This window comes from Thalassospira sp. (genome assembly GCF_002709775.1).
Lineage (GTDB): Bacteria > Pseudomonadota > Alphaproteobacteria > Rhodospirillales > Thalassospiraceae > Thalassospira.
In genome coordinates this window covers 1-40,943 of record NZ_PAQR01000012.1, presented here as the reverse complement: position 1 = coordinate 40,943, position 40,943 = coordinate 1, and the positions used below count along the sequence as shown (strand labels likewise).

37 protein-coding genes and 1 riboswitch are annotated in these 40,943 nt (G+C 56.2%); of the genes, 24 read left to right on the top strand and 13 right to left on the bottom strand.

The window, feature by feature from the left end; all coding sequences use genetic code 11:
• From CMO10_RS06940 to ftsY, 10 genes are all read left to right on the top strand, one after another.
• The coding region (locus tag CMO10_RS06940) for a beta strand repeat-containing protein (RefSeq protein ID WP_297020078.1) at positions 1–5,056 on the top strand (5,056 nt) is incomplete at its 5' end.
• Positions 5,057–5,215: 159 nt separating this feature from the next.
• A complete protein-coding gene (gene rpmH / locus CMO10_RS06935; protein ID WP_007091264.1) occupies positions 5,216–5,350 on the top strand; it encodes a 50S ribosomal protein L34 in 135 nt (44 codons plus the stop codon).
• A gap of 4 nt (positions 5,351–5,354) precedes the next feature.
• Complete coding sequence (gene rnpA, locus CMO10_RS06930; protein ID WP_363928331.1) at positions 5,355–5,816, top strand: ribonuclease P protein component; 462 nt, start codon at positions 5,355–5,357, stop codon at positions 5,814–5,816.
• A complete protein-coding gene (gene yidD, locus CMO10_RS06925) occupies positions 5,813–6,121 on the top strand; it encodes a membrane protein insertion efficiency factor YidD (protein WP_297020077.1) in 309 nt (102 codons plus the stop codon). Before rnpA ends, yidD begins: the two co-directional genes overlap by 4 nt.
• 45 nt (positions 6,122–6,166) lie before the next feature.
• Positions 6,167–7,873 (top strand): membrane protein insertase YidC, encoded by a 1,707-nt coding sequence (gene yidC / locus CMO10_RS06920; RefSeq protein ID WP_297020074.1) that lies wholly within the window; start codon positions 6,167–6,169, stop codon positions 7,871–7,873.
• 71 nt (positions 7,874–7,944) lie between these two features.
• On the top strand, positions 7,945–8,607 hold the full coding sequence (yihA, locus tag CMO10_RS06915; RefSeq protein WP_297020071.1) for a ribosome biogenesis GTP-binding protein YihA/YsxC: 663 nt from the start codon (positions 7,945–7,947) through the stop codon (positions 8,605–8,607).
• A gap of 39 nt (positions 8,608–8,646) precedes the next feature.
• Positions 8,647–9,576 carry an acetylglutamate kinase gene (gene argB / locus CMO10_RS06910; RefSeq protein WP_082049467.1) on the top strand — a complete coding sequence of 310 codons (930 nt, stop codon included), beginning with the start codon at positions 8,647–8,649 and terminating at the stop codon, positions 9,574–9,576.
• A gap of 152 nt (positions 9,577–9,728) precedes the next feature.
• Positions 9,729–10,751 carry a GGDEF domain-containing protein gene (locus CMO10_RS06905; protein ID WP_297020066.1) on the top strand — a complete coding sequence of 341 codons (1,023 nt, stop codon included), beginning with the start codon at positions 9,729–9,731 and terminating at the stop codon, positions 10,749–10,751.
• 236 nt (positions 10,752–10,987) lie between these two features.
• A complete protein-coding gene (mtaB, locus tag CMO10_RS06900; RefSeq protein WP_297020064.1) occupies positions 10,988–12,235 on the top strand; it encodes a tRNA (N(6)-L-threonylcarbamoyladenosine(37)-C(2))-methylthiotransferase MtaB in 1,248 nt (415 codons plus the stop codon).
• Positions 12,232–13,167 (top strand): signal recognition particle-docking protein FtsY, encoded by a 936-nt coding sequence (gene ftsY, locus CMO10_RS06895; RefSeq protein WP_297020061.1) that lies wholly within the window; start codon positions 12,232–12,234, stop codon positions 13,165–13,167. The genes mtaB and ftsY overlap by 4 nt, the downstream gene beginning before the upstream one ends.
• 64 nt (positions 13,168–13,231) lie before the next feature.
• On the opposite strand, the gene CMO10_RS06890 is transcribed toward ftsY, so the two are convergent.
• Positions 13,232–14,611 carry a diacylglycerol/lipid kinase family protein gene (locus CMO10_RS06890; RefSeq protein ID WP_297020060.1) on the bottom strand — a complete coding sequence of 460 codons (1,380 nt, stop codon included), beginning with the start codon at positions 14,609–14,611 and terminating at the stop codon, positions 13,232–13,234.
• Between the two features lie 79 nt (positions 14,612–14,690).
• A complete protein-coding gene (locus CMO10_RS06885; protein WP_044827002.1) occupies positions 14,691–15,194 on the bottom strand; it encodes a Dps family protein in 504 nt (167 codons plus the stop codon).
• Between the two features lie 230 nt (positions 15,195–15,424).
• On the opposite strand from CMO10_RS06885, the gene CMO10_RS06880 reads away from it, so the two are divergent.
• The gene (locus CMO10_RS06880) at positions 15,425–15,883 is read left to right on the top strand and encodes a hypothetical protein (RefSeq protein WP_297020052.1); all 459 of its coding nucleotides are present in this window, start codon (positions 15,425–15,427) and stop codon (positions 15,881–15,883) included.
• 109 nt (positions 15,884–15,992) lie between these two features.
• Complete coding sequence (locus CMO10_RS06875) at positions 15,993–16,574, top strand: YqaA family protein (RefSeq protein ID WP_297020049.1); 582 nt, start codon at positions 15,993–15,995, stop codon at positions 16,572–16,574.
• A gap of 76 nt (positions 16,575–16,650) precedes the next feature.
• Here the strand turns inward: CMO10_RS06875 and CMO10_RS06870 are convergent, their stop codons facing one another.
• Positions 16,651–16,860, bottom strand: a complete 210-nt coding sequence (locus CMO10_RS06870) for a hypothetical protein (protein ID WP_297020046.1) — start codon at positions 16,858–16,860, stop codon at positions 16,651–16,653.
• A 345-nt stretch (positions 16,861–17,205) separates the two neighbouring features.
• Between CMO10_RS06870 and CMO10_RS06865 the strand changes: the two genes are divergently transcribed.
• From CMO10_RS06865 to chrA, 4 genes are all read left to right on the top strand, one after another.
• Positions 17,206–17,733 carry an RNA polymerase sigma factor gene (locus CMO10_RS06865; RefSeq protein WP_044827000.1) on the top strand — a complete coding sequence of 176 codons (528 nt, stop codon included), beginning with the start codon at positions 17,206–17,208 and terminating at the stop codon, positions 17,731–17,733.
• A 1-nt stretch (position 17,734) separates the two neighbouring features.
• On the top strand, positions 17,735–18,016 hold the full coding sequence (locus CMO10_RS06860; protein WP_297020041.1) for a hypothetical protein: 282 nt from the start codon (positions 17,735–17,737) through the stop codon (positions 18,014–18,016).
• Positions 18,017–18,490: 474 nt separating this feature from the next.
• The gene (locus tag CMO10_RS06855) at positions 18,491–19,966 is read left to right on the top strand and encodes an AMP nucleosidase (RefSeq protein ID WP_297020039.1); all 1,476 of its coding nucleotides are present in this window, start codon (positions 18,491–18,493) and stop codon (positions 19,964–19,966) included.
• Between the two features lie 175 nt (positions 19,967–20,141).
• A complete protein-coding gene (gene chrA, locus CMO10_RS06850; RefSeq protein WP_297020037.1) occupies positions 20,142–21,416 on the top strand; it encodes a chromate efflux transporter in 1,275 nt (424 codons plus the stop codon).
• 3 nt (positions 21,417–21,419) lie between these two features.
• Here the strand turns inward: chrA and CMO10_RS06845 are convergent, their stop codons facing one another.
• The 6 genes from CMO10_RS06845 to CMO10_RS06820 form a co-directional block, all read right to left on the bottom strand.
• The gene (locus CMO10_RS06845) at positions 21,420–22,886 is read right to left on the bottom strand and encodes a serine hydrolase domain-containing protein (protein ID WP_297020036.1); all 1,467 of its coding nucleotides are present in this window, start codon (positions 22,884–22,886) and stop codon (positions 21,420–21,422) included.
• A 117-nt stretch (positions 22,887–23,003) separates the two neighbouring features.
• Entirely contained in the window at positions 23,004–24,152 is a 1,149-nt protein-coding gene (locus CMO10_RS06840) for an MFS transporter (RefSeq protein ID WP_297020032.1), read from the bottom strand.
• A 94-nt stretch (positions 24,153–24,246) separates the two neighbouring features.
• On the bottom strand, positions 24,247–24,831 hold the full coding sequence (locus CMO10_RS06835) for a helix-turn-helix domain-containing protein (protein WP_297020030.1): 585 nt from the start codon (positions 24,829–24,831) through the stop codon (positions 24,247–24,249).
• Between the two features lie 68 nt (positions 24,832–24,899).
• Complete coding sequence (rsmD, locus tag CMO10_RS06830; protein ID WP_297020028.1) at positions 24,900–25,469, bottom strand: 16S rRNA (guanine(966)-N(2))-methyltransferase RsmD; 570 nt, start codon at positions 25,467–25,469, stop codon at positions 24,900–24,902.
• Positions 25,470–25,474: 5 nt separating this feature from the next.
• A complete protein-coding gene (locus CMO10_RS19780; protein ID WP_363928330.1) occupies positions 25,475–26,740 on the bottom strand; it encodes a pseudouridine synthase in 1,266 nt (421 codons plus the stop codon).
• A complete protein-coding gene (locus tag CMO10_RS06820; protein WP_297020025.1) occupies positions 26,737–27,459 on the bottom strand; it encodes a gamma-glutamyl-gamma-aminobutyrate hydrolase family protein in 723 nt (240 codons plus the stop codon). Before CMO10_RS06820 ends, CMO10_RS19780 begins: the two co-directional genes overlap by 4 nt.
• Before the next feature lie 269 nt (positions 27,460–27,728).
• On the opposite strand from CMO10_RS06820, the gene CMO10_RS06815 reads away from it, so the two are divergent.
• Positions 27,729–28,181 (top strand): nucleoside deaminase, encoded by a 453-nt coding sequence (locus tag CMO10_RS06815; protein WP_044826992.1) that lies wholly within the window; start codon positions 27,729–27,731, stop codon positions 28,179–28,181.
• 34 nt (positions 28,182–28,215) lie between these two features.
• On the opposite strand, the gene CMO10_RS06810 is transcribed toward CMO10_RS06815, so the two are convergent.
• Together CMO10_RS06810 and CMO10_RS06805 are read right to left on the bottom strand one after the other, a co-directional pair.
• Positions 28,216–28,482, bottom strand: coding sequence for an Atu4866 domain-containing protein (locus tag CMO10_RS06810; RefSeq protein ID WP_297020024.1), 267 nt, complete (start codon positions 28,480–28,482; stop codon positions 28,216–28,218).
• Positions 28,483–28,565: 83 nt separating this feature from the next.
• Positions 28,566–29,312, bottom strand: coding sequence for an SDR family oxidoreductase (locus tag CMO10_RS06805; RefSeq protein ID WP_297020021.1), 747 nt, complete (start codon positions 29,310–29,312; stop codon positions 28,566–28,568).
• A 169-nt stretch (positions 29,313–29,481) separates the two neighbouring features.
• On the opposite strand from CMO10_RS06805, the gene CMO10_RS06800 reads away from it, so the two are divergent.
• Entirely contained in the window at positions 29,482–30,408 is a 927-nt protein-coding gene (locus CMO10_RS06800; protein ID WP_297020019.1) for an AraC family transcriptional regulator, read from the top strand.
• A 39-nt stretch (positions 30,409–30,447) separates the two neighbouring features.
• On the opposite strand, the gene CMO10_RS06795 is transcribed toward CMO10_RS06800, so the two are convergent.
• Positions 30,448–32,049: an OpgD/OpgG family glucan biosynthesis protein gene (locus tag CMO10_RS06795; RefSeq protein ID WP_297020016.1), complete on the bottom strand. Its 1,602-nt coding sequence runs from the start codon at positions 32,047–32,049 to the stop codon at positions 30,448–30,450.
• 144 nt (positions 32,050–32,193) lie between these two features.
• Positions 32,194–32,394: riboswitch (cobalamin riboswitch) on the top strand.
• 227 nt (positions 32,395–32,621) lie between these two features.
• Between CMO10_RS06795 and CMO10_RS06790 the strand changes: the two genes are divergently transcribed.
• Genes CMO10_RS06790 through CMO10_RS06780 form a run of 3 tightly spaced genes read left to right on the top strand, consistent with a single transcriptional unit; the run spans position 32,622 to position 35,487 of the window.
• Positions 32,622–33,653, top strand: a complete 1,032-nt coding sequence (locus CMO10_RS06790; protein ID WP_363928329.1) for an ABC transporter substrate-binding protein — start codon at positions 32,622–32,624, stop codon at positions 33,651–33,653.
• Positions 33,650–34,684, top strand: coding sequence for a FecCD family ABC transporter permease (locus CMO10_RS06785; protein WP_297020013.1), 1,035 nt, complete (start codon positions 33,650–33,652; stop codon positions 34,682–34,684). Before CMO10_RS06790 ends, CMO10_RS06785 begins: the two co-directional genes overlap by 4 nt.
• Positions 34,681–35,487, top strand: coding sequence for an ABC transporter ATP-binding protein (locus CMO10_RS06780; RefSeq protein ID WP_297020010.1), 807 nt, complete (start codon positions 34,681–34,683; stop codon positions 35,485–35,487). The genes CMO10_RS06785 and CMO10_RS06780 overlap by 4 nt, the downstream gene beginning before the upstream one ends.
• A gap of 34 nt (positions 35,488–35,521) precedes the next feature.
• Here the strand turns inward: CMO10_RS06780 and purD are convergent, their stop codons facing one another.
• On the bottom strand, positions 35,522–36,805 hold the full coding sequence (gene purD, locus CMO10_RS06775) for a phosphoribosylamine--glycine ligase (protein WP_297020007.1): 1,284 nt from the start codon (positions 36,803–36,805) through the stop codon (positions 35,522–35,524).
• A 115-nt stretch (positions 36,806–36,920) separates the two neighbouring features.
• On the opposite strand from purD, the gene xseA reads away from it, so the two are divergent.
• From xseA to CMO10_RS06760, 3 genes are all read left to right on the top strand, one after another.
• Positions 36,921–38,606: an exodeoxyribonuclease VII large subunit gene (xseA, locus tag CMO10_RS06770; RefSeq protein ID WP_472910353.1), complete on the top strand. Its 1,686-nt coding sequence runs from the start codon at positions 36,921–36,923 to the stop codon at positions 38,604–38,606.
• Positions 38,606–39,460, top strand: a complete 855-nt coding sequence (locus CMO10_RS06765) for a M23 family metallopeptidase (protein ID WP_297020003.1) — start codon at positions 38,606–38,608, stop codon at positions 39,458–39,460. The genes xseA and CMO10_RS06765 overlap by 1 nt, the downstream gene beginning before the upstream one ends.
• A 15-nt stretch (positions 39,461–39,475) precedes the next feature.
• The coding region (locus tag CMO10_RS06760; RefSeq protein WP_297020001.1) for a gamma-glutamyltransferase family protein at positions 39,476–40,943 on the top strand (1,468 nt) is incomplete at its 3' end.

The window sequence follows — 40,943 nt, the reverse complement described above, 5'->3', positions numbered from 1 at the left end:
TGACGGTTCGGACGTTGCGACCACGACTGGTTCGATCACGGTCGATGTGACTGGTGTCGCTGATGCACCGACGCTCGATGTCAGCAATGCCTCCGGCAACGAAGACAGTGCGATCGCGCTCGACATCGATGCCGGTCTGACGGATTCCAGTGAGACGCTGACGGTAACCATCTCCGGTGTCCCGGACGGCGCAACCCTGTCGGCTGGTACGGATAATGGCGACGGCACCTGGACGTTGGGATCAGATCAGCTCGAAGGTCTGGCGATTACGCTGGCTGAGGACTTCAGCGGGTCGTTTGATCTTGGTGTGACGGCAACGTCTGCGGATGGTTCGGACGTCGCGACCACGACCGGCTCGATCACGGTTGACGTTGCAGGTGTGGCGGATGCACCGACGCTGGATGTGTCGAATGCGTCCGGTAATGAAGACACTGCCATTGCGCTCGACATTGACGCAGGCCTCACGGATAGCTCCGAGACACTGACGGTGACCATCTCTGGCGTTCCGGACGGTGCGACTTTGTCCGCTGGTACGGATAATGGCGATGGCACCTGGACGTTGGGTTCGGATCAGCTTGAAGATCTGACGATTACGCCAGCTGAGGACTTCAGTGGTTCGTTTGATCTTGGTGTGACGGCAACCTCTGCCGACGGTTCGGATATTTCGACGACTACGGATTCAATCACGGTTGACGTTGCTGGCGTTGCTGATGCGCCGACCCTTGATGTGTCGGACGCAAGCGGCAGCGAAGATTCCGCCATCGCGCTTGATATCGATGCGGCTCTTACTGATAGCTCCGAGACCCTGACGGTGACCATTTCTGGCGTTCCAGGCGGTGCGACCTTGTCGGCTGGTACCGATAATGGTGATGGCACCTGGACGCTGAGTTCGGATCAGCTTGAAGGTCTGACGGTTACACCGGCTGAAGACTTCAGTGGCTCGTTTGACCTTGGTGTAACTGCGACGTCTGCTGATGGCTCTGATTTAGCAACGACCACAGACAGCATCACTGTTGATGTTGCTGGTATCGCCGATGCGCCGACGCTGGACGTCAGCGATGCCTCTGGCAACGAAGATTCCGCCATCGCACTCGACATTGATGCAGGCCTGACGGATAGCTCCGAGACCCTGACTGTAACGATCAGTGGAGTGCCTGATGGGGCTACCCTGTCTGCTGGGACTGATAATGGCGACGGCACATGGACGCTGGGTTCCGATCAGCTTGAAGGTCTGACGATTACGCCTGCTGAGGACTTCAGCGGCTCGTTTGATCTTGGTGTGACAGCGACGTCGGTGGATGGTTCGGACGTTGCGACCACGACCGGTTCGATCACTGTTGATGTAGCCGGTGTTGCAGATGCGCCGACCCTCGACGTCTCTGATGCGAGCGGTAACGAAGACAACGCGATTGCATTGGATATTGATGCAGGCTTGACGGATAGCTCCGAGACCCTGACGGTCACCATTAGCGGTGTTCCTGACGGTGCCACTCTGTCGGCTGGCACCGACAACGGTGATGGCACTTGGACACTGAGCTCTGATCAGCTTGAAGGTTTAACGATCACGCCGGCTGAAGACTTCAGCGGTTCGTTTGATCTCGGCGTGACCGCAACGTCGGCTGACGGTTCTGACGTTGTGACCACGACTGGTTCGATCACGGTCGATGTAGCCGGTGTTGCAGATGCGCCGACCCTCGACATCTCTGATGCGAGCGGTAACGAAGACAGCGCGATCGCATTGGATATTGATGCCGCGCTCACCGATAGCTCCGAAAGCCTGACGGTGACCATCTCCGGCGTTCCGGACGGGGCAACCCTGTCTGCTGGTACCGATAATGGTGATGGCACCTGGACGCTGAATTCAGACCAGCTTGAGGGTCTTACGATCACACCGACTGAAGACTTCAGCGGGTCGTTTGATCTTGGCGTGACCGCGACGTCTGACGATGGCTCTGATGTTGCAACGACGACCGGTTCTATCACCGTTGATGTCACAGGTGTCGCGGATGCTCCGACTTTGGATATCTCTGATGCATCCGGTAACGAAGACTCTGCGATTGCATTGGATATTGATGCGGGTCTCACCGACAGTTCTGAAACACTGACGGTAACCATCTCCGGGGTTCCAGACGGTGCGACTTTGTCTGCAGGTACGGACAATGGCGACGGCACATGGACACTGGGTTCCGATCAGCTCGAAGGTCTCACGATTACACCGGCAGAGGACTTCGGTGGCTCGTTTGATCTTGGTGTGACGGCAACGTCTGCGGATGGTTCGGACGTCGAAACGACCACTGGCTCGATCACGGTCGATGTTGCCGGTGTTGCTGATGCACCGACGCTGGACGTTAGCGATGCTTCTGGCAATGAAGACAGCGCGATTGCGCTTGATATCGACGCAGGCCTCACCGATAGCTCTGAGACCCTGACGGTGACCATCTCCGGTGTTCCTGACGGGGCTACCCTGTCTGCGGGCACGGATAATGGTGACGGTACCTGGACGCTGGGCTCCGATCAGCTTGATGCTCTGACGATCACGCCGGCTGAGGACTTCAGCGGTTCGTTTGATTTGAGCGTTACTGCGGTCTCGGCCGACGGTGAAGATGTTGCCAGTGTGAGTGACACGATCACCGTGGATGTGGCCGGGGTTGCCGATACGCCGACGTTGGATGTCAGCGATGCTTCTGGGTCGGAAGACAGTGATATCGCGCTTGATATCGCAGCAGGGCTTTCGGATGCGTCGGAAGTTCTGTCTGTGACGATTTCCGGCGTTCCGGATGGCGCCAGCCTGTCGGCCGGTACCGATAATGGCGATGGGACCTGGAGCCTGGCGCCGGCAGACCTTGAGGGGCTTACCGTTACACCTGCTGACGACTATTCCGGATCGTTCGACCTTTCCGTCAGTGTGACTTCGACCGATGGCGCGGATACGGCGACCTCAACCGATATCATCACCGTGGATGTTGCTGGCGTTGCCGATGCGCCGACACTTGATGTGTCGGATATCTCTGGCGACGAAGATACGGATATCGCGATTGATATTGATGCTGGCCTGACTGACAGTTCGGAAACCATGACGATTACGGTTTCCGGCGTGCCCGATGGTGCAAGCCTGTCTGCCGGGACCAACAATGGTGATGGCACCTGGACGCTGAGCCCGGGCGATCTTGAAGGCCTTACAATTACGCCTGCCGATGATTACTCCGGTTCGTTTGATCTTGGTATCACGGTGACCTCGACCGATGGCAGCGATACCAGCAGTGTCAGCGATACGATCACGGTTGATGTTGCCGGTGTGGCTGATACGCCAACCCTTGATGTCGAGGATGCCAGCGGGGATGAAGGCACCGCCGTTGCCCTTGATATCGATGCGGCTGTCACCGATTCCAGTGAAACGCTGACCGTCACCATTAGTGGCGTACCTGATGGCGCAAGCCTGTCGGCCGGGACGAATAATGGTGATGGCACCTGGACGCTGACGCCAGCCCAACTGTCGGGTCTGACGATTACGGCGGCTAGCGATTATTCCGGCACGTTCGAGCTGACCGTTTCGGTCCAGTCACGTGATGGCGAGGATACCGCGACCACGACGGCCATTCTTGAAGTCACCTTTGACGAAGTTCAGGACGACGATGAAGTCATCTGGGACCCGAATGATGATGGTGAGATCGAAACCGGATCGGGCAACGACACCGTCGGTGGCAATAACGGTGATGACACGATTAGCACCAATGCCGGCAACGATACGGTCTGGGCCGGAGAGGGTGACGACGTCATCTATGCCGGCGAGGGCGATGACAGTGTTACCGGTGATGGTGGTGACGACACGATCTATGGCGGTGGCGGGGATGACACCCTGCACGGTGGTGAAGGCCGTAACACCATCGATGGCGGCACCGGGAATGACTACATCACCGGCGGCAGCGACCGTGACACCATTACGTCAAGTGCCGGTGACAACATCGTTTATGCCGGTGAAGGCCGCAACTACATCGAAACCGGTGCTGGCGATGACAGCCTGTATGCCGGAAGTGGTGATGACACCATTCTGGGCGGCGACGGTGACAACTATGTCAGTGCCGGCGAAGGGCGCAATGACATCACCACCGGATCCGGGGATGACAGCATCCTCGCCGGAAGTGGCAACGACACCGTCAGTGCCGGGGATGGCGACAACTATATCAATGTCGGTGAAGGCAAAAACACCATCACGTCCGGGATCGGTGATGACACCATCATGACCGGATCGGGCGATGACGTGATTGATGCCGGGGACGGTGATAACACGGTCTATGGCGGTGAAGGTCGCAATACCATCGATACCGGCAGTGGCGACGACACCATCACGACCGGAAGCGACAAGGATACGATCTCCGCTGGTGATGGTAACGACAACATCGATGCCGGGGATGGCCGCAACACCGTCTGGGGCGGTGGTGGCGATGACTCGATCCATGGTGCCTGGGGTGATGACACCTTCTATGGCGGCGATGGCAACGACATCCTCAATGCCGATGGTGGTGATAACGAGTTTGACGGCGGTGCCGGTGACGACACCCTGACAGCCGGTTGGGGCGAAGACACGTTCTTTGGTGGCGCTGGCAATGATACGCTTGATGGCGGCGGTGGTGACGACACGCTCGATGGTGGCGACGGCAATGATAGCCTTCTGGGCGGTGCTGGCGACGACATGCTGATCGGCGGGGCTGGCAACGACATGCTGCTGGGTGGTGAGGGGAATGACACCCTGATCGGTGGCATCGGCGATGACAGCCTGTATGGCGGCGGTGGGTCGGATCTGTTCATCTTCAACATGGGCGATGGCAATGATCATGTTGATGGCGGTGCCAACGGCTGGACCACGGATACCATCGAATTGCATGGTGTCGGTGGCGGCGATATCGACTCGAGCGACTGGACACTTGTCCTTGATGAAGGCGAGATTACCAAAAGCAAGGGCAGCTCCTTTGAACTCAGCACCGATTCGTCAGGAACAATCGTATTTTCCGACGGTTCCGAGTTGACATTCTCCAATGTCGAACGTATCGAGTGGTGACGAATTCACTATTCGGATGCCGTCGGGACGAAATCCCGGCGGCATTGCCGGTTTTCTGGGGGTAAATGCCCTGTCACGAGTTGACAGCTCTGGTGTGAAGCCCTATACAGCGGACCTCGAATTTTATCGGATTACCTTATTTAGAACGGAGTAAGTGCAGTGAAGCGCACCTACCAGCCAAGCAAACTCGTACGGAAACGCCGCCACGGCTTCCGTTCCCGCAGCGCGACCGTCGGTGGCCGCCGTGTGCTGACCGCACGCCGCGCCAAGGGCCGCAAGCGTCTGTCGGCCTAATGTTGTGACCGTTTCGGTGGAACGCCTTAAAAAGCGGGCGGAGTTTCTCCGCGTTGCGGGCACCCGCCGGAAATGGGTTACACAGGGATTGATCCTGCAGGGCGCACCGCGGCCGGGGATCAAACCGGACACAGAATACGCCGGTGAAGACCGACTCGCACGAGTCGGGTTTACCGTCACCAAAAAGGTGGGAAAGGCCGTCGTCCGCAATCGCGTTCGGCGGCGTTTGCGTGCTGTGGCAGAGCAATTGATGAGCGAACACGCATTGCCCGGTTGGGATTATGTCGTGATCGGTCGCGCGCAGACCATTGATCGGCCGTTTGACAAGCTGATTGATGATATGCGTTTTGCCCTGCGTCGGGTTCCTGATGCCAAGCCGTCTGCGCCTGATGCGCGCCGTCCGAACAAAGGACGGGGCAACCGCAAGCCAGCCGGTTCGACGAAGGCAGGAGACCAAGGGAGATGACAGAAATGCGTGCTCCCGGTTTTTTTGCCCGTCTTCTTCAAGTCGCAGTTCGCGGCTATCAGCTGTTTTTGTCGCCATATATTGGGTGGTCGTGCCGTTATCAGCCGACCTGTTCGGCTTTTATGCTCGAAGCATTGGCCCGTCATGGTGCATTAAAAGGCGGCTGGATGGGATTTAAACGGATAATGCGTTGCCATCCATGGGGTGGTCATGGTTATGATCCCGTGCCCGGATGTGGCTGTGAACAGAACAAAGCGTCGTCGGATGGTGAAAACCGGTCCCCGGCGCTTTCGTCATGTAAATAGAATATGCGGTCGGCACCTGCTGGCTGAAAAAAGCGGAAAGAGGCGATGAACGAACAACGTAACCTGTGGGTAGCAATTGCATCGGCAGTTGTGATTCTTATCGGGTGGCAATTCTTCTTTGCGCCCGAGCCTGATCCTCAGGTTCGTGAAGCGCAGGTTCGCGAACAGCTGAATGCGGACGGAACCAACACCCCGCAGGTATCCGGTCCGGCCGTACCAGGTGGCCAACCCGCCGTTCCGGCCGTCAAGCGCGAAGACGCGCTGGCCAAGTCGCCTCGTATCAAGATTGATACCCCGCGTGTCGAAGGTTCGATTCGTCTTGTTGGCGGTGTGATCGACGATATCCAGCTTCAGGATTATCGCGAGACCGAAGAAGACGACAGCCCGCTGATCCACGTTCTGAACCCGACCGGCAGCAATGATGCCTATTTCGCGGAGTTCGGCTGGGTCGGTGCGAAAAGCGGTATGGCGCTGCCAAACAGCGACACCGAATGGACCGCAAGCAGCGAATTGCTGACACCTGACAGCCCGGTCACGCTGACCTGGGATAACGGTGAAGGCCTGACTTTCAAACGTGAAATCGCGATTGACGAGAACTATCTGTTCACCGTCAACCAGTCGGTCGTCAACAATACGGGCGGCGATGTCGTTCTGTATCCGTATGGCCTGATTTCGCGCAAGAACAAGCCGCAGACCGCCGGTTTCTATATCCTGCACGAAGGCCCGCTTGGCGTGATCGACGGTACGCTTACCGAGATCGATTATGACGACTTGGCCGATGACGGTGCGGTTGAGCAGAAAACGACCGGTGGCTGGCTTGGTATCACCGACAAATATTGGCTGGTTGCGCTGGCACCGTCCTCGGACGAGGAACTGACCACGCGCTTTAGCCACCATGTTGCGGAAAATTCCGACAAGTATCAGACAGATTACCTTGGTGCCCCGCGCACCATCGCATCCGGCTCCGAAGGTGTGGCGGAACCCCGCCTGTTTGCCGGTGCAAAGGAAGTCGATCTGCTTGATACCTATGCCGAGGATTACGGGATCACCAACTTCGATCTCGCGATCGACTTTGGCTGGTTCTACTTCCTGACCAAGCCGTTCTTCCTGTTCCTGCAGTGGCTCTATCATCTAGTTGGCAACTTTGGCGTTTCGATTCTGGTGATCACGGTCATCATCAAGGCGATCATGTTCCCGCTGGCCAACAAGTCGTACAAATCGATGAGTGCGATGAAAAAGCTGCAGCCGCAGATCACCGAGATGCGCGAGAAGTTCAAGGACGATCGTCAGCGTCAGCAGCAGGAAATGATGGCGCTCTATAAGCGTGAAAAGATCAATCCGGCGTCCGGTTGCTTGCCGATCGTTGTTCAGATCCCGGTCTTCTTCGCGCTCTATAAGGTTCTGTTTGTCAGCATTGAAATGCGCCATGCGCCGTTCTTTGGCTGGATTCAGGATCTGTCGGCACCTGATCCGACCTCGCTGTTCAACCTGTTTGGTCTGATCCCGTGGGATCCGCCGCAGATGCTGATGATCGGTATCTGGCCGTTGATCATGGGGATTACCATGTTCCTGCAGCAGAAACTGAACCCGGCTCCGGCTGATCCGACCCAGGCGAAGATCATGATGTTCCTGCCGTTCATCTTTACCTTCATGCTGGCAAGCTTCCCGGCAGGTCTGGTGATTTACTGGGCATGGAACAACCTGCTGTCCATCGCACAGCAGCGCTACATCATGTACAAGATGGGGATGTAATCCCCATCTACCCTTCACGGGTTGACCTTCCCTTCGGGGAGCATCCCCGATCAATCGGGGAAGGAAAGACGATGACACAAGAAAACCTGCCGTCGGCAACTGCTATTCCGACGCATGAAGACTCAGTGATCGAAGCCGGGCGGAAGCTTTTTAGCCGCCCGGTTAACTTCGTTCTTGGCGTGGCTCAGCTTGAACAGCTCCCGCCTGAGGAAAAGACCGAGATTTGCTTTGCCGGTCGCTCGAATGTGGGCAAGTCCAGCCTGATCAACGCGATCACCGGGCGCAAGGACATTGCGCGTACATCGAACACGCCAGGCCGTACCCAGCAGCTGAACTATTTCGATCTTGATGGTGCCTGCTATGTTGTGGATTTGCCGGGCTATGGATTTGCCCAGGCCCCCAAGGACATCGTTGATACATGGCATGCGCTGATCAAACAGTATCTGCGCGGGCGTGTTACGCTGCGCCGTGTGTTTGTTCTGATCGATTCCAGACATGGCTTCAAAAAGGCCGATGAGGATATGATGAAGCTGCTTGATGAGGCCGCAGTGCCTTATCAGGTTGTGCTGACCAAGGCAGACAAGCTAAAAAAGGGTCAGCTTGAAAAGCGGATCAAGGAAGTGGTCGACGGATTGGTCAAACATCCCGCTGCCATGCCGCAGATCTTTGCGACTTCGAGTGAGAAAAATACCGGACTTGCCGAGCTGCGGGCAGAGATTTCCACTCTGCTCTGATGCTGCCAGCTTTACCGTGCGACAAAATGGGGAAGTGAAATGAACGAAGAAATCCGTTCTGAAGAAGACAATTCGGAAGCCAGCGCATACCGCATGCTGGCACGTGCCAAAGTGCTTTCCGAGGCTCTTCCCTTTATGCGCCGGTTCAACGGTCAGAAAATCGTGGTCAAATATGGCGGTCATGCCATGGGGGACCCGGAACTGGCGCGTTTGTTTGCGCTCGACATGGTGCTGCTCAAACAGGTCGGTATGAACCCGATTGTGGTACATGGCGGCGGGCCGCAGATTGGCCAGATGCTCAAGCAGCTTAACATCCAGTCCGAATTTGTTGACGGTCTGCGCGTGACTGACCAGCAAACCATCGACGTTGTCGAGATGGTTCTGGCGGGCAAGATCAACAAGGAAATCGTATCAAACATCAATGCCGCCGGCGGTGTTGGCGTTGGCCTGTGTGGCAAGGATGCGAACCTGATTACCGCGCGTAAACTGACTCGCACCAAACGCGATCCCGAAAGCAATATCGAGAAGGTTCTTGATCTTGGCTTCGTTGGCGAGCCGGTGAAGGTCAATCCGCACGTTCTTGATTGCTTTGCTGATACCGACATCATTCCGGTGATCTCGCCCATTGGTGTGGGCGAAGACGGTCAGACCTATAATATCAATGCCGATACGGCTGCCGGTGCGATTGCAAAAGCCGTTGGTGCAAGCCGCCTTTACATGCTGACCGACGTAAAAGGCATCCTTGATCAGGACAAGAACCTTGTACGCGACGCCGACACCGCCCACATCAATGCTATGATTGCCGATGGCACCATTCAGGGCGGGATGATCCCGAAAACGGAAACCTGCATGGATGCCGTTGAAAACGGGGTCGAAGCCGCTGTGATCGTTGATGGGCGTGCACCGCATGCAGTTCTGCTTGAACTGTTCACCGAACGCGGTGCCGGTACGATGATCCGGGGTAACTAAAGGTCGATGGTCGTCCGACACTTTCGGTTAGTTTAATTCGACGTATATCTGGCTCCGCTGGGCAATTTGGGGTATGTTGAGGCCAATCATTATGCGGTTAACGCATAACGCCTTGACATTTCTAATGAAAACACGAGCCCGGAGCACCCGTTGTGACCACAGCGGACCATCAGATTTCCCGCCATTGGGATCATGCCGAAGCGACGCTTAAGGCCCTGCGCGAGCGCGGATTGCGCCCGACGCCAGAGCTTTATCATGTCTGGTTTGTCTATTATGCCGAAGAAAACCCGGAAATCCTTCGGGTCATTGATGCGGTGCAGGCCAGTGGTGAAGATCTGGCCGAAGACACCCTGCTGCAGCTTTATTACCGTTACATCTTTGACCGGCAAGCGGCCGATTTCCTGCAGCGCGGCATGGAAGACTTCTCCGAGCTTGTTGAAAGCAGTGATGAATGCCTGACCACAGCGCATACCGGTCTTAAGGATTATGGTGTGCTGCTCGGCCGGTCGCTTGAAACGCTCAAGGATCACAAGACGGTTAGCCCGGTCATCAGTGAAGTCCTTGAAAAGACCGACGCGATGCAGAAAACGGTTGAAGGTTTGCATCAGCGTCTTGATCGCTATCTTGGCAAGGTCGAACGTCTGCAGCGTGAACTCGAAGAAACCCGCGAGCGGTCCTACACCGACGGCCTGACGCGTGTTTCCAATCGCATGTATTTCGAAGAGCAGCTCAATCAACTGGTTGCCGAACATGATCAGGCCAAAAAGCCCGAACCGTTCTGTGTGATGATCGTCGATCTTGATCAGTTCAAGGCAGTCAATGACCGGTTTGGTCATCGTATTGGTGATGAAATCCTTGTTCTGATTGCCTCGATGCTCAAAGCCAACATCAAGGGCCGCGATGTGGTGGCGCGCTATGGCGGGGATGAATTCGCCATTCTGCTGCCCCAAACGCCGCTCTCTGATGCGATGGTCCTGGCCAATGATATGAGCAAACGCATCGCTGATCGTGAAATCAAGGCCAAGCAATCGGGCATTTCGTTTGGTCAGATGACCATATCGATCGGTGTTGCCGAATATGTCGCCAAGGAAGGCGGAGCCAAGCTGATTGATCGCGCCGACAGTGCCCTTTATCGCGCCAAGAAAGAAGGCCGGAATCGCAACTACGCGGCTTAGTGCCTTGCGCGTGGGTATTTCCAACCCGTGATCGGATGTCAGGAGATGATTTGCGCGCCTGTTGCATGTGTGTCATGAGGGGCGCAGACTTGCATTGAAGCGTTCAAAAGCGTATGTAACCAGCGCCCGGCAAGGATAGATGTCCTTGCCGGGCGTTCCGCACTTGCAGCATCCTTTTTGATTTGCGCGGGCGGAAATATTCCCGAATTCGAACTTTGGATCGCAGAAGACCGAGCATGAAAGAGCCGCGCGTCGTCACATTTGGTTGTCGCCTTAACACCTATGAATCCGAGGTGATGCGCGACCATGCCAAAACTGCCGGGCTTGATGATGCCATCATCATCAATACCTGTGCGGTCACGACCGAGGCGGAGCGTCAGGCGCGCCAAAGCATTCGCCGTCTTCGCCGGGAAAACCCGGATGCCAAGATTTTCGTTACCGGCTGCGCGGTTCAGGTCAATCCGGACAAGTTTGCCAATATGGGCGAAATCGACCGCATCTTTGGCAACGATGCCAAAATGAAGGCCGAAACCTTCATGCTGCCCGAACATGAACGCGTTGTGGTCAACGACATCATGTCGGTCGAAGAAACCGCAAGCCATCTTGTCTCGGGCTTTGAAGGCCGTGCACGCGCCTTTGTACAGGTTCAAAATGGCTGCGATCATCGCTGCACCTTCTGCATCATTCCCTATGGCCGCGGCAATTCACGCAGTGTGCCGATGGGCGAGATTGTAAGCCAGGTCCGTGAACTGGTCGCCAATGGCTATAGCGAAGTGGTTTTGACCGGGGTCGACATCACATCCTATGGTCATGATCTTCCGGGGCAGCCGACATTGGGGCAGATGTCGCGCCGTCTTCTGGCGCAGGTGCCCGAGCTGCCGCGTTTGCGCATTTCATCGATTGATCCGGTCGAGGTGGATGAAGACCTGTTTCGTCTGATCGAGACAGAGCCGCGCCTGATGCCACACATGCATATCAGCCTGCAGGCTGGCGATGACATGGTCCTTAAGCGTATGAAGCGCCGCCATTTGCGTCAGGATGTGGTTGATTTCTGCAAGAAGGTTCGCGATCTGCGCGCCGATGTAACGTTTGGCGCCGATATCATTGCCGGTTTCCCGACCGAGACCGATGAAATGGCCGAAAACACCCTGCGTCTGGTCGATGAATGTGGCCTGATTTATCTGCATGTCTTCCCGTATTCGTCGCGCCCGGGTACGCCGGCTGCCAAAATGCCGCAAGTGCCCAAGGACCTGCGCAAGGAACGCGCAAGTGCGCTTCGCGAAGCGGGTGAAGTACAGCTCAACAAGTTCCTGCAGTCCCGCATCGGGATGGTCGAGAATGTGTTGGTTGAAAAGGAAAATACCGGTCATACGGAGCATTTTGCTCCCGTTCTGCTGGATCGCGTGATAGAACCGGGCACAATAGCCAAGGCCAAGGTAACCGGCCTTGAAGATGGAAAACTGATTGCGGAGCTTGCGGGATGAGTGAAGAGGGGAAAAAAAGCTGGTTTAGCCGCCTGAAAGACGGGCTGAAACGGTCCTCCTCAAAACTGACCACCGGGATTTCCGATATCTTCACCAAGCGCCGTCTTGATGATGACGCGCTTGAGGAATTCGAAGATCTTCTGATCACATCCGACCTTGGTGTCACGACCGCTGCGAAGCTGAGTGCGGAACTGGCCAAGACCCGGTTTGACAAGGAAGTCGATTCCGCCGAGATCCAGGAATTCATTTCCGAAGAAGTCGCCAAAATCCTTGATCCGGTGGCCAAGCCGCTGGTGATTGACGCCAACAAGAAGCCGCATGTCGTGCTGGTTGTCGGCGTGAACGGATCAGGTAAAACCACCACGATCGGCAAGCTTGCCAAAACCTATAAGGATCAGGGCCTCAAGGTTATGATGGCTGCAGGCGATACGTTCCGTGCCGCAGCGGTCGAGCAGCTTAAGGTCTGGGGTGAGCGCACCGATTGCCCGGTGGTCGCGCGCGACACAGGGGCCGATGCCGCCGGTCTGGCCTTTGATGCGATTGAGCAGGCCCAGCGTGAAAATTACGACCTGCTTCTGATTGATACGGCCGGGCGTCTGCAGAACAAGGCGCATCTGATGGACGAGCTTAAAAAGATCGTCCGTGTGATCAAAAAGCGCGATGAAACGGCCCCGCATGACACGCTTCTGGTGCTTGATGCCACCACCGGTCAGAACGCCCATTCACAGGTCGAAACCTTTGGCGAGGCAACCGATGTTTCAGGTCTGATCGTGACCAAGCTTGATGGCACGGCAAAGGGCGGGGTTGTCGTCGCACTGGCCGAAAAATTCGGCAAGCCCGTGCACGCAATTGGCGTGGGCGAGGCGGCCGAGGACCTTCGTCCGTTCGAAGCCAAATCCTTTGCCAGAAGTTTGGCTGGTCTGGAAGACTGATCGAGGCCTGTCACGAGAATACGCAAAGCAAAAGACCGCCAAATGGCGGTCTTTTTTTTATCGCTCAGAGTTCCTTGATGATATAGCCAAGATTGCCGTTGAAATGATCAATCTCGGTTGCAAGCGCCTTTACAGGGTCAGCGACGTCGCTTGGCAGCTTGTCTTGTGAAATCGCCGCAATCTCGCGCGTTAAAAGATCAGCTCGCGCCTTAAGGCCATTGGCAAGGCGGGTGTCGGCATTCCCCAGCAACCAACCCATGACTTTATCGCGCAGTTCTTCAAGGTTTTGCAGATCCGGGTCGGGTGAGGCGGCATTGATCCCATAGGGACGCAAGCCAAGCTCAAGCTGTCGCGCAATGCTGCGCAGATTGCCGGCACTGTCATGACACAGTGCCTTAAGCTCGGCGTTCTGGGCAACGGGATAGATCGCCTCGAGACGCAAGGCAAAATCAACCGTGTCACGCATGACATCATTGATTTCATTTCGCTGCGGCAGGGTTTTGTTCCCTGTGCTGTCAGTGCCTTCGATCTGGTCGACAAAGCTGTTAGGCGCAAATACCGGCAGGATCCCGGCATGAATGGAAAACAGGGCAGGCAGTTCGCCAATGATTTCCCCGTCGGCCAGAATCGGCGCGCCTTTCTCGCCTTCAACCTTGATGGTGTCGCATTGCATGGTGGTGGCATAACTGCTGTCATCGACCGAACCAAACAAAAGCTCGGCCGCGATATCAAGGCCGCTCAATGTATCGACGCTGTCGCGGATGGCAAACATATGCAAAAGACCGTCTTCGGGGCTTTTGGTTTCACTCGGTCGCAGTCCGCCACCGAAATAGCGGCCATTGGTGATGGTCACCTGGCGCAGTTTCATCGCCTGTGGTTCTTCATCGCCGCAGGTAATGGTCAGATCAAGCGGATCCATTTCATGCCAGCTTTGCCAGTTGGCAACTGCATAGCTGATCGCACCCAAGGTGCGCTTAAGGTCCGGATTGATGCGTTTGCGTGCATCTGCCGGTACCCCGATGCTGGCCGCATTGACAAAGCTTTTTTCATTCACACTGCCGATATCAAGCATGCGGATCTGTCCATGAATGGCCGCGCGCGCGGCATCAATCAGATCATCGGGCAGGGTCAGCGTGCGGGCAAAATCATTTGCCGTGCCAAGCGGGATCGGGATCAGCACGACCTTCTGGGCAATGACGGTATCAAGAACGGCATTAATAGTGCCGTCACCGCCGCCAACGGCGACGATGTCACCGGCGGTGCAGGCGCTTTTGATCCGATCCTTGATGGCTTCGGGATCGTTGCAAAGGGTCAGCTCTGTTGTATAGCCGGCATCCTCAAACACGGTGCGCAGTGGCTGTGCGCCGTTGCCGCGCCAGTCTTCGGGCAGCTTTCCCTTGGTCAGTAGAAGATGAACCTTGCCAGTCAGATCAGAGCTTTTCATGACGATGCACCATGGTTGATAGGGCACAAAAAAGAACCGGCGCCCGAAGGCGCCGGCGTATCATATCACATTGACATGATTAGGATATCGTCGCGCGCAACATCCATGCTGCTTCTTCATGGACACCGATGCGCTCGGTGAGCATGTCTGCGGTTTTGACGTCCTCGACGTCTTCGGCGGCCGCGACACCCTTACGGAGCAAGCGGGCCATTTTTTCATGGTCGTCGACCAGTTCCTTGACCATGCCTTCGGTCGGAAGCAGTTCCGTCTGATCATCGATCACGGAGTTGTTCATCATCTCGCTCAGGCCGGTCGGTGCCGAGAAGCCGATTGCACGAATGCGTTCTGCCATATCGTCAATCGCGGTATTGAGATCTTCGTAATGCTCCTCGGTCATTTTATGGAGCGAATAGAAGGTCGGGCCAACCACGTTCCAGTGAACGCCACGAATTTTGGCATACAGTACATGCGACGATCCAACGATCTGCGTCAGCATTTTCGCCAGTTCGCGACGATCCTTGCGGTCCACGCCAGTCTCGACGGGAAATTCCTTCGCAACGGTCTGCATACTGCTATGTGCCATAACTAAAACTCCTTTTGTTTACTGCGCGCCCGAGAAATCGGTGAATGCATCATGGTTGATGCGTCGTACCCCGCTTCGTGTGTGGGCGCTTACCATCGAAAACGTCGATTTCGACAAAAGGTTCCATGAAATAAAATTAACACAATCGGAACATTCTTTCGCACCATCCGTTGTTTAGTGTAAGCAGCGCGCAAGTAATTGTGCTGCACTTGTTTAATAAGGAGGTTGTGATGCTGAACAAGACTATGCTGATGATCGGTACTGTACTTATGTCTGTTTCTGTTATGACGCCGGCATATGCCGGGTCTGCTTCATCAGATGACACGATGAAAACCGATGATGCATTGAAGTCCGATGCCAACGAGCTGGGCAACGAGATTGCTGCACAGTATGAGGACGCCAAGGACTTTACGTTCGAGCAGAAAGAAGACTTTCTTGCCTGGGTCGACACCAAGACCGACCAGCTTGGCGAGCAGTATGACGATGTTTCCGCACGGGTCGCCGACGACAGTGAAGAAGCCGTCGACGAACTGGCAGAAGCATGGGATAGCGCAAGTGACGAACTGAGCGATGCGCTTGAAAATGCCAAGGATGCATCTGCGGAAACCTGGGAAGATGTGAAGGCCAATACCGTAAATGCGCTTGAAGATGCGCAGAAGGCCATCTCGGACAGTCAGACCGCCGAATAAGACGTCACAACCTGAACTCGGCGGTTTGACGTCCGAGGTTAGCAGCCCGCCCGGCTTCGGGCGGGCTGCTTTTTGTTTGGGGCAGTAAGACGCTAATAAGGAACAGTGAATGTCGAGCGACGAGAAACAATCAGGACAACGGATAAGGCGCGCGTTCGATTATGCGCAGACCCGTCTTGCGAAACTTGCCGAAGGCCGCAAGGGACTGGGCGGTATATCCGTGGCATCGTTCCTTGAAACCACCATTATCCCGATCCCGATCGAAGTCATTGTCGCCCCGATCATGGCGGCATCGCGTACGCGCGGCTTTATTGTTGCAACGGTAACGTTGGCGGGCAGCGTGCTGGGGGCACTGGCGCTTTATCTGCTGGCCTGGATTCTGTTTGATGAATTTGCCCAGCCGCTTATTGATATGGTCGGTGGGCAGCAGCAATTTGATGATTTGCAAGGTCAGTTTGAAGAAGGTGGCTTCTGGGTGGTGTTTGCCATCAGCATTACACCGGTCCCGATGCAGATCGCAGCCCTCGCCGCCGGGGCGGCGTCCTATCCGTTCTGGCTGTTCGTGATTGCGATTACGGTGTCACGCGCGCTCAGATACTATGGATTATGGTTGCTGGTTCTGGGGTTTGGTGCGGGAATTGCCCGAATCTTCGAAGGGCGAAAGCCTGAACTCGGGCGTGAAAGCCCGTAATTTCGGTTTAAAATATCTGCGAAATACAAAAATCCCCGGCTTTGGCCGGGGATTTTTGTTGGGTAAATCAAATTTTTTATTCCGGCTCGATACGGAAATCGCTGGTGCTTTTGCCCTCGGTATCGGGATCATCGATGTCCTCAGCGATCAATCCGCGGCGAATAAGTTCGCGGATTGCGGCCGCGCGGGTCGGCATTCGATGGTCAAATCGCCAGTCATCAATGACTTTCAGCTCGTCGTCATCAAGCATGATCTGGAGCTTTTCTGTTCTCTTCGACGTCGGCACTTAGGGGTTTCCTGTCATTTTCAGGGGTTCTTAAAACCGCCTGAAGCCATTGAAAATCAAAGCGTTCAAGAATTTTGGAGTAACTTACGTTACCGCTGTTTGTTCCATAACACAACCATCTTGCTGAATATGTGTCAGTTCGATGTCTGATGTAAGTAATGTAAAGTAATCATAAGTCGTAAATAAGGTAAAGTGATCAAGTGAATTACGTTGTGTAAAGTAAGTGTGTTCATGGTGTTGTGTAGTATATGTGTGTTCCTTGTGTTGCCTAAGTAGAGCATACGATTTTACTTTTATTTTTATTTTGGTTTGTTACGGTCAGCTCATCCGAACAAGGAGGTTGTGATGTCTGAACAAGTGATGAACGAAATCGAAGATCATGTCCCTGCGCTGCGCCGTCATGCGTATCGTCTGACCGGCAGCACCGATATGGCACAGGACCTGGTCCAGGACACGCTGTTGAAAGCCATCAGCAAAAAGGACCAGTTCGAAGAGGGCACCAGCCTGAAAGCCTGGTTGCACCGTATTCTGTTCAACACGTTCATTTCCGGAAAACGTCGTGAAAAGACACGTGGCCCGCAGGTCGATTGGGATGATCTTGGCGACGTCTATGGTCACGGCAGCAATCAGATGGCCCGTCTGCAGCTTCGTGATGCGGACCGTGTGCTTGAAAGCCTGCCCGAGCAGGAACGCGAAGCCATCATGCTGACGGCTGTTGATGATGTGTCCTATCAGGACGCCGCCGATCAGATGTCAGTCGAGATCGGTACCGTTAAGTCCCGCGTGGGTCGGGCGCGTCGCAAACTGCGCGCATCGGTTGGTCGAATCGAAGCCCGCGAACACGCATCACGTTATGTCTCGGAGGCAGCATGATATGAGCCCAGTTCTTGCGATATATGGCAAAGAGCACATTCTTGCCTATGTACGCGGGACGCTTGAAGACGACGAAGAAAAACAGGATATCGAAAGTCTGGTCGAAAGTGACCCACGTGCTGCGAAGATTGTGCTTGAGTTGGAGCCGGCCGAGTTAGGTGACCCATGGGCACTTGATGATGCTGTGCAACGACGATTGAAAAAGTTGCAGCAGATCGCAGACGAGCACCGATATTCTGGTTTGATGCCAGGGGATGTCAAAATTGATCATGCATCAAATTGAATTGACATAAATGACCAATGGTCATATAAGGATTGCACATCAGGGTTGATCGTCTTTTCCCTCAACGTCTAAGGCCCTTCCCTGAAATTGCCGAAACCGTCCCCCGGTTTCGGCATTTTTTTTGCCTGCGTTTCCCAGCCGCGCCGATTTATACGGGTGTGTTTATGAACACCGGGTCGGTTATGGCGGGCTCCTCAAAACTGTCATTTGGAATTTTTGAAAATAAATCCGACATATAGGTCATAAGCTTCTGAAACTTCCGGGAAAGGTTTGATCTGATATCCTTTCGATTGTCTCAAATCTGGCGTTTTGACGTCAGGATTGAACGAGATGGCAAAGTTTTCGGTTGTCAGAAGACGGGCGGGCGGTGATAAATCTCTCGCTCCAAGGGCTTTTGTCATTGATCCGTCGCTGTTTTATGCTTCGTGATCTGGCAGACGACCCAAACAACAATAACAAAAAGGAGCATCCAATATGGTTTCTGAAGTCCACGGATCGGTACGCGATCTGTTTGAATTTACCGACGCCGACAGGGCACTTGCGCGCATCAAGGACATTTATGCGACCGGTGCCAATGCCGTCCAGGAGGCCTTTAACCGTTTCGGTCAAGGCCAACAATCTTCCCCGGTACGTGCCTATTATCCGTATCTCGGCATTGAAGTGCCGCCGGAAAAGTTGCATGTCGAAAGCACGCTTTCATTCGGCGCACCGCGCGATCCGGGTGTGTATGGCACGACCCTGACCCGTCCGGACCTGTTTGAAGAATATTACCGCGAGCAGATCGAACTTCTGCTGAAAAACCATGACGTTCCGGTCGTGGTAGGTGTATCGGACCGCCCGATCCCGTTGCCGTTCCTTGTCGAAACCGCAACCGACAGCATAGGCCCGAACGATATTCGTCCGATGCAGTTGATCTTTGATATGCCGGATCTGGCGCGCACCGATGATGATATCGCCAATGGTGTTCATTACGGATCGAACGCAACGCCGGGGCCAAAGCCGCTGTCGCTGTTTTCCGGCGAACGTGTCGATTACTCGCTCGCACGTTTGCGCCATTACACGGCAACCGCACCTGAGCATTTCCAGAAGTTTGTCCTGTTCACCAACTATCAGCGCTATGTCGATGAATTCATCGAATTCGCCAAGGAACAGCTCGAAGACCCGAAAAGCCCCTATGTCGCCTTTGTCGAACCGGGACCGAAGGTCAGCGTGCGCAAAAACGCACCAAAGGACTGGGTAGAAAGTGGTGAAGCGGTCAAGCAACTACCGCAAATGCCGTCCTATCACCTGATCCGCGAAGACGGTCTTGGTGTTACCTTGGTCAATATCGGTGTCGGCCCGTCAAACGCCAAAACCGCGACGGATCATATCGCGGTTCTGCGGCCGCATTGCTGGTTGATGCTGGGGCACTGTGCCGGTCTGCGGCGCAGCCAGTTGTTGGGTGATTATGTTCTGGCCCACGGTTATGTCCGTGATGACCATGTCCTTGATTCCGACCTGCCGCTGTGGATTCCGGTGCCGCCGATTGCCGAGGTGCAAGTGGCATTGGCAGATTCGGTCACCAAGATTACCGGCCTTAAAGGCCGTGAAATGAAGGCCCGCATGCGCACCGGGACGGTTGCCACCACCGATAACCGGAACTGGGAACTACGTTATAGCGAACTGTTCGTTCGTCTTAACCAGTCGCGTGCCATCGCGGTTGATATGGAAAGTGCGACCATTGCCGCCAATGGTTTCCGCTTCCGTGTGCCGTACGGCACGCTTCTGTGTGTTTCGGATAAACCGGTGCATGGCGAGTTGAAATTGCCGGGCATGGCCAACAATTTCTATCGTCAGCGCATTGGACAGCATTTGCAGGTCGGGCTGGATACGATTGACACGCTCCGTCAGGACGTCAATCAGCTTCATTCCCGCAAGCTGCGCTCCCTTGATGAGCCCGCCTTCCGCTAGGCGATTTTCGGGCAATACGTCCGGACGTTAAAACTAAAACCCCGCCTGTGGTAAAATGCCGCAGGCGGGGTTTTGTTATGAAAATGTGACGAATGGCCACATGGCGGCTTTTGACTTTGCTGCCTTTCGCTGATTGCGTATGGTCAGGCGAAATCAGGGTAGGGCAGGAAAACACATGCCAAACGCGACGTCACAAAACGAAACTTCAGGCGGTCCTGGGGGCAGCCAAACCTCATCATTGCCGGTGGGCGGCGTTGGTCTGTGGCAGATATTCCTGATTTTCCTGCGGCTTGGGCTGACAAGCTTTGGCGGGCCGGTCGCCCACATTGGTTATTTCCGTGAAGAGTTTGTGGCGCGCCGTAAATGGCTGAGCGATGCGCGTTATGCCGATCTGGTCGCACTTTGCCAGTTCGTGCCGGGACCTGCCAGCTCGCAAGTTGGCATGGGTATTGGCATGGCGCTGGGTGGCTTGCGCGGATCTCTGGCGGCCTGGCTTGGTTTTACCATGCCCTCTGCCATTGTGTTGGCAGCGCTTGGGATGGCGTTTGTCGGATTTGATCTGGGCAGTGTCGAAGGCATCATTCGCGGCCTGAAACTGGTGGCGGTTGGTGTCGTGCTGCATGCACTTCTTGGCATGGCGCGCAGCCTGTGTCCGGATGTGATCCGTGCCATTCTTGCCGTTCTGGCGGCTGCGATCATGATCGCCAGTGATACGGTTCTGGCCCAGTTTGGTGTCATCCTTGGCGGCATGTTTGCCGGTTTCGTGTTGCTGCGTGGCAAGGTTGCCGGGGATGTCGATTCTGGTCATGCACCGCGTTCGGCCAAGGGGGCGGTGATTGCCCTTTGTGTGTTCTTTGCCCTGCTAGTCACGTTGCCGGTTCTGGCGGAACTTGATCCCACCGGTTTGTTTGCCGTGATTGATGGCTTTTATCGAAGTGGTGCCTTGGTATTTGGCGGCGGGCATGTGGTTTTGCCACTGCTTGAAAATGCCGTGGTTGCACCGGGCTGGGTGGATGCTGAGACCTTCCTTGCCGGCTATGGCGCGACGCAGGCCGTCCCCGGTCCGATTTTTACCTTCGCAGCCTATCTTGGTGCGGCCCTGCATACCGGTTCAGGTGGCAGTGGTCTGGCGATCAGTGCACTGACGTCGCTTGTGACTTTGATCGCGATCTTCTTGCCAGCCTGGCTGTTGGTCGTGGGGCTTTTGCCATTCTGGGATCGGGTGCGCCATGTACCGTCAATGCGCGCCGGATTGATGGGAGTGAATGCTGCCGTCGTCGGTTTGCTGGCGGCGGTTCTGTATGATCCGATCTGGACGGGTGCCAATCTGGATATCTTTGATATCGGCTGTGTTGTATTGGTCTTTGCAATTTTGCAGTGGCGGATCGCACCGGTCTGGGCTGTGGTCGGGGCCGGTGCCGTGATCGGCTATCTTGTCGGGATTTTCTAAGCGCTAGCCGTCATTTACTTCGGTTGCCGCGTCTTCCCCGCCTTCCGGATTTTCGGCATCAGGTTGCGGCAGATCGGCCTTGTCGGGGAACACTGCCGTCAGGTCGGCGATGAACTTGCGCAGGTCAAAGGCACTGCGATTGCGCGTCACACCAAACCGGACAACCACCAGATCGCGCGACGGAATGACCGTCATCGATTGACCATCATGACCAAGCGAGAAAAAGGCATCTTCGGGCAGTTGGGTGATGTCATCACGCGGGGTGCCGTCCTCGTTCCGGCTGCCGGGTAGATCAAGCCACCAATGCGCCCCATAAAGGCCATAGGGGTCTTCTGCCGCCGGGCTGGTGGAATAGCCAACCCAGCCTTCCGGCAACAGGCGCTCGCCATCCCACACGCCATCTTGCAGGAACAGTTGGCCAATCTTGGCCCAGTCGCGTGCGGATGCATGCATGAAGCTTGAGGCGATAAAATAGCCTTCCGGGTCGGTTTCAATTACCGCACTGCTCATGCCCAGTGGGCGGAACAGAAGTTCGGTCGGGCGGCTTAGATATGTTGTGCGCGATCCGCTCAGATTGCGGATCGCAGCGGACAGGATATTACTTGCCCCGGAATTATAGGCGAAATTGCTGCCCGGCGTATTTTCAAGCGGCATGGAAACGGCGTAGCCCGCCGCAGCCGGTTCGATAAACAGCATTTGGACCACATCAGATAACGGATTGGCGTAGCTTTCATCAAACTCAAGCCCGCTTCGCATGCGAAGCAAATCATCATAATTGATGGTCGCGCGCGGGTCGTTTGGTTCGGCCTGCCATTCATTGATCAGAACCGGGTCCTGAAGATGGGAAATCATGCCTTCAAACCGCATGCGGCCAAGGATGACATTAAAAACGCTTTTGGTCATCGACCAGCCCGGCAGCGGCGTTTCGGCTGTGATCCCCTCGGCATAACGTTCGGCGACAACCTTGCCTTCATGCAAGATAACAACCGCGCGCGTGCGGCGTTCCGGATGCAGGCCCGGCTCATCCATGACATCAAACAGGATGTTATTCAGCGCCCGGCGGTCCACATTGGCCGGCGGCGGGGTCGTCAGAAGCGGCTTGGCGGCAACCGGTTTCATCACCGGGGTGGCATTGCGCAACTGGGCGATATGATCAGCATCATCGGCCAATGTGCACCCCAGATTCGGGCGATAGACCGCAAAGCGCTTGCGAAAGCCAAACGCATGGGCGCTCACGGTCTGATTGCGCAGGTCCACATTGGTCGTGATCAGCGATAACAGGGGATTATTGTCGGCAAGAATATCGACATCACGTGCACGGGTTGATGTGAGGCCATTCACAAAAATGGCAGAGCACATGATCTTTGCGCTATAGGCCGCACCGACGGGTGCCAACCAGATGAAAAACACAGCCAGAACAGACAGGCCGATCAATATCAGTCCGATAAAGATGGCCTTGATCAACTGCATTCCACTTCCCTAAATCTTTTTGACTTTGTTGGGGTGGAAAGGGTCGCCTGCTTCGCGGGATAGGTCAAGCCACCGTATCGTATAGTTTCAAAATGAATTTCGTCTAATGAACACTGCCTAACCCTGCTTGCGCAGCGAGATCAGGAAGCCAGCGAAGTAAAATCCGCCCAGAACGGCTGCCGCCCCGACCCAGCCATTCTGGTCAATCATCGCCCCGGCAAAGGGCGGGACAATGACGACAAAAATCTCGGCAAACTGGGCCAGCATCCCCTGCAGGGCCGGCATCGAAAGGCCGTCTTTGGCGATCTTTGGTAACAGGGCAAAGCAGGTCCCGGCAACCGCCCCCTGACAGATGTTAAAGATGATCAATGCGGTGATGCTGATCGGGACCGAGGTGCTGACAAACAGGGTCGAAATTGCAATCGCCATGACTGGCAGGAACAACATCAGGATCGTCCTGCCCGAAACATCCCGGCCCAGAACGGTGCCTGCGGCAACACTGCCGACGACATTGCCGGCAATTGCGGTGGTGCCGATGATCCCGGCTGACAGCGCAATGCCGATATCAAGATTATCGGCGAGCATCGCGGGCATGAAGGCAAGGGCGGCTGACGTTGCCCCGGCAAAGGCGGCAAAGGTCAGTGCGACCTGAAGGGCTGCACGGGATTTCAAAACACCGATCACACCCAAAAGCAGTGATCGGCGCGTGCTGCCGGTTTCGGGTTTATCCATGAAGGCCAAAAGGGGCAGTAAAGCAAAGATCGGCAGGGTGCAGGCACCAACCGCCAACCGCCAGTCAAGCCAGGTCACCACAGCCGCACTGATCCAGTTGCCGACCGCAATGCCGACCGGAATGAAGGTGCCCCAGATACTCATGGCCATGGCGACCAGTTTCGGGTTCTTGAATGCGGCCATCCAGCTTGGCGCACCAACAACAATCAGAAGGTAGCCAACACTGGTGACAATCCGCCCCACATATAAAAGGGAGCTCACGCTTGCGGTGGCAAAGATCAGCGCACCCAAAATCATCATCACACCGCCAAGTACCAGTGACTTGCGCAATCCCGCACGTGCGGCCCAAACCCCGGCTGGGATGGCGCACAGCGCACCGGCGGCGGTAATCAGCGATGCCACCAAGCCAAATTCCGCCTGGCTAAGTCCAAAACCGGCCCGCAAATCCGGTGCAATCGGCCCAATCAGCCCGACCTGCATCGAGGCGGTCAGTCCAAGTCCATAAAGAACAATAACAGCGGTGATGGGGGGCATCGGTCAATTCCGTGGGGCAGAGGGCAGCGGGGCGAGTGAATTGATTACCCGATTTGCCCCACTGAACGCCACGTATGAAATATGCGCGCCGCGATCAGACGTGATTTGGCTGCTGATCAAAGCCGGTGGTCAGGCGAACTGCCGTGCCATCCGACAGGAAAAAACGCTCCCACAGGATATAGCTATCGACAATCCGCAATGGATCGCCGTCCCGGCGGGAGTTCTCAAAGGTCAGGTGATCGGTCTGATCTTCGTGCCAGCCCAGATCATGCAGGCTTTTTTCGGCCGACGCGATTTCCGGCGTGGCAAACCGCCAGAGCGAGGTGCCCAGCAACGGGGTAGCATCGCGTTGCCATTCGGCCTCGCGCGGGCTTGATACACACAGTAAACGATGAGATCTATCTTCGATCAGATGTACGCGCTGGGAAGACTGCATTACCAGCCGCTTGATCGCGTGATCCAGGCGGAAATTGCGTTTGCGCGTCATCATCTGATGGATCAGGTTATATTGCAGTGGGGCCGGGCTTTGCGCACCGCTTTCCCAGCGCGATACAGTTGCCTGCGTCACGCCAAGAATATCGGCCAGACGCGATTGCTTGATATCGCTTGTGCGCCGCCACTGGCGCAAAAGGCGGCCAAAATCCTTGTCTGGTGCGATGGCTTCAGGCAGGCGTTTCATATCGATCAACCAATTCAGAAGATCTTTAAATCTAGCACAGAATGAACTGCTCGGCAGCCATGCTGCGATCAGGCAGAAAAGCGCCCGATATCAATCTGGCAGCGGCCATATTTGCGACTGTCGCACAGATCAAACCCATCAAGGGTGATTTCCAGATCACGCGGATCGCGTTCGGCGACGATCAGGGTGTTGCCATCAATCCAGCCTGCCTTGGCAAGGGCTGTGATGCTGGGCGCGATCAACTCTTTGCCATAAGGCGGATCCAGAAACACCATGCTGGCAGGCTGACTGGCGCGCGGTGGCTTGGTGGCGTCTGCACGCTGGGTGCGGGCCTGATCCGAAATGCGAAGAGCTTCGATATTCTGGTCAATAATCGCAATCGCCTTGCGGTCATTATCAAAGAACACTGCCTGATCAGCACCACGTGAAATGGCCTCAAGGCCAAGCGCGCCGGACCCGGCAAAGGCATCAAGGATGATGCCGTCATAAAGCGGATTGAAGTCGTCCTCATACCAGCGCGATGCATGGGAAAGGATGCTAAACAGTGCTTCGCGCACGCGATCCAGCGTCGGGCGCGTGTCGCGTCCTTCCGGCGCGCTCAAGACCCGCCCGCGATGGGTGCCGCCAACAATCCGCATTGACCTTAGTCCTTCTTGCCGCCGCGCGGGCGGTTGCCTGCGGGCTTGCGGCCGGTTGGCTTGCCGCCGGGTTTGTTGGCTGGTTTACCACGCGCGCCATCAGGGCTGCTATTTCGTCCTGCCCCGCGTCCTGCGTCACGTCCACCTTCGCGTGCGCCATCACGACCGCCGGCCGCCTTGCCATCCACGCTGTAACGACCGCGGCCCTTGTTGGTCGGGCGTGCCGATCCGCGTTCTTCGCGCATATCGCGTTCCTGCCGACCCGCGCCGGATGCGGGTTTACCACGTCCACCTGCACGCGGTGCAGCGCCAATGCGCGGACCTTTGCGGGCCGAACCGGAACGTTCGCGGGTTTCGCGCTGTTCGGTCGTGTCATCGGCATTTGCGTTGGCATTGGCGTTCGGGCCGCCTTGCGGGCGTTTGCGCTGGGCCGGTTGGCCAAAGACGGTGCGGGGTGCCTTCGGGCGCGCGGTGCCGCCACGGGCAACCGATTTCTTTTCGGAAACCTTGGAATAGTCGCCCTTGAAGAAGGCAGCGAGCTGTTCCTTCATGACTTTGCCAGTGACTTCCTCGCACTCGCCGGGTGCGAGATTGCCCAGCTGGAACGGTCCATAGGAAACGCGCATCAGACGCGTCACTGGCCAGCCAAGATGTTCCATGACGCGGCGGATCTCGCGGTTCTTGCCTTCGCGCAGTGTTACGGTCATCCAGGCATTGGTGCCTTTCTGAACGTCGACCTCGGCATGGATGGAACCGTAATTAACCCCATCGACCGTGACACCATCTTCAAGCTGTTTGAGCTTTGCCTGGTCGATCTGACCATGCACGCGCACACGATAACGGCGCGCCCAGCCGGTGGCAGGCAGTTCAAGATAACGGGCGAGCTCGCCATCGTTGGTTAGCAGCAGCAACCCTTCGGAGTTCAAATCAAGCCGCCCGACCGAAATCACGCGCGGCACATAGCTTGGCAGATGTTCAAAGACCGTATCGCGGCCCTGTTCGTCGCGGTGGCTGGTGACCAGACCGCGCTTTTTAAACAGGCGCCAAAGACGCGGCTTTTCCTTTTCCGGCAGCGGCTTGCCATCGACGATGATTTCGTCTTCGTCGGTGACGGTCACGGCCGGGCTATCAAGCTTCTTGCCATTGAGGCGCACAAGCCCCTCGGCGATCATGCGTTCGGCATCGCGGCGAGAGCAAACACCAGAACGCGCAATGCGTTTGGCAATGCGTTCGGGCTTGTTGTCATCCGGGGTGGTGTTTTTGTCGCTCATTTGCGGGCCTCGGAAATCAGGGCGTCGAAAATCTTCGCATCGCCCGAACTGATATGGAATTCGGGATGCCACTGGACCCCGAGACAATAACGATATTTCGGATGTTCAATCCCCTCGATCACGCCATCGGGCGCATAGGAATTGATGATTACATCCGGGCCAACCCCTTCAACCGCCTGATGGTGGGCGGAATTGACCGACAGTGTTTTCACATCGCCAACGATCTTGGCCAAAAGCGTATTCGGTTCAACTGTGACATCATGGCCCGGCTCGTTGCGCGGGTTTGGCTGTTCGTGCGGCAGGCAGTTCTCAACGCTATCAGGGATATGCTGGATCAGCGATCCACCCAGAATAACGTTCAAAAGCTGCTGACCACCACAAATGCCCAGAACCGGCATGTCGCGTTTAAGCGCGCCTTCGGCCATCGCCCATTCAAATTTGGTGCGCCGATCCTTGGTGACAACCGTGTCATGGGTTTCTGTCGCGCCAAACAGGGTCGGGTCAACATCAAACGCACCGCCGGTCACCACCAGCCCGTCAATCAGATCCAGCAGATCGGGCACCAGTTCAACTTCATGGGGCAGGGGCATCGGAATGCCGCCCGCCTCGGTCACGGCACCGGCATAGTTTTCACGCAGCGCATACCACGGGAATTTGGAATATCCGCCCGGTTCTTCGGAATCGAGTGTGATACCAATGATCGGCTTGCGCGTGGTCATGATGAAAACAACCTTGGTGCTGGAGAATTAAAGTTAGCGGGAAACTACCTGTGTAACCCTTTAAGGGCAACGGCAATTCACGCCGATGGTCCATGCGTTCTGTGCAAACAGTCACCGGCAGTGCGCCACCCTGATATAGCTTGCTGGTTGCTTGACCGATGATCTGCTTGCTAGCACTTTGGACCTTAACGCCCTAAAATGAAGTAAAAGCAGGATCAGCCACAAGACGGCCAAATCCTGTCACAAGGCACAAGCGGGATGGAAAGATCATGAGTGCAGACAGCTATATGGACATGGCGCTTGAAGAAGCCCGCGCCGCTGCCAGGCGGGGTGAAGTGCCGGTCGGTGCCGTTCTGGTCGATGCCGATAGTGGCGAGGTGCTCGCACGCGCCGGCAACCTGACCGAGGAAATGAACGATCCAACCGCCCATGCCGAAATCCTCGTGATCCGGGCGGCTGCCGGGGCCAAGGGCGAGCCGAGGCTTCCCAATTGCGATCTTTACGTCACGCTTGAGCCTTGCCCGATGTGCGCGACCGCCATTTCATTTGCCCGCCTGCGCCGTGTTTATTTCGGGGCCTATGATCCCAAGGGTGGCGGTGTGGATCACGGACCGCGCGTATTTGAAAGCACAAGCTGCCATCACCGCCCGGAAGTCTATGGTGGTATTGGCGAGGTCGAGGCTGCCAAGCTTTTGAAGGATTTCTTTGGCAGCTTGCGCTAGTAGGATCTGACTGTTCAGGTAATCGTCGCTGGAACTAGTTTTCCGGCACTTCGCGGAACATCACCATCCCGCCGTGATAGAGCACGTCATCTTCAAAATGACCATCGGCGGTAAAGCCAGTGTCGTCCTGATAGGTGATGTAGTTTCCCGATACCTGATAATCGCCCTGATAGGCGGATTGCCGGGTGCCACGGGCTTCGTCATAGCGGCCATCGGCACGCAATTCCTGACGGATATGACCATCTTTTGTCACCCACATCCCGACATAAGGATGGGGCAGGTTTTCTGTGGTTTTGCGCATTTCCGGCTCCTGTTGGCCAAGGGCTGGTGGTGCGAACACCACCAGCAAGGTTAGAAAGCAGAAGAATTGCTGGCCGGGTTTCATTAGAACGCCGATGCGGTCGGACGCACGATCACCTCGTTAACATCGACGTCTTCGGGTTGATCAAGGGCGTAAAGCACCGCCCGTGCAATCGCATCCGGGGTAAGGGCGATCTGGCGGAACTGGGTCAGAAGCTCCTTACTTGTCGGATCGGAAATATCGTGGCCCAGTTCGGTTTCAACCACGCCCGGTGAAATCGTGGTTACGCGGACATTGGTGCTTTCCTGGCGCAGGCCTTCGGAAATCGCCCAGACCGCGTATTTGGTTGCGCAGTAAACCGCACCACTTGGCACCACAACATGCGCGCCGATTGACGCGGTATTGATGACATGACCGCGACCCTGTTCCTTAAACAGCGGCAAGACAGCAGCAATGCCGTTCAGGACCCCGCGAATGTTGACATTGATCATGTTGTCCCATTCGGCGGTTTTGAGTTCCGACATCGGGGCAAGCGGCATGACACCGGCATTGTTGAAGATCGCGTCAACCCGGCCAAATAGGTTGTTGGCGTGATAGACAAGCGCCTCGACACTGTCGGCATCGGTAACGTCGACGGATCGGGTCATGGCTGATCCGCCGGCGGCCTCGATCTCGGCTGCGATCTCGTTGAGGCGTTCGGTACGACGTGCTGCCAGAACAACCCGTGCACCGTGGTGTGCAAGAAGTTTTGCGGTCGCTTCACCAATGCCGCTGCTGGCACCGGTGATAATGACGGTTTTGTTTTCGACGTAATTGATCGGGTTCGACATGACATCCTCCGTGTGTTTGCGTCACGGGGCATAACTTGTCGTCGAAAACGCGATTCCGAAATACACAGAACTCGAAACCGATTGCCTATTCCTCCAAGTGGCGATCTCTGTGCTTTTCCCGCCCGCCCACGGGTGTATAGTCCGTGAAAGGAAAACCAAGGGATTCTGGATGGAAAACTATCAAAGACTGTGTGAGCTGATTGACAAATACTGCGATACGGATGGCGCGGCCCAGACCGCGATTGATCCGGTGTGGCTGTTTCGTTCAACCGGTCCGTCCCTGAAGGTGCCGACGATTTACCGGCCTTGCCTGTGCCTGATTATCTCAGGCGTTAAGGAAGTCACCCTTGGGGATGAGATGTTTCGATATCAGCGCGGCCAATTGTTGGCAGCGTCGGTGGATCTGCCAATTGTCGGGCATGTCACGGTGGCGAGCACCGATATGCCCTATCGCAGTTTGTCGCTTGATCTTGATGCCCAGATTCTTGGCGATCTGGTGACGAATATGGGCCTTGATCTGGGTGTTGATGGTGACAGCAGTCGCGGGCTTTTTGTCGAGGAAACGTCGCAGGAACTTGTGGATTCCGTCCTTCGCGTTGTTGAACTGCTGGATCGGCCTGATGACATGCAGGTCATGTTACCTATGCTGATCCGCGAAGTGCACTACCGCTTGCTGCGCACAGGTCACGGTATTGAAATCGCACGTCTGGCCATGGGCGGCAGCACCATGCAGCGGATCGCAGCCGTTCTGCGTTTGATGAAGGATAATTTCACCAAGCCGCTTCGCGTCGAGGAGCTGGCAAATCATGCCAATATGAGCCCGTCTTCCTTCCATCACCATTTCAAGCAGGTCACGGCGATGAGTCCGCTTCAGTACCAAAAGCGCCTGCGCCTGACGACCGCACGCCAGATCATGCTGGCCGAAATGAAGGATGCGGCAAGTGCGGCCTATGCTGTGGGCTATGAAAGCACATCGCAGTTCAGTCGCGAATATTCCCGCATGTTTGGCGCCCCGCCGATGCGCGATATCACCGCCATTCTCGGGCAGTCGCGAAATCCGGGTGCACATGGAAATATCCCCGGCAGCCAATTGTGACGACCGGGGATCCAATGTTGGTTTCGTGCGGCGGGTAATTTAGCCCTGCTGCTGATTACTCAGTGCCGGTAAATGCTGGAACATCCAGGTTTCGCTGAGTGGTGCGTCGCCGCGTTTCAGATACATCCGCAGGTCAACCGGATCGGTGCCAGTCGCCTTAAGGTCAAAGGCAGCCCGCCAGATGCGGGTATCCATGATCGGTTCGATCTTGGTGCGGACAATCTCGCCGCGCGAGGATGTCACAACCACTTCCGGGAATTCGCCATAGGCCAGGGTTCCAAGGACCTCGCCCTCGAACTCGACGGAAAACTTGATCTCGTCTTTCGGGCGGTTGGTGCCGGGCTCCCCGCCGCGGCCCATGCGGGTGGCGGTCGCACGCGCCAGTTCCGTGACCGGGAACGGGTTCTGGGCCTGCCAATGCAGGCGGTATTTGAACTGATAGCTGTTGCCCGCCTTGGCCTCGCCATTGGGCACCCAGAAGGCCGCGATGTTATCGTGGATTTCATCGTCGGTCGGGATTTCGATCAACTGAACAGCACCATCATTCCATTCGCCTTTCGGTTCGACCCACAGGCCGGGGCGGCGGTGATAGCGCACACCGTCCAGATAGTTCTTCACATCGCGATCACGTTGCATCAGGCCAAAGCCACGCGGATTATGATCGCCAAAGGCCGACGCGCGGATGGTTTCCGGGTTATTGAGCTGTCGCCAGATGCGCTCGCCACCACCGGTCCAAAGTTCCAGCCCATCTGAGTCGTGTACTTCCGGGCGCCAGTCAAAGCGGAACGATTTGTTCTGTTCGGAATACCAGAACATGCTGGTCAAGGGTGCGATGCCAAGGCGTTCGATGTCTTTTCGGACAAACAGATGCTTTTCAACATCCATCGTCACCCCTTCGCCACGATACAGCAGGAATTTATAGGCACCCGTGATGCTCGGCCCATCCAGCAGGGCATAGACCGTGACCGGGTCTTCGGGATTTTTCGCAGGTTCGATAAAGAACTGACGGAAATCGGGGAATTCTTCCGGGGTCGAGGTTGCGGTATTAACCGCAATGCCGCGTGCTGACAGGCCATATTGGCCCTCATCGCCGATAGCGCGGAAATAGGATGCGCCAAGAAATGCCGCCCAGTCCTGGGTTTTCCAGTCATCGCGCGCCTGATTTTCATGCAGGCGGAAACCGGCAAAGCCGCTATTGGCGGGCAGTTGGCGGGCGATACTGTCTTCGGGCATGTCAAAGTAATCTGGCTTATAGATCACTTCGCGCGCCTGTCCGTTTTCCAGAAGATACATATGCACGGGCTTCGCGAAATACATACCAAGATGGAAGAACGTCAGCGGATAGGTGCCCGATCCGTCGGAAAACGGCGAATGGTCGCGTTTGTAATGCAGCTTGCCATGGGTGTCGTAGTCAATACGCCCGACAATTTCCGGGTTTGGCGCAACGGGTGCTTCATAGGGCTCGGTCGCCATTCCCTTGGCGCGTTCGATCAGGCTGGCAAAATCAAAGCTTTGCGCATTGCCCAGATCAAGCCCAGGGACCTCGGCCATCGCATGGCTATAAAGCGACATGCTCGGCAGGATCAGGCCGGCGGCGGCGATGGATTTCAAAAAGCGTCTGCGTTCCACGGAAGTCGTCATTTTCACCATGTTCCGATGATTGCGTTACCCGGCAAAGCATACCGGGCAGTGTGGAGGTAATCGGGACGAATGATGGCAAATTCAAGGTGACGATGCGCTGGTCTGCTACGAACGCGAAGCGCTTGACGGACAGTGTTATCTGTGTGAAATCAAATTCCTGTCGGTATCCGAACTTCGGATAAAGGGAATTCGATGTGGTTCGGTTTTGCCAGACCATTGACCGAAGCTGCCCCCGCAACTGTAGGCGGTGAGCATTTTCTGATTTCGCCACTGGGTGACGCCCGGGAAGGCCAGAAAATGCAGTGACCCGTGAGCCAGGAGACCTGCCGACATGAACACGACGGACCGGGCGGCGTGCCCCGGAGGATGTCGGTACATGTCGCGTTATGCGCAGGTTGGAGATCATTCAACCGGCGTTTAATCCCGAACATTTCCCGTCATTTTTCAGCACACTAGCCAGTCCCTTGACGATGGTAACTTTGATGTTATGTTATAACATAACATGTATCGAGGCAGGTTGATTTCATTCGATAAGAAGGGTTTTCGATCAGCCTCCGTGAAAGGACAATGACGTGAAGATAATCAACAGACAGGGTCTGGCAGTCGGGGTGATTGCTGCTGGACTGGCATTCATCAGCTCGGCTGCGCAGGCAACCGATTATCCGCTGACGCTTGAGAATTGCGGGCGAAGTGTGACTTTTGAAAAGGCGCCGGAACGGGTTGTCTCGCTGGGGCAAAGCAATACCGAAATCCTGTATCGGTTGGGACTGGCTGACAAGGTTGTCGGAACGGCTGTCTGGTTCAATCCGGTGGCCGAGGAATACCGCGAAGCCAATGCCAAGGTAAAGCGCTTGGCAGACAATGACCCCAGCTTTGAAAGTGTTGTTGGCCAGAAACCCGATCTTGTGACCAACCAGTATCAGTGGCATGTCGGTCCGAACGGTGCGGTCGGCACGGTCAAGCAGTTCAACGAACTTTCCATTCCGGTCTATACCGCACCGGCCGATTGTGTCGGCAAGGATAACAGCACGGGCGGGGATGGTACGCGCCTTGATGCGTTTTCGATGGATCTGATCTATCAGACGATCAGCGAAATGGCCCTGATTTTTGATGTTGAGGACCGCGGTGAAAAGCTTGTCGCCGACCTGCGCGCGCGTGAGCAGGCGGCGCGCGCCAGTGTCGAAACCATCGACGGTAGCGGTATCAGCGCCCTTTTCTGGTTCTCAAGTGCCGAGATCGATGTTGATCCCTACGTTGCAGGCCAAAAAGGCGCACCGGGCTATATCGCCAATATCCTTAATGTCCGGAATGTCATCGCAAGCGATGATGAATGGCCGAAAGTCGGTTGGGAAACCATCGCACGTGCCAACCCGGACATCATCGCAATTGGCAAAATGGCTCGCCGCCGTTTTCCGGCTGATGATTGGGAGCTGAAAATGAAGTTCCTGAAAACCGATCCGGTGACCAGCCAGATGGATGCGGTTCTCAATGACCGGATCGTGGTGCTTGATGCAATGTCGATGAACCCGACCATCCGCACCATTGACGGTATTGAACTGATGGCCAAGGCGGTTGTCGATCTGCGCCAGAGCCAAATCAATTGATCGCCCTGTTATTTTCGGTAACCGGACGTCGCACCAGCGCAGCTTTTGCTGCGCTGGTGTTGCTTGGCCTCGCGCTCGCCTTTGCGGCGTCGGTGGGGGAAACATCCATCCCGATCCGCACGGTGATGGACACCATCGCGAACCATGTATGGGGTGCCGGTAACGCGGTTGATCCGATTGATGCCGGCATCGTCTGGAACTATCGCCTGAGTCGCGCGGTGGTTGCTGCGTCCTGCGGCGCGGCATTGGCACTGTCTGGTGCCGTGCTGCAGGCGCTTTTGCGCAATGCCCTTGCCGATCCCTATTTGCTGGGCATTTCCGCCGGTGCCTCTACTGGCGCGGTCAGTGTCGCCATTCTTGGTGTCGGGGCGGGGATGTTTGGCATGTCGGTTGGCGCATTTATCGGCTCGGTCGTGGCATTTGCCTTTGTCTCGCTGCTGGCGCTGCAGGCCGGGCGCGGGACCGGTGCGATCATTCTGGCGGGTATTGCAGGTGCCCAGCTTTTTAACGCGCTGACCTCGTTTATCGTCACAAAGTCCGCGAGTGCGGAGGAAGCCCGGGGCATTATGTTCTGGCTTTTGGGCAACCTTAGTGGCGTGCGCTGGCCGGATGCTTCGCTTGCTCTGCCGGTCGCCATTGTTGGCTTGCTGGTGTGTCTTTGGCATGCGCGTGCGCTTGATGCCTTTACCTTCGGTAGGGATTCGGCAGCATCACTTGGCGTGCCGGTACGCCGCGTTTACGTCATCCTGATAGGTATCTCGGCCCTGATGACGGCGGTGATGGTGAGTATCGTGGGCTCTATCGGGTTTGTAGGGCTGGTTATTCCGCATGCGGCGCGCTTCTTTGTTGGCAATCGCCATGGGCTTTTATTGCCCTTGTCAGCATTGATCGGCGCGCTTTTCCTGGTTGGCGCAGATGTGATTTCCCGGGTGATTGTCCCCGGTCAAGTTCTGCCAATCGGGGTGATTACGGCCCTTGTGGGCGCGCCGGCCTTCGCGCTTATTCTCTGTCACGGAAGGGTTTTGCGATGACGTTGGAGCTTCGCAATGTCGGCTGGTCCGTCGGGTTTCGAAAAATCGTGCGCGAAGTGTCCCTGCGTGTCGAGCCCGGTGAATTTCTTGGCGTGATCGGGCCAAACGGATCGGGCAAGACCAGCATGATGTCAGTGCTGGCGGGCATTCGTGCGCCAAGCGATGGTGTGGCGTTGCTTGATGATCAGCCAATGGGCAAGGTCGGGCGGCGTAATCTGGCGCGCCGGATCGGCTTTGTCGAACAGCAGGCCGATACCATCGATCGCATCACCGTGCGTGAAGCCGTATCACTTGGGCGCACACCCTACCTTAGTTTGCTGTCTCCCTGGTCCGGGATGGATGACGAGATTGTCGCCAACGCACTTGAAAGCGTTGCGATGGGCGGCATGGCTGATCGTATCTGGCACACATTGTCAGGTGGGGAAAAGCAACGGGTTCATATCGCGCGTGCACTGGCACAGCAACCTGATTACCTGCTGCTTGATGAGCCGACCAACCATCTTGATATCCGTCATCAGCTTGGACTGCTTGAGCTGGTCCATGATTTGCCGGTGACGGTGGTTGCCGCCTTGCACGATCTTAACCACGCAGCGCTGTTTTGTGACCGGATCGCGATGATGGATGGCGGGAGGCTGATCGCGATTGGCACTCCGGCCGATATCCTGACCAGCAAGAATTTGCGCGACGTCTTTGGTGTTGAGGCCGATGTCGAAACCGCAAGCAACGGTCGCTGTCACATCCGCTATCGGGTCGGTGGTGCGCTGGATATGGATGTTGAAACGAAGAAAGGCCGGGTTGCGTGACCCGGCCTTTCTTTATTCTGGATCTTTGATCCGATTATTTCTGTTCGCGGGCAACCGCGCGCCAGCCGATATCACGGCGGCAGAAACCACCATCCCAGTCAATCGCATCAACTGCTTCATAGGCGCGTTTCTGGGTTTCGGTCACGGTCGCACCACGTGCAGTGACGCCAAGAACGCGTCCACCGGTGGCGAGCAACTTGTCGCCATCCATCTTGGTGCCGGCATGCAGGACCTTGACCTTGTCCATCGCATCGGCCGCAGGGACATTTTTGATCTCGGTACCTTTTTCATAAGACCCCGGATAACCCTTTGCAGCCATGACTACGACCATGGCGGTTTCGTTGTGCCATTCCGGTTTGACGGTATCCAGCGTGCCGGTTGCCGCACCATCGAGGATATCAAGCACATCTGATTTCAGACGCGTCATCAGAACCTGACATTCCGGATCGCCAAAGCGGATGTTGTATTCGATCAGTTTCGGATTGCCTGCATCATCAATCATCAGACCGGCAAACAGCACGCCCTTGAACGGGTGGCCCTCATTTGCCATGCCCTTGACGGTCGGGATGATGATCTGATCCATGACCTTGGCTTCGACCGCATCGGTAAAGACCGGCGCCGGGGAATAGGCGCCCATGCCGCCTGTGTTCGGGCCGGTATCGCCTTCGCCAACCGCCTTGTGGTCCTGGGCTGCGACCAGCGGAATGACGTTTTCGCCATCACAAACAGCAAAAAATGAGGCTTCCTCACCTTTGAGGAATTCCTCGATCACGATCTCCGCACCGGCATCACCAAACTTGCCGCCCACCATGCATTCTTCAATCGCGGCAAAGGCTTCGTCATTTGTCATACAAATGGTCACACCCTTGCCCGCGGCCAGACCATCGGTCTTGACCACAATCGGTGCGCCCTGTTTCTCGACAAACGCCTTGGCGTCTTTGGGATCGGTAAAACGGCCATAGGCAGCGGTCGGTACGCCGAACTTTGCCACCATATCCTTCATGAAGCCCTTGGAGCCTTCCAGCTGGGCGGCTGCCTTGGAACAGCCGAATGATTTGATGCCTTTGGCATCCAGTGCATCAACAAGGCCAGCAACCAGCGGGGCTTCGGGGCCGACAACGACCAGATCAACCGCGTTGTCCGAGGCAAAATTTACCAGAGCATCAATGTCGCTATCGGAAATCGCAACGCATTCGGCGCTGTCTGCAATCCCGGCATTGCCCGGTGCACACCACAGTTTGGAGATGCGCGGGCTGCGCGCAATCGCCCAGCACAGTGCGTGTTCACGTCCGCCGCCGCCAACGACCAGAACCTTCATGNCTTTATCCTTCGACTTGTCCGATTGCTTGATGGTCCATGCGCGATGAACTAGGCTTGTGCCAAACCCACCCCGCTTAACAAATTATGCGGGCTTTTAGCATAAAGTACCCTTGATGACGCAAGATTTGTTCGACCCTTATGCCCCGGTTCCTGAAACGCCTGTGAAAACAGGAAATGCGCCCGAATTTTCAGTTTCCGACCTTTCGAATGCGTTGAAGCGGACCGTGGAGGATGCCTTTTCCTTTGTTCGGGTGCGCGGCGAAATTTCCGGGTTCAAGCGCGCGGCCAGTGGGCATATGTATCTTGCGCTTAAGGACGACAAGGCGGTGCTTGATGGTGTGTGCTGGCGCGGGCAGGCGGGCAAGCTTGGCCTTGTGCCCGAAGACGGCATGGAAGTCATCGTTACCGGGCGCCTGACAACTTTTCCGGGCCGATCAAAATACCAGATCGTTATCGAGACGATGGAAGTCGCGGGTGAAGGCGCGCTTTTAAAGCTTCTGGAAGAACGCAAAAAGAAACTGGCTGCCGAAGGCCTGTTTGAGCCCGAACGCAAAAAGCCGATCCCGTTCCTGCCCGATGTCATCGGGATTGTCACATCGCCCACGGGTGCCGTGATCCGCGATATCATGCATCGCCTGCGCGATCGTTTCCCGCGCCGGGTTTTGCTATGGCCGGTCCTTGTGCAGGGACAGGGGGCAGCCGATCAGGTGGCCGAAGCCGTGCGCGGTTTTAATGATCTTTTGCCTTATGGCCAGATCCCGCGCCCGGATGTGCTGATTGTTGCGCGCGGTGGTGGATCGCTTGAAGATCTGTGGTCGTTTAACGAGGAAATCGTTGCCCGGGCGGTGGCCGAGTCCGATATTCCGGTGATTTCGGCCGTCGGGCATGAAACCGACACCACGTTGATTGACTTTGTTTCCGATCTGCGCGCGCCCACCCCGACCGGGGCGGCGGAAAAGGCCGTACCAGTGCGCGGCGAGCTGATCGGCCAGGTCGAGGAAGATGGTGTTCGCCTGGCCCAAGCCGTGCGGCGTTTGGGCGTTGAAAAGAAAACGGCACTTGAAAGTCTGGCGCGTGGTTTGGGCGATCCCAAGCGCATGCTTGAGGAACGCAGCCAGACCCTTGATAACTGGGCGGATCGTTTGCCGCACGCAGCGGTCAATGTCACGCAACAAGCCCGGGCGCGGTTGAACGAGGCCAGCGCGCGACTGGTCAGCCCGCGTGAACAGCTTTCGGAAAAACGCGGGCGTCTGGACAATGCGGCGCTTCGTCTGGATGGTGCGATGAAATCCGCTCTTCAGATGCAGCAATCCCGCCTTGATCGGGCAACTGCGGGCCTGCGACCAAGTGATGCCAAGCGTGACGTTGCCAGGGCCGACAAACAGATCATTGATCTTGGTACCCGTCTGCAAGCTGCCATTCGCAATACGCTTAACCGCGAGGCAGAGGGACTTGCCCGCTACGACCGGTTGTTGGAGAGTTATTCCTATCGCAATGTGCTGAAACGCGGTTTCGCCGTGGTGCGTGATAGCGCAGGAAATCTGATTGGCAAGTCGGCTGATATTGTTGCGGGTGAAGGATATGATCTTGAAATGGGCGATGGCGTGACACGGGTGACGGCAGGCGCGGGTGTCGATGTCAAACCCGCTTCTGACACGGGCGGAACTGGGGGTGCTGCCAACACAGAGACATCCTCAGAGCCAGCGACCGCGAAGGCCGAAAAGCCAGCCAGGCCAAAACCGGCAAAGAAGAAAAACCCAAGTCCCAAGGACGATGACAGGCAAGGGAGCCTCTTGTGATGCGTATGACCATTTCCGGCATGCTGGCCGCAGCTGGCCTTCTGATGGTTGGGTTGTCTGCCGAGGCGGCCGAGCCAACCTATCAAGGCCAGTTTGTTCAGGGCGGGATTGTTTTTGGGCAAACCGATGCGGGATCCAAGGTGTTGCTTGATGATGTGGCGATTGACACTATCGCATCGGATGGCCGGTTCGTTTTGGGGTTCCCGCGTGATTACGAAGGCCCAGCACGGGTCAGTGTCCGCCATGCCGACGGCAGTGTTGAGTCGTTCAGTTACGACATTGCTGATCGTGAATTCAATATTCAGCGTATTGACGGCCTGGCACCCAAAATGGTCAACCCCGACCCGGACGTCATCAGCCGCATTCAGGATGATTCGCGCCAGGCGCGCGAAGCGCGAACCGAACGTTTTGCCGAGGATTTCCTGCAAAGCGGCTTTGTCTGGCCGGCAGTGGGCCCGATCAGTGGCGTGTATGGATCACAACGGATTCTGAACGGCGAGCCGCGTGCGCCGCATTGGGGCATTGATATCGCGGTTCCGGCTGGCACGCCCGTCATTGCGCCAGCGGATGGTATTGTGACGCTGGCGCACCCCGATATGTATTTTTCCGGTGCGACATTGTTTGTTGATCACGGCCTTGGCGTTGTGTCGGCCTTTTTGCATCTGTCGGAGATAGATGTGCAGGTCGGTGATGTCGTGCGGCAGGGCGATGTGATCGCCAAGGTTGGATCATCGGGCCGGTCAACCGGTCCGCATCTGGATTGGCGGGTCAATGTTGGGCCAGCCAGAATTGATGCCCAATTGCTGGTCCCGCCGATGGAAGAAGTGCGAAAGACGGCAGACGCCAATAACTGACGGGAAATCAAAATCATGAAAACCCACGGGGCCGTTGCTGCAGGACATTCAGTTACCGCACGTGCTGCGGCCCGTGTGCTTGAAGAAGGCGGCAATGCCTTTGATGCGGTGATTGCCGCAATGTGGGCGGCCTGTGTGGCAGAGCCGGTTCTGGCTTCCCTTGGCGGTGGTGGCTTTGTCATGGCCAGGCCTGCCGGGAAGACGCCCAGGCTTTATGATTTCTTTGTTGAAACCCCGCTTGAAAAGCGATCACGGGAAGACCTTGAATTTGAAAGCCGCCTTGCGACCTTTGCCGGTGGTGTGACGCAGGAATTTCATGGCGGCTATGGATCGGTGGCAACACCGGGCGTGGTCGCGGGTTTGTTCGCGGTTCATGACGATCTTGCCAAACTGCCAATGGCACAATTGGCCGAGCCCGCCATTGAGGCGGCGCGTAATGGCGTCAAACTTGATGCATTTCAACGCTATGTCATGGGGATTGTCGAACCGCTTCTGGCCTTTTCCACAGATAGCCGAAAAGTCTTTGGCAAGGCAGGTAAAACCGATCCCGACAATTTCGAGTTGCTGGATGCCGGTGTGACCCATCGTCAACCCGACCTAGCTGACAGCATTGCCTATTTGGTCGAAAGCGGGGCAGAGGGCTTTTATCAGGGGGACCTTGGTACTGCGGTTGTTCGTGAATGTGCTGACCATGGCGGGTACCTGACAGCACAGGATCTGGCGGACTATCGCGTGTTGGTGCGCGATCCCTTGCTGATCACCGGGCGCAAGGGGCGGTTTGTTTTAAACCCGCCACCGGCATCGGGCGGGGTTTTGGTCGGGTTTGGATTGAAGCTGGCGCGTGAAATGGCGCTGGGGGCATTTGGTTCTGAACGCCATCTTGAAGCGATATCGCGGATCATTCATGCAACAGGTCTTGCGCGTGGGGATCACGGGGCGAGCCCGTCGATTCTGGGCGATGAGCTTTGCGAGCGGTATCGATCGATGATTGGCGAACGTCCGCTTAGTCAGCAGGGTACGACCCATATTTCTGTCGTGGATGCCAAGGGAAATCTTGCTGCAGCGACCATTTCAAACGGATCCACTTCCGGGCGGGTTGTGCCCGGAACCGGCATCATGTTGAACAACATGCTGGGCGAGGCAGATCTTTCACCGGAGGGCTTTCATAACTGGCCATGCGGCGTTCGGATGACCTCGATGATGACGCCATCGCTGTATTTGGGCGAAGACGGGGCATCGGTTGCGCTTGGCTCGGGCGGATCAAACCGTATCCGGTCAACCATGCTGCAGGTTTTGCTTAACATCGATGCTTTTGACATGACTTTGCACGGGGCGATTTCGGCGCCGCGCATGCATGTGGAAGATGATCTTTTATCGGTTGAGCCGGGGTTTGATTGCGCGTTGCTTGATGGCTTAAGCCTTGCCAATCAACAACGCTGGGATTGTGAGGACATGTTCTTTGGCGGCGTACACGCGGCCAAGG

Coding starts and splice junctions, on each gene's coding strand:
- yidD (WP_297020077.1), top strand. CDS start 5,813: ATGACAGAAATGCGTGCTCCCGGTTTTTTTGCCCGTCTTCTTCAAGTC.
- yidC (WP_297020074.1), top strand. CDS start 6,167: ATGAACGAACAACGTAACCTGTGGGTAGCAATTGCATCGGCAGTTGTG.
- yihA (WP_297020071.1), top strand. CDS start 7,945: ATGACACAAGAAAACCTGCCGTCGGCAACTGCTATTCCGACGCATGAA.
- argB (WP_082049467.1), top strand. CDS start 8,647: ATGAACGAAGAAATCCGTTCTGAAGAAGACAATTCGGAAGCCAGCGCA.
- mtaB (WP_297020064.1), top strand. CDS start 10,988: ATGAAAGAGCCGCGCGTCGTCACATTTGGTTGTCGCCTTAACACCTAT.
- ftsY (WP_297020061.1), top strand. CDS start 12,232: ATGAGTGAAGAGGGGAAAAAAAGCTGGTTTAGCCGCCTGAAAGACGGG.
- CMO10_RS06890 (WP_297020060.1), bottom strand. CDS start 14,611: ATGAAAAGCTCTGATCTGACTGGCAAGGTTCATCTTCTACTGACCAAG.
- CMO10_RS06885 (WP_044827002.1), bottom strand. CDS start 15,194: ATGGCACATAGCAGTATGCAGACCGTTGCGAAGGAATTTCCCGTCGAG.
- CMO10_RS06880 (WP_297020052.1), top strand. CDS start 15,425: ATGCTGAACAAGACTATGCTGATGATCGGTACTGTACTTATGTCTGTT.
- CMO10_RS06875 (WP_297020049.1), top strand. CDS start 15,993: ATGTCGAGCGACGAGAAACAATCAGGACAACGGATAAGGCGCGCGTTC.
- CMO10_RS06865 (WP_044827000.1), top strand. CDS start 17,206: ATGTCTGAACAAGTGATGAACGAAATCGAAGATCATGTCCCTGCGCTG.
- CMO10_RS06860 (WP_297020041.1), top strand. CDS start 17,735: ATGAGCCCAGTTCTTGCGATATATGGCAAAGAGCACATTCTTGCCTAT.
- CMO10_RS06855 (WP_297020039.1), top strand. CDS start 18,491: ATGGTTTCTGAAGTCCACGGATCGGTACGCGATCTGTTTGAATTTACC.
- chrA (WP_297020037.1), top strand. CDS start 20,142: ATGCCAAACGCGACGTCACAAAACGAAACTTCAGGCGGTCCTGGGGGC.
- CMO10_RS06845 (WP_297020036.1), bottom strand. CDS start 22,886: ATGCAGTTGATCAAGGCCATCTTTATCGGACTGATATTGATCGGCCTG.
- CMO10_RS06840 (WP_297020032.1), bottom strand. CDS start 24,152: ATGCCCCCCATCACCGCTGTTATTGTTCTTTATGGACTTGGACTGACC.
- CMO10_RS06835 (WP_297020030.1), bottom strand. CDS start 24,831: ATGAAACGCCTGCCTGAAGCCATCGCACCAGACAAGGATTTTGGCCGC.
- rsmD (WP_297020028.1), bottom strand. CDS start 25,469: ATGCGGATTGTTGGCGGCACCCATCGCGGGCGGGTCTTGAGCGCGCCG.
- CMO10_RS19780 (WP_363928330.1), bottom strand. CDS start 26,740: ATGAGCGACAAAAACACCACCCCGGATGACAACAAGCCCGAACGCATT.
- CMO10_RS06820 (WP_297020025.1), bottom strand. CDS start 27,459: ATGACCACGCGCAAGCCGATCATTGGTATCACACTCGATTCCGAAGAA.
- CMO10_RS06815 (WP_044826992.1), top strand. CDS start 27,729: ATGAGTGCAGACAGCTATATGGACATGGCGCTTGAAGAAGCCCGCGCC.
- CMO10_RS06810 (WP_297020024.1), bottom strand. CDS start 28,482: ATGCGCAAAACCACAGAAAACCTGCCCCATCCTTATGTCGGGATGTGG.
- CMO10_RS06805 (WP_297020021.1), bottom strand. CDS start 29,312: ATGTCGAACCCGATCAATTACGTCGAAAACAAAACCGTCATTATCACC.
- CMO10_RS06800 (WP_297020019.1), top strand. CDS start 29,482: ATGGAAAACTATCAAAGACTGTGTGAGCTGATTGACAAATACTGCGAT.
- CMO10_RS06795 (WP_297020016.1), bottom strand. CDS start 32,049: ATGACGACTTCCGTGGAACGCAGACGCTTTTTGAAATCCATCGCCGCC.
- CMO10_RS06780 (WP_297020010.1), top strand. CDS start 34,681: ATGACGTTGGAGCTTCGCAATGTCGGCTGGTCCGTCGGGTTTCGAAAA.
- purD (WP_297020007.1), bottom strand. CDS start 36,805: ATGAAGGTTCTGGTCGTTGGCGGCGGCGGACGTGAACACGCACTGTGC.
- xseA (WP_472910353.1), top strand. CDS start 36,921: ATGACGCAAGATTTGTTCGACCCTTATGCCCCGGTTCCTGAAACGCCT.
- CMO10_RS06765 (WP_297020003.1), top strand. CDS start 38,606: ATGCGTATGACCATTTCCGGCATGCTGGCCGCAGCTGGCCTTCTGATG.